Source organism: Bradyrhizobium sp. NAS96.2, assembly GCF_001908235.1.
GTDB lineage: Bacteria > Pseudomonadota > Alphaproteobacteria > Rhizobiales > Xanthobacteraceae > Bradyrhizobium.
The window spans coordinates 1-51,012 of the sequence record NZ_LGHK01000159.1 but is presented as its reverse complement, the minus strand read 5'-3'; the positions used below and the strand labels follow the sequence as shown (position 1 = coordinate 51,012).

Below are 51,012 nucleotides of genomic sequence, written 5' to 3'. Positions count from 1 at the left end.
GGTGGCGCGGGGGGTATGGCGCTGGCGGCGTCGGCGGCGCTGGAGGTAACATGACGGGAGCTGTCAGCATCACCAATAACGGCAAAATCTACGGCGGTGTTGGCGGGGCCGGTATCACTGGCATCGGCAACGGCACCGCAGGCAATGGCGGCGATGCCATTGGTATTGGCGGCGGCGGTGGTGTAGGCGCGGGCGGCGGTGCCGGCGGTGTTGGCGGCGGCGTCACCGGGCCCACAACGACGATCGTCAATACGGGCCTCCTCCAGGGCGGCAATGGCGGGGCACCATCACTGGGCGGCGTGACAGATGGCGGCGTTGGCGGCGTCGGCATTCGCGGCGGCAATCTGACCATCGTCAATTCCGGCACGATTGCCGGCGGTTTTGATGGCAATACCGGCACGGTGCGATCCAATGCCATTCTCTTCACCAGAGGCGCCAACAGCCTGGAGTTGCAATCCGGCTGGGTGATCAACGGCAATGTCGGCAATGCTTCGGGCGTGACCGGCACCACCAACACGCTGATCCTCGGGGGGAGCTCCACGAATCTCTCGGGCAATGGCACAGCCACGGGAACGATCTTCGACGTGTCGCAGATCGGCGCGAAGTATCAGAGTTTTGATTTATTCCAGAAGTCGGGCGCCAGCACCTGGCAATTGGCGGGCGCGACGGGCGTGGTGACGCCGTGGACGATCACCGGCGGCACGCTGCAGATCAGCAGCGATGCCGCTCTGGGGAGTACGAACGGAGCCCTCACCTTCGGCGGCACCGATGCAGACACGGGCCTGCCCGGCAGCGGCACGTTGGCGGTGACGGCGACCATCAGCAGCACCCGCAATATCGTGCTCAATAATATCGCCGGCTTTGCCAATACGATCGATGTGAGCGGTACCAACAACTACACCATCGGCGGCGTGATCAGCGGCCAGGGCGGATTGACCAAGACCAACAGCGGCACGCTGACATTGACGGCAAACAACACCTACGCCGGCGCGACGATGATCAGCGCCGGCACACTTGTGGTCGGCGACGCGAGCACCCCAACGGCAGCGCTGTCAGGGGGCGGCCTCGTGACCGTTGCGAGCGGCGCGACGCTCGGCGGGTTCGGCAGCATTGCCGGCCCGGTCACCAACAACGGCACGTTTGCGGTCGGCAACGCGCTGCCAGCACTCGCGAGCGGGCCGAATACGACCTTCAACGTCGGCGGCAACCTGACCAATTCCGGCCTGGTGACGCTGGCCGGCGCGGCGCCGGGCAACACGCTCAAGATCGGCGGCAATTTTGTCGGCACTAGCGACAGCACACTGGCGCTCAAGACCTTGCTCAATGCCGGCGGGCCGCTGTCGAACCAATCGACCGACCGGCTGCTGGTCGGTGGCAGCGCCGCCGGCGCGACCGCGGTGCGCATCACGCCAATCGGGGCCGGCGCGTTTACTGCCGTCAACTTCCCGACCGCGATCACCGGCATTTCGGTCATCCAGGTCGCCGGCGCGTCCTCGACCGGCGCCTTCGCCCTGGCCGGCGGCACCGTCAGCAGCGGCCCCTACGTTTACAATCTCTATGGCTACGGCCCCGGCTCGCCAAACGGCTCCGCCGACCCCAGCCAGACTCTGATCGGTGCGCCAGGCGCCAATTGGGACTACCGGCTGCAGAATGTCTTTGTGACGCCATCGGGACCTGTCACTCCGCCGGTCCAGCCCCCCAACTCACGGCCGGAAGTCGTCCCGCAAGTGCCGGCCTATATCAGCGCGCCGACCGCGCTGTTCGAGGCCGGGCTGGAAGACATCAACGACTTGCATCGCCGGCTCGGGGAGATTCGCGACACGCAGGCCGTGGGCAAGCCACAGCAATTCGAGGCGTTTGTTCGCACCTATGGCGGGCCCTACAACTACACCTCTAACCGCAGCTTTTCCGATTTCGGGTACAACTTCAAAGCGAGCGACGAAGCGATCCAGTTCGGCGGCAGCGGCATCGTGATCAACGACCAGCGCGGGCAGTTGCGCGTGGGGCTTGCCGGTACGTTCGGCCGGAGCTTTTTCACGCCGAGCGCGATCGACGGCACGAGCAGCGGCACATTCGCAACCGAGAAGCTGTCGGGCATCGCCACTTGGCAGGCGCGCAGCGGGCTTTATGTCGATGCCATCGCCACCGGCGGTCTCTTCAACGGCCAGGTGACGACCAACGGGCAGACCACTGGCCTCAACGGCACGTTGGTCGGCCTGTCGGTCGAAAGCGGCTATCCGATGCCAATCGGCTGGAAGGATCTCATCGTCGAGCCGGAGGCGCAGTTCACCTGGCAGCGCCTCAACTTTTCGCCACGCACCGATGTCAGTGGGCTGAGCGTCAATATGGGCAGCCTTGACCAAGGCGTCGCGCGGATCGGTGGCCGGCTGATCCAGCGCTTTCAGACTCCGGAGGGGACGCTGTTTTCGCCCTATCTCAAAGCCAATTTGCTGCAAGGCTTTGGCGACGGCTCGGTGATTGCGCTCGGCGGCGCCGGGTTCGGCACCGGCTCGTACGGCACGGCGATCCAGGTCGGCGGCGGGCTGACCGGCACCGCGCCGGCGAACGGGCTCGCCGTCTTTGGCGACGTCGCTTACCGGCAGAACATTAGCAACGGCGGCGTGCGCGGCTGGACCTTCACTGGCGGCCTCCGCTTCGACTTTTAAGGGAACGGCGAGTTCAGGCTCCGACTCCTGGTCCCGGCCTTCGCATAGAGCAAGAAAGAGCCGGCGGCCTTCAGGATTTTCTTTGACTCATGGGAAACGGGAACCAAAAGATTCGGATTGCTGACACTCCTGTGATTTCCATCCGCGCAGATCAGGCCTCAAGGGCGCTTGCTCGCCTGACCGGTCGTCAGATGGCACGCGAGCAATTCGAACCAAACCAGCCCGAGCGCAGACCCGCCGCAGTCTCGCCGAAACAAGCAAAATTGCCCGCTCGCGGACAGCACCGTAGGTGCATTCGCGGGCCACACTCGACGAACTCTTGAAATGACGTGCTCCAGCTACGCTGAGCCGGCCATCGGATTCAGAAAACGTAGTACTTGCCGGCCGAAGTTTGCACCGGTGACGGCGTGATGTGTGGTTGCGGCGATTTCAACCTATGATCTTAGTCATTGATATTATTGGGGTCGATTTCGACGCAAAAAGAACCCCAGCAAGCCATAGAGATTGCCGGGATTCTTTGCCAATTTGGTTGCGGGGAGGCACCGATACGGGCATTCGCTGGCAGTTCAGATTTAGCAGGATCAGGCGCCGGCGAACCAAGCTCGGCCCTTGAACTGATCCCCCACCGGCGCGATGGCGACTTCCGGCTCAACATTTATTTCGCCGATCCTTATGCGGCTATCCCGGATCCACCGGCCTCTCTTCGGCCAGCGTCGTCGGCGAGCGCATGTGTCGGATGACGGGTGTCGCCACGCCGGTTTTGTGGGCGCACGTACATAATGAGAGCTTCCGGAAGCTCTGCCTTCACCTTCAGCGCAGCGGCGAGCGCGTCTTGTCCGTCCAGGACGACGTGGTCGGCCTTTCCGTTCAATTTGAACCCGACGGTAAACTGCATCCAAAAACCTCCACGTCTTCACCACTACGCCGTTGCGGCGAAGAATATGCTCCGGAGCAGATGGGTGTAGCCGGATTCGAACACCATGATCGCCACAAATACCAGCACCAGCACTGGCGGAAGCAGGATCGCGTAGGCCAGGGCCAGCCGCTCCCACGCCATATGCATGAAGACAGCGACGATCAGGCCGGCTTTGAGCACCATGAACAGCAGGATCAGCGACCATCGGAGATGGCCATGGATGCCAAAGTAGTCGACGAGATAGGAGCAGGTGCTGAGCACGAACAACCATCCCCAGACCACGAGGTAAAGCTTGATCGGATGCTGCTGGCCTGCCGCGTGCGTCGCCCCCGATGCGACGGCCTCGTGCGCATAAGCGTGTAGCGCATGCTGTGCTGCCTGCCCTTCCACATGTACCGCTGCGTTTGTCATGCGCCACCTCACCAGAGATAGAAGAAAGCAAAGATGAACACCCACACCAGATCAACGAAGTGCCAGTACAGGCCGGTGATCTCGACGATCTCGTAATATCCCTTCCGGCTTGTGAAGAAGCCGCGTCGTTCGCGATCGAAATCCCCTCGCAAGACCTTGCGCGCAATCGCGATCAAGAAGATCACGCCGATCGTCACGTGGGTGCCGTGGAAACCGGTGATCATGAAGAAGCATGCGCCAAACTGCGGCGCACCCCAAGGGTTACCCCAGGGCCTCACGCCCTCCATGATCAGCTTGGTCCATTCGAAGGCCTGCATTCCGACGAAGGTCGCGCCGAATGCCGCGGTGGCCAGCATCAGGGCCGCCGTTCGGACGCGGTCGTGGCGGTAGCCGAAATTGACGGCCATCGCCATCGTTCCGCTGCTGCTGATCAGAACGAAGGTCATGATAGCGATCAGGATGAGCGGGATATGCTTGCTCCCGATGTTGAGCGCGAAGACTTCGCTCGGATTGGGCCACGGCACGGTCGTCGACATGCGCGCCGTCATGTACGACAACAGGAAGCAGCTGAAGATGAAGGTGTCGCTCAGCAGGAAGATCCACATCATGGCCTTCCCCCAGGACACGTTCTTGAATGCGCGCTGGTCTGAGGCCCAGTCGGCGGCGATGCCTCGCAATCCGGGGATCGTCCCGGGCGCGGCCTTCGGCTGCATCAATGTCGTCTCTGCCATCGGTCCTTGCCCTCGCTTAAGTGAGCAACTGGCGACAGATGTTCACGAAATTTTCGGTCCAGCCGGTCAGCAAGCCGAGCAAAACCAGCCACACCAGTAAAAGGAAATGCCAATAGATGGCGCAGAGCTCGACGCTCAGGCGCACCCGCACCATCGGCGCGCCGCGCCACACCTTGGCGCTCGTCCTGCCGAGGGCCACCAGGCCGCCGATCAGATGCAGCCCGTGTAGCGCGGTGATCAGGTAGAAGAAGGAATTGGCCGGATTGGACGCCACGACATAGCCGGCGACGTTCAGCTGCTGCCATACCACCAGCTGTCCGGCCAGGAACGTCACGGCGGATGCTCCACCCACCAACAAGCCGACGAGCATGGCCTCATCGTCGCTGCGGCGCGCGGCCATCAGCGACCATTGCAGCGCCGCGCTGCTGATGATCAGGACGCCGGTATTGATCCACAACAGCTTCGGCAACGGCAGCTCGCGCCAGTCCACCATGGTGTTGCGCATCGAGTAGGCACTGATCAGGAGCGCGAACAGCGAACCGACAACCGCGAGAAACACGCCCAGCCCGATCTTCGCCGGCGGCACGGACGAACCCCTCTCGCCGCGAAAATCGACGGCCACCCCCTCCTCCAGCCAGGGTTTGGCCGCAAGCCGCTGCTGCGAGAGCCACCATCCCGCGATGGCCGCAATGGTCGCCATGAACAGGATGATGGCACTCACGGATGGGCTCCCTGCGCCACCACTCCGGACGGTGGCTCATTTTGCGGCACGAAATCCCTGGCGGCACCGGGAACGCTGTAATCGTAGGCCCAGCGATAGACGATGGGCAGTTCCTTGCCCCAGTTGCCATGCCCCGGCGGGGTCTCCGGCGTCTGCCATTCCAGCGAGGTGGCGCCCCAGGGATTGCCGCCGGCCTCCTTTCCCTTGAACAAGCTCCAGACGAGATTGAACAGGAAGACGAGCTGGGCGAAGCCGACAATCAGGGCCGCCACGCTCATGAACGCATTGAGGTCATGGGCGGATGCCGGGACGAACGACGTCTCGCCAATGTCATGATAGCGGCGGGGCATCCCGAGCAGGCCGAGATAGTGCATGGGGAAGAAGACCGCATAAGCCCCGATGAACGTCACCCAGAAATGGAACTTGCCAAGCACATCATTGAGCATCCGTCCGGTTACTTTCGGATACCAATGATAGATCCCGCCGAACACGGCCATAATCGGCGCGATGCCCATGACCATGTGGAAGTGGGCGACAACGAACATCGTGTCGGACAACGGAACGTCCACGACCACGTTGCCGAGAAACAGCCCGGTCAGGCCGCCATTGACAAAGGTGACGATGAACCCGAGAGCGAACAGCATCGGCACCGTGAGATGAATGTCGCCGCGCCACAGGGTCAGCACCCAGTTGTAGACCTTGATGGCGGTCGGAATGGCGATGATGAGCGTGGTGGTAGCGAAGAAGAACCCGAAATAGGGGTGCATGCCGCTGACATACATGTGGTGCGCCCACACCACGAAGCTGAGAGCGCCGATCGCGACGATCGCCCAGACCATCATGCGGTAACCGAAGATGTTCTTTCGCGCGTGGGTGCTGATCAGATCGGAGATGATGCCGAAGGCCGGCAAGGCGACGATGTAGACTTCGGGGTGGCCGAAGAACCAGAACAGATGCTGGAACAGGATCGGGCTGCCGCCGCCATACTTCGACAGCTGCCCCATCTCGACCAGCGTCGGCATGAAGAAGCTGGTTCCCAGCAGGCGGTCCAGGAGCAGCATCACCGACGCGACGAACAGCGCCGGGAAGGCCAACAATGCCATCACCGTGGCCGTGAAGATACCCCACACCGTCAACGGTAAGCGCATCAACGTCATGCCGCGCGTGCGGGCCTGCAGCACCGTCACCACGTAATTGAGCCCGCCCATCGTGAAGCCGATGATGAACAGGATCAGCGAAGCCAGCATGAAAACGATGCCCCAGTCCTGCCCGGGGGTGCCGGAGAGGATCGCCTGGGGCGGATAGAGCGTCCAGCCGGCGCCGGTTGGCCCGCCAGGCACGAAGAATGTTGCGGCCAGCACCAGCACGGCAAGCAGATAGACCCAGTAGCTCAGCATGTTCACATAGGGGAAGACCATGTCCCGGGCGCCGACCATCAGCGGGATGAGATAGTTGCCGAAGCCGCCAAGGAACAATGCCGTGAGCAGGTAGATCACCATGATCATGCCGTGCATGGTGATGAACTGGAGATACTGGTTGGCATCGATGAAGGAGAATGTTCCCGGGAATCCCAGTTGCAGGCGCATCATCCACGACAGCACCAACGCCACCATTCCGATCGACATCGCAGTGATCGAGTACTGGACGGCGATCACCTTGGCGTCCTGCGAAAAGACGTACCTCGTCCACCAGCTCCTCGGATGATAAAGCTCCACCTCACCGACTTCGGCGGGCGGGATGCCTGCGACCTGATCAAGCGGGATATCGACCATCGGAATTCCCTCCTTGGTCTTCTGTTCGGCGACGAGTTCGCTTCACAATCTCCGGCACATCCTCGTCAGCCCGTTCATTCGCTTCCTGTCTTGTACGCCGCCTTCGCGACGTCGCGCTGGCCCGACAATGCGGCGAACGTCCGCTGCTTCTCCAGCCATGCGTGATATTCCTTCTCTTCCTCGACGATGACCCTGCTGCGCATTTGCGCGTGCGCCGCGCCGCAGAGTTCAGCGCAGAGAACGTCGAACGTTCCTGTGCGGGTGGGCGTGAGCCAGTAATACGTCACCGAGCCCGGTATCATGTCCATCTTCGCCCGGAACTCGGGAACGTAGAAATCATGCAGCACGTCGATCGAGCGCAGCAGCACCTTCACGGGTTTGCCGACCGGCAGATGCAGATCGTCGTTTTGAACGACGACGTCGTCCTGCCCGTTTGGATCGTTGGGATTCAATCCCAGAGGATTCTCGGAACTGATGAGGCGCGCATCGGAGGTGCCGAGCCGGCCGTCCTTCCCGGGAAGCCGGTAGCTCCACATCCATTGCTGTCCGACGACCTCGACGTCGGTCGCATCGGCAGGAACAGTGACGAACTGGTGCCAGACGACGAGGCCCGGCGCCAGCATGGCGACGACGCCGATTGCGGTGCCGATGCTGAGCCACCATTCGAGCTTCTTGTTCTCGGGATTATAGACCGCCCGCCGTCCCTCCTTGTGATGAAAGCGGAGGACGCAGTAGGCCATGAACGCGATGACCGCGCAGAACACCGCCCCGGTGATCCAGAACGTCAGGTTGATCGTGTCGTCGATGTAACGCCAGTTCGAGGCGATCGGCGTCCACCACCACGGGCTGTAGACATGGAACAGCACCGAGGCGATCGCAACCAGAAGCAGTATAAGCGCTACAGCCATCCTTCATCCTCCCAGCCGTTGAAGGCTACGGAGACGAACGAAAGGGCGGAGCTCACGTCAAAGGGATGGTGTCACGTCCACCATCACCGCGCCTCTTGCCTCGCCCATTTTTCCGGTCGGACATGACAAAGAGTCAGCGTCACGACCGCAATCGCATCGGAGCTGGGGGCGTTCACGTACTTAAAATGGTCCCCGTCGGGCCCGGCGTCAATAGGCGTCAATAGAGGAGTGGATTGCATCCCTCGTCCGGCGCGTGTCGGGGCGAAGGCGTCCGGGCGTCGGCAAACGCCTTTCGGCACGACCAGGCGATGGTGCGTCGCAAAAACCGGGCGATGCCAAAAACCGGGCGATGCGAAGGCACGATTTCGCGGACCGCATCGTTCGCTTGCTTCTCCCGCGCATCGGACTAACTTCACTGTACCGGTTGCGACGAATGTCGTCCGGCAAGCTCCTTCTCGTTGAACCTGATTTGCCGGACTCAGTCGCGATTTTCGCGCATGAGGCGGACGCGTGCGTTTTGAAGCGCTCCGTTCACCTGCGGCCACGAGCAAGGAGACCGGAGCCATGACCACCGTTTTCGCAAGACCCAAACTGCATTTGTTTGGTGTCTCCACCGTCTATGTCGTTCGCAAGATCAGCCTTTCCGACTTGGGCAACGCGCTGCGCCTGGGCTGGGAGGACTTCAAGGCCATTCCGACCCACGCCATCGTCCTGTGCGTGATGTATCCCGTCCTCGGACTGTTCCTGTTCAGACTTGTCATTGGCTACTCGGTACTGCCGCTGCTGTTTCCGCTCGCGGCCGGCTTTACCCTGATCGGTCCCTTCGCCGCACTCGGTCTCTACGAACTGAGCCGCCGCCGCGAGCGCGGAGAGGAGCCAGGCGCCTGGGATGCGATGCAGGTGCTGCGCGCGCCGTCGTTCGGTGCGATGCTCGAACTTGGCGTCCTCCTGTTCGTTCTGTTCGGGGTCTGGATTGCCGCCGCGGACGCGATCTACACCGCAACCTTCGGCTATGCGCCGGCTGCGAGCATTCCCGATTTCGCGGAGCGTGTGCTGACGACGTCCGAGGGCTGGACCCTCATCATCGTCGGATGCGGCGTCGGCTTCCTGTTCGCAGTGGCAGCGTTGTGCATCAGCGTTGTCTCGTTCCCGCTGATGCTGGACCAGCACGCGACAGCGATCGATGCGATCCGAACCTCGATACGCGCGGTGAAGATGAATCCGGTCGAGATGGCCGTTTGGGGACTGGTCGTTGCGGTCCTGCTGGCATTGGGCTCACTGCCTTTCTTCATCGGTCTCTGCGTCGTTCTGCCGGTGCTCGGTCATGCCAGCTGGCATCTTTACCGGAAGGTGGTGGAGCCTGACCCGAATCCTCCGCAGGAAGAGCCTCGCCCGCCGATCGGTCACCGCTACGCGGCAGATTTCCCGGCCTCTCTCTTCCCGTGGAGTCGCGAGCGCTAGAGCATGATCCGGAAAAGTGCGAAGCGGTTTTCCCTCGCGACAAACGCTTCGCGTTTGCGCCGAGATCATGCTCAAACAACAGGCTAAAGCGCGATGACGATTCAACCAGATCTCATCGCGCTTTAAAGGAGCAGCCACGAACGGTCGCAGCGTCACCGTGTTCGGCGGAACCGGCTTTCTCGGCAGCCGGATCGTCCGCCATCTGCTCGATCACGATTTTGCCGTCCGGATCGCGTCACGGCATCCGGACGGAGGGCCGGGCCGACCTGATCCGGAGAATCCACGACTTCAATCCGTAGAGGCCGACATTCACGACGAGCGATCCGTCGCGAAAGCGCTGGTCGGCATCTACGGAGTCGTCAATGCGGTCAGCCTCTATTGCGAGCGCGGACCGGAGACCTTCTACTCCGTTCACGTCGAGTCGGCTCGGCGGTTGGCAGCCCAGGCCCACCGGGCGGGAGTCGAACGGCTTGTTCAGGTGTCGGGGATCGGAGCCGATGCCGCCTCGCCATCCAGCTACATCCGAATGCGCGGCGAAGGCGAGCAGGCGGTCCGTGCGGAATTCGCCGATGCTTGCCTCGTCCGTCCGGCTGTGATGTTCGGACCGGACGACGCGTTTCTCAGCACCATCCTCAAGCTCCTTCGTCAGCTTCCAATCTATCCGATGTTCGGCCGCGGCCGGACCAGATTGCAACCGGTCTATGTGGACGACGTTGCGGAAGCGGTTGCCTGGATCATGGAGCGAGCCGAGCGCCGGCCAGCGGTCTTTGAGCTCGGTGGCCCAACCGTCTACTCTTACGAGCAATTGCTGGGAGCGATCGCGCATCAGGCGGGCCTCGCGCCTCTCCTGATCCCAGTCCCTTTTGCCGTTTGGGACGCGCTGGCATGGGCCTCCGAATTCCTTCCTGGTCTCCCCCTTACGCGCAGTCAGGTGGAGCTTATGCAGATCGACACCGTGTCATCGCCGCGGATGGCAGGATTCGCCGAGCTTGGCATTGCGCCACATTCGATCGAGGAAATCTTCCAGAGGATGTTGTCGGGTTCGGGGTGATGTCGCCTGGTCGACCGGGCAGCAAAAACCCCGGCAACCAATCAAGATTGCCGGGGCTTCGTACCAATTTGGTTGCGGGGATAGGATTTGAACCTATGACCTTCAGGTTATGAGCCTGACGAGCTACCGGGCTGCTCCACCCCGCGTTAAACCGTTGCATGCCTTGCAGAAAGAGTGCCCGAGCCGGTCGGCCAACGCATCAGATGGCGCCGATCGATCCGTCCGGAGGGCTTCCTGAGAAGGCGACCCGGGCCGAAGCCGTCGGGTGCGAGGGGTATGTATCAACGTGAGTACGGTTTGGAAAGCCCCGGATGCGGGTTTTTGAGGATTTTGTGACGTCCAAATCACCGGTTTTCCTGACAAATTTTACCGCCGGGAACCGGGCCTTGCCAGACCGCACGTAAAAGCGGAGCTTGGCGCCAACAAAATCCGTCAAGGAAACGTCATCCGAGGGGAAACGCCAATGGACCGGCCATTGAAGAGCCCGGGGCTGTACGCGCTTGAGGAGGTCTTTCACCGCCAATTCGAGCTGTCGCGCAGCGAGCCGGCGCCGACCTTGCAGGCGAGGCTGGACCGCCTGCGCCGCCTGCGCGCCGCGCTGACCGAGAACGAGGCGCGATTCGAGGCGGCGATCTCGGCCGATTTCGGCCACCGCTCCACCGTCGAGACCGCGATTGCCGAGACCATGCTGGTGCTCGGCGAGATCAAGCACGCCGCCAAGCACCTCAAGGGCTGGATGGCGCCCGAGAGGATCCCGACCACGGTCCAGTTCGCGCCGGCCAAAAACCGGCTGATCCCGCAGCCGCTCGGCGTGATCGGAATCATAGCGCCGTGGAATTATCCGCTGCAGCTGACGCTGGCGCCCGCGGTCGCGGCGATCGCGGCCGGCAACAGCGCCATCATCCAGCCGAGCGAGCTGGTGCCGCGGTTCTCCGAATTGCTGATGGAGGCGATCGCGAAGAAATTCGACACCGCCGAGCTCGCGGTCACCGATATCGACGACGACATCGCAAAGGCCTTTGCCGCGCTGCCGTTCGATCATCTGATCTTCACCGGCTCGACCCGAATCGGCCGGCTGGTCGCGGAGGCCGCCGGCCGCAACCTCACGCCGGTGACGCTCGAGCTCGGCGGCAAATCGCCCGCGATCGTCGACGGCTCCGCCGACATCGATGAGGCCGCGCAACGCATCGCCTACGGCAAGCTGCTCAATGCCGGCCAGACCTGCATCGCGCCCGATTACGCGCTGGTGCCGCAAGCCTCCATGCAGCCGTTCGCGATGCGGCTGCAGGGCCACATGCAGCACATGTTCGGCACCGATCCCAAAAATCCCGACTACACCTCGATCGTCTCGGACCGGCACTACGCGCGGCTCGAGGGCCTCGTCGCCGACGCCGCTGCGAAGGGCGCGACCATCATGCAGCCGGCGGCGCCGAACGATCCCGAGTGGAAGGAGCGGCGCAAATTCCCGCCGACCGTCATCGTCGACGCGACGCCCGAGATGACCGTGATGCAGGAGGAGATCTTCGGGCCGCTGCTGCCGGTCGTGGGCACGCGCGACGCAATGGAGGCGATCGCCTTCATCAACAGACGCGACCGCCCGCTGGCGCTGTACTGGTTCGGCACCGACAACGCCGCCCGCGACACGGTGCTGGCGCGCACGGTGTCCGGCGGCGTCACCGTCAATGACTGCCTGTTCCATTTCGCGCAGGCCTATCAGCCGATGGGCGGCGTCGGCGCGTCCGGCAGCGGCGCCTATCACGGCGAATGGGGATTCAAGACGCTGACCAAGCTGAAGCCGGTGTTCTACCGCTCGCGCTTCAACCGGCTGGCCGATCTCTATCCGCCTTACGGCGCGAAGGTCGCGCGGCTGGAGAAGCTGATGCGGCTGTTGTCGTAATATCCAAGGGCGTCATTGCGAGGAGCGAAGCGACGAAGCAATCCATGCTTCCGCGCTTCCGCTGTGGAACGGTGGATTGCTTCGCTTCGCTCGCAATGACGCAAAACGAAGACCAGGGGGAAACATACGTGACTGACACATACGATTTCGTGGTGGTGGGCGCAGGCTCCGGCGGCTGCGCGGTGGCGGGGCGGTTGTCGGAGGATCCGGCGACCTCGGTGGCGGTGCTCGATGCCGGCGGTAAGAACGACAATTGGGTGGTGACCACGCCCGGCGCCATCATTCTGATGCTCTCGAGCAAGCTCAACAACTGGGCGTTCGACACGGTGCCGCAGAAGGGCTTGAACGGCCGCATCGGCTATCAGCCGCGCGGCAAGGGCCTCGGCGGCTCCTCGGCCATCAATGCCATGGTCTATATCCGCGGCCATCGTGCCGACTACGACCAGTGGGCTTCGCTTGGCAACACCGGCTGGAGCTACGCCGACGTCCTGCCCTATTTCAAGCGTTCAGAGCACAACACCGAACTCGACGGCGAATATCACGGCAAGGGCGGGCCGCTCAACGTCACGGGCCTGCAGTCCGACAATCCGGTCAAGGAGATGTTCCTGCAAGGCGCGCGCGAGGCGCAGTTCCGGATCCGCGACGATTTCAACGGCGCCGAACAGGAAGGCCTCGGCATCTACCAGGTGACCCAGCGGAATGGCGAGCGCTGGAGCGCAGCGCGCGGCTATATCCATCCTCACATGGGCCGCCGGCCCAATCTGCGCATCGAGACGCAGGCGCAGGCGACCCGCATCATCTTCGAGGGCAAGCGTGCCGTCGCCGTCGAATACATGCAAGGCAAGGAGAAGAAGGTGCTGCGCGCAAAGCGCGAGGTCATCCTCTCGGCCGGTGCGTTCCAGTCGCCGCAATTGATGATGCTGTCGGGCATCGGCGACGCTGCGGCGCTCGGCAAGCACGGGATCGCCAGCGTGCATCATCTGCCGGGTGTCGGACAGAACCTGCAGGATCATCCGGATTTCGTGTTCGGCTTCGCCTCCGATGCACCCTATTTCTCGGGACTGTCGTGGAGCGGGATCGGGCGGATCATCAAGGGGATCGGGCAATACCGGCGTGAGCGGCGCGGCCCGATGACCTCGAACGTCGCCGAATGCGGCGGCTTCCTGAAGACGCGGCCTGAGCTCGACGTCCCCGACATCCAGCTGCATTTCTGCACGGCCATGGTGGAAGACCACGGCCGCAAGCCGCGCTGGGGCACCGGCTTCTCCTGCCATGTCTGCCTGCTGCGCCCGGCCAGCCGCGGCAGCGTGTGGCTGAACAGCGCCGATCCCCTGGCAGCTCCCGCGATCGATCCGAATTTCTTCGGCGAGGACAGCGACGTCGAGACCATGGTCGCGGGCTTCAAGATGACGAAGCGGCTGCTCGACACGCCGGCGCTGCGCGCGCTGCAGCAGAAGGACATGTTCACAGCAGATGTCCGCACCGACGATGACATCCGCGGCATCCTGCGGGCGCGCTCCGACACCGTCTATCACCCGGTCGGCACCTGCAAGATGGGCACCAATGATCCGCTCGCGGTGGTCGATCCGAAGCTGCGCGTGCACGGGCTCGAAGGCCTGCGCGTGGTCGATGCCTCGATCATGCCGACCTTGATCGGCGGCAACACCAACGCGCCGACCATCATGATCGGCGAGAAGGCCGCCGACATGATCAGGGCGGAGGCGCGGGCGGGGTGACGGGCGGCACGACCTGCGCCGTCATTGCGAGGAGCAAAGCGACGAAGCAATCCATGCTCTCCGCAAGCAGAGACATGGATTGCTTCGCTTCGCTCGCAATGACGCGTGGAAAGAAACAAAGAGATCGTAGCCCGGATGGAGCGAAGCGTAATCCGGGATCTTCGCGCGTACTCCCCGGATTTCGCTGCGCTCCATACGGGCTACAAATGCGTCAATTCAGCAAGAACCCGCCATCGACCGTCACCACGGTGCCGGTCATGTAGCGCGAGGCGTTCGACGCCAGCAGCATGATCGCGCCGTCGAGATCGGACTCGGCGCCGACCCGGCGCTGCGGAATCCGCTTTGCCAGTCGTTCGCCTGCCGGCGTCGACCAGAAATCATGGTTCATCTCGGTGTCGATGTAGCCCGGCGCCAACGCGTTGACGCGGATGTTGTTGCCGGCGAGCTCCAGCGCCATCGCCTTGGTGCCCTGGATCATGCCGGCCTTGGAGATCGCATAGGGCGACACCGCTTTCAGCACGCCCTGCCCGAGCACCGAGGCGACATTGACGATGTTGCCCGGCTGCTTGCGCAGGATCATGCGCCGCGCAAGTTCGGTCGAGAGGAAATAGGCGCCCTTCAGATTGGCGCTGATCACCGCGTCCCAATCCGCCTCGGTCTGTTCGGTCGACAGCTTCTCGATCGCGATGCCGGCATTGTTGATCAGGACCGTGATCGGACCGAGTGCGGCTTCCGCCGCGTCGAGCGCTTTCGCGATGCCGGAAATATCCGCGACGTCCATCTGCACCGCGGCGGCACGACCGCCCTTGGCGTTGATCTCCTCAGCGAGGTCTTTCAGCTTCGCGGTCTGGCGCGCCGCCAGCACCACCGCAGCGCCGCGCGCCGCCAGCACGCGGGCGAATTGCCGCCCGAGCCCCTGCGAGGCGCCGGTGATGAGGATGATTTCTTTACTGACATCGAATAGGTCGGACATCGACAGGTTCCCGGATTGAAGCGGACGATTGATAGCGACAATTGTCCCTGATGTAAGCACGTTTGATCAACCAGGGCGCCCGCAGGAGATTGGGGCGGGAATTTCCTCCATGAACCTCTTCGATGCCGCCGTGACCCTCGGCTTGTTGTTCGCGGTCGTGACTGGCTTCACGACCGGCCTACTGCGCAGCGCGGTCACGATCCTCGCCTATCTCGTCGCGATGCCGCTCGCGGTCGCCGCGCTGGCGATGATCGGGCCCCACATCGCGACGCTGCCATCCTCGCCCTTTCCGCCCAACGGCGTGCTGCTGTTCGGCCTGTTCCTCCTGATCGGCGTCATTCTCGGGAAAATGGCGCGCACCATGCTCGACGACGCCATCGGGTCGGACATCGGGATCGGCGACCGCCTCGGCGGTGCGCTGCTCGGCGCGATCAGGGTCGGGCTCGTCGTGACCACGCTGGTGCTGGTGTTCGATCAGCTGGTGCCGCTGGCCAGGCAGCCGCAGTTCCTCAACGGATCGCAATTGCGGCCGCTGTTCTCCGCGGCCGGACAGGCCGGATTCCGCTCGCTGCCGCCCGAAGCCACCATGGCGATCGAGCGGCTGCGGCGCGAGCAGCGCATCTAGCCGATTGAGTTGTGGCCAATTGAGTTGACCCGCCCGTTCCTGCCCGGCATGCACTTATGCATTGCACGTCCCTTATCGGCGCGGCCGAGCTTGGCTAGAATGGGGCCATCAAACCTTTACAAACCTACCCGACATCACAGGGAGTGAACCGTGGATCTTGGAATCAAAGGCCGCCGGGCCATCGTCTGCGCATCGAGCAAGGGACTGGGCCGCGCCTGCGCGATCGCGCTCGCCAATGAGGGCGTGCATGTCACGCTGACGGCGCGCGGCGCCGAAGCGCTGAAGCAGACCGCCGACGAGATCCGCAAGGCGCATCCGTCCATCACGGTCACCGAGATCGTCGGCGACATCACGACCCCCGCAGGCCGCGAAGCCGTGCTCAAGGCCTGCCCCGAGCCGGACATCCTGATCAACAATGCCGGCGGCCCGCCGCCCGGCGATTTCCGCAACTGGACCCGCGACGACTGGATCAAGGCGATCGACGCCAACATGCTGACGCCGATCGAGCTGATCAAGGCGACCGTCGACGGCATGATGGCGCGCAAGTTCGGCCGCATCGTCAACATCACCTCGGCGGCGGTGAAGGCGCCAATCGAGATCCTCGGCCTCTCCAACGGCGCGCGCGCCGGCCTCACCGGCTTCGTCGCCGGCCTGTCGCGCAAGACCGTGATCAACAATGTCACCATCAACGGCCTGCTGCCGGGCCCGTTCGACACCGACCGTCTGCGCGGCACCGCCAAGCCCGAGGCTGAAAAGCGCGGCATCTCGGCCGACCAGGTCCTGAGCGAGCGCGCCAAGCTGAATCCCGCCGGCCGCTTCGGCCGTCCCGATGAATTCGGCTACGCTTGCGCCTTCCTGTGCGGCGACAAGGCCGGCTTCATCACCGGGCAGAACATCCTGCTCGATGGCGGCGCTTTCCCGGGCACGTTATGAGAGCTGTTTGGTACGAACGGACCGGCGCGGCGCCGACGGTACTTACCGTCGGCGAGATGCCGACGCCCGACGCCGGCCCCGGCGAAGTCCGGGTTCGCCTCGAGGCCTCCGGCGTCAATCCGGCCGATGTCGGCCGCCGTAGCGGCAACTATCGCGCGATGGAATTTCCACGCGTGATCCCGAACAGCGACGGCGCCGGGATCATCGACCAGGTCGGTGAAGGCGTCACGCGCTTTGCCGTCGGCGACCGCGTCTGGCTGTTCAACGGCCAGCGCAACGGCCGCGCCTTCGGCACTGCGGCCGAGTACATTACGCTTGCCGACTACCTGGTGACGCCGCTGCCGCCGGACGTGTCGTTCGCGGCTGGCGCGACGCTCGGTATTCCCTGCATGACGGCGTGGTGCGCGCTGTTCGCCGACGGCCCGATCGTCGGACAGACGGTGCTGGTCACCGGCGGCGCCGGCGCAGTCGGCCACTATGCCGTGCAACTGGCAAAGTGGGGCGGCGCACAGGTGATTGCGACGGTCAGCTCCCAGGTCAAGGACGTCGAGGCGCGGCTTGGCGGTGCTGACATGGTCGTCAACTACCGGACTGAGGACGTCGTCTCAAAGGTGATGGCCTTCACCGAGAACCGCGGCGTCGACCGCGTGATCGACGTCGATTTCGGCGGCAATCTCGCCACCACGCTGAAGCTCATGGCGATGAATTCGACGATCGCGGTCTACGCCACCAACGGCAACCGCACGCCGACGCTGCCGGTGCGCGAACTGATGGAGAAGTGCATCACGGTGCGCTCGCTGGTGCTGTTCGCGCTGCCGCCGCCGCTGCTCGCGGCCGCGCAGGCCGACATCACGAAATGGCTGGAATCGGGCACCCGCGTGCACAACATCGCCGGGCAATTCGCGCTCGCCGAGACCGCCGACGCCCATCTCGCCGTCGAGAAGGGCGACAAGATCGGTACCGTGATCGTCGACTGCGCGCGTTAGTGCGCGCGAAGTTTTCCTTCTCCCTCTCCCCGTTCTTCACGGGGTCGAGACGAGCGAAGCTCGCTCTGAGAGGGTCGGGGTGAGGGGCGGTCACCGCGAAGAAGGTGATAGCGGAGTATGCCGAGACTCCCCCCTCACCCGGATCGCATCTGTCGATGCGATCCGACCTCTCCCCGCAAGCGGGGCGAGGTGAAGAGAGACCTTCGCAAGATCTATCGGTTGGGATTCGGATAGACCATGCTGCGCCAGCCGCTGCGATCGAACGGCGCCCACTCGCCGTCCTTCTGCGCGAGGCGATCGGCGACCGCATAGACCACGGCCGGATGATGGCCCATGCCGCAATGGCTGCTCTCGACCTCGATGCTGTCGGTCATCGACGAATTCTGCTCGCGGCAGCCCTGCCAGGCGCAGACGCCGTCAGTGCGGCTGAAGATCGCGGTGGTCGGCACCGGCGGCGCGCTGGCGAGCGAGCCGCCGAAACGGGAATCCTCTTCGTCGGCGCGACGGCCGCTGGCCATCTCGTAGACGCGCCAAGCGTTGGTCGACTTCGGGCCGGCGGCAAACGGGCTGCCGAGCGTGATCACCTGGCGCACGCGCTCCGGCATCATCTTGGCGAGCTGGCGCGCATAGAGGCCGCCGAGGCTCCAGCCGACCAGCGAGACCTTGCGGCCGCTGGTCTCGTTCATCTCCTGCAGCAGATCGACCATGCCGTCCTGCACGCCTGAGCGCAGCCCGAGGTTACGGCCCTGGCGCCAGCCGCTGACGGCGTAGCCCTTGCTCTTGAGGAAGTCGCGCAGCGGCCGCGTGGACATATCGGAGGCAATCAGCCCGGGCAGCACGAGTACCGGATGCCCGTCGCCGCGCGGCGCGAGGCTCAGCAGCGGCAATGCGCCAAGGAAGGCACCGAGCTCATGAATAGCGCGGCCTTCCAGGAACATGAGAGTCCTGGACGGCGGGCGTAGCGTCTGCGCAGCAACGGACATTTCAACTCCTCTTCGGACGGCCCCTGACGTCTCGGCGGCCGGCAATGGAATCAACGGGAATAGGTCAACGGAGTTGACGCAAGCCCGGCGGAATCGTTCCGCAACGCAACAATCAGTCTTGAAAAGCTAGGGAACCGGATACTTTGGTGCAAGCGGTCCAGGTCACACTTGTCACAACTATTGTGATGTCCGTGCCCAATCGGTCACAGCAGCCGCAGCACGTATTCCAGCGTGTAAAGCGCGAGCCCGGCAAGCCCGCCGATCAGCGAGCCGTTGAAGCGGATGTATTGCAGGTCCTTGCCGACATTGACCTCGATCAGCGAGATCAATTGCTCCATGTCCCAGCTCTTCATCTGGTCGGCGATGAAGCTCGAGACGCCGCTCTTCTGCTCGGCGACGACGGTACGCAGGATCGCGACCAGGCCCTGGTTGATCTCACCGCGTAGCTCGGCATCGCCGTGGAGCGCATCGCCGGCCTCGACGAACATTCTCGCCAGCTGATGCTGCAGCACCTGCGACTCGCCCGACGCGCTGCGCTCGATGAAGTCCTTGACGTTGGCCCAGATCGTGCGCCCGAGATTGGCGAGCTCCGGCCGCGCCATCAGATCGCGCTTGAGCCCGTCGATTCGATCGGCGAATGCCTTGTCGCTGCCGAGCCGATCGACGAACGACAGCAGCATGCGGTCGAACTCGCCGCGGAACGGATGCTGCGGATCGTTGCGCACTTCCTCGAAGAACTTCGTGGCCGAGGCGATGATCCGGTTCACCACGAACTTGTCGGCGCGATAGAGTCTCAATAGCGTCGGCATTTCCGCGCGGACCTTGTCGCGGATCACGGTCATGGTCTCCTGCTGCGTCAGCGTCTGGTGCAGCACGCGCAGGATGTCGTCGAGCAGGCCGCCATGCTTGCCCTCCTGCACGAAGCCGCGCAGCGCGCCGGCCGCGAGCGGCGCCAGATCGATCGCGAGCACCTGCGTCGTGATGCGGCGGCTGATGAACTGCATCAACCCCGAGCTCTCGGTCGCCGCGAACGCTTCGGGCAGCATCCGCAGCACGAAGCGGGCGAGATCCTCGGAGCGCTTGCGGTCGCGCAGCCAGTCGGCGATGAACGAACCGAAATCGATCTCGCGCAGCTTGGCCTCGACCGGCCCGGATTCCAGAAAATTGTTCTCGATGAATTCGCCGAGCTTCTCGGCGATGCGCTCCTGATTGCTCTGGATGATCGCGGTGTGCGGGATCGGCAAGCCGAGCGGCCGCTTGAACAGCGCGACGACGGCATACCAGTCGGCCAGCCCGCCGATGGTCGCGGCCTCCGCAAATGCCGCGACGAAGCCGAAGGCGGGGATGCACCGGCAGCAGCGCCTTCGCTGCGATGAAGATGATGAGTGTTGCAGCCAGCACCCCGGTCGCGAGCCACTTCACGCGGCGCAGCTCGGCTGCGCGTTCGGCATCGACGGGCGTTGCGATGAGGGCGGCGGGAAGGGTCATGAGGGTCGAAGGGGGCTCTCGCGTTGGCGCGACACTAGCCGTCATTGCGAGCGAAGCGAAGCAATCCATTTCACCGCCTGCGGAGAAATGGATTGCTTCGTCGCTTCAGCGCAAAATTGCGCTGCAATTTTGTCGCGAGCTCCTCGCAATGACGGCAGCTGCGACATCAACGATGTATGAGAAGCACCGGCAAAAAAGAAGGCCCGCGAAATGGCGGGCCTTCGAAAAGGGCAGTTGGTCAGGGCAAGTGCGATCAGGCGGTCTTGCCGTAGACCTTGGCGAAGTTGTCCTGCGCGGTCTTCGCACCGTCGGTGACGAGCTTGCCGAGATACTCGGTCGTGGCCTTCGCCCGCGAGACGAACAGTTCGCCACGCGCACGGACCATGTCCGACTGGATCTGGGCAGCTTCGCTCAGCGACTTGGCGGAAGCGAGCTTGTCGATGCCGGCGAAGAACGCCTCGGCGTCCTGGTAGATCGCCTGCTGGATGTTGCGGCTGATCTTGGCGGCTTCGGTCACCGAACCGGCAACAGCGGTCTCGATCACGTTGGTCACCTTCTCGGAGCCGGCATACGCATCGGCAGCGCGGGTCTTGGCGGCCTCGGCCTGCTTCTTCACGAACTCACGGGCGGCTTCCGGAACTTCCAGGTTCTGGAGCTTGGTGAACGCCTCGGTGACGGGCGCGAAGGCTTCCTTGACGCTGTTCAGCACGGAATTGGTTTCGGTGGTCATTGGGGTCTCTCCATCCTCAGGTTTGAGCTATGGGCTCACCCCGTCCGGATTGGCCCGGGGCAACGGTGTTATGACACACCCCATGGTGCATCGCAACATAGATGTTGCAGCGCGGTATCACGAACTCGTGAATAGCATGAATAACCGGCAGATTGCCTGCGGAACCGGCAGATAGAGGTATTTAACCACCACCAACTGCTCCGGGTAGCCCGTAGGCCTCCATCTGCGCCCGAACCTGCGCCACATTGTGCCCGAGCACGACGATGTCGTGGGTCTTGCCCTCGACGTCGCGGACATGGTCGCGCAGCAGGGCCTCCGCCTTGAAGCCGAGGCTTTCGAACAGCGCGATCGCCGCCCGCTGGTCGACCGTCATCTGCACCGAGAACTTCTCCAGCCCGGCGCCAAGGGCGATAGCGAATGTCTCCTGCGACAGCGCCCTGCCGACGCCCTGCCCGCGCACGTCGAGCGACACCACCATCCGGATCTCGCCGACATGCGGCGACCAGGAGTGCGGATCGCGCACAAGAGTGCCGCAACCGACCACCGTGCCGTCCTTGACCGCGAGCAGGCTCGTGATGTCGCCGCGCTCGATCTCGTTGATCCAGGCCGACAGCACCTTCGGCTGGCTGATGTTGCGCGGCAGGAACAGCAAATCATGCGTCGGCAGTTTCTGTGCGAAGGCCAGCACCGCGGCCTCGTCGGCTCGCTTCATCAGCCGGAACTCGATGTCGCCCGCCTCGGTCTTGACGTGGCGCGGATAGGAACGTTGTTCGGTCATGTCGATCTCTTGCCCAACCAGGAGTCCAGTTTCGGCCACAGCCGTTTGATTGCATTAGCGCCGGCGACCAGCGAGACGTGACCGCCTTTCAGCATCACCTCCTCCTTGTCCGCCGAGCCGATCTTGGTGATGAGGTGCTTTGCCGCGTCATAGGGCACGATGTGGTCGTGCTCGGCGACCGCGTGCAGAATCGGCACCTTGATGTTGGCAAGCTTGGCCTCGCGGCCGCCCACCGTCATGGTGTCGTTGTAGAGCTTGTTGTCCCACATCAGGTCTTTGGTGATGGCGCGGAAATACTCGCCCGCGAGCGGCAGCGTGTCGGTCGCCCAGCGGTCGAACATCCGGTACGATTTCACGAACTCGTCGTTCCAGATGTTGTCCCAGAGCTGGATCTGGCCGACGACGCGCGCGGCCGGCCGCAGCATGTCGAACGACTGCAGGATCAGCTCGGGCGGCATGTTGCCGGTGCTGTCGATCAGGCGGTCGACGTCGAAGTAGCGGCGGTCGGAGAAATTCGAGAACAGCTTCATCTCGCGGAAGTCGATCGGCGTGGTGAAGCAGATCAGGTTCTTCATCGGCCCGTCGTTGAAGATCGAGCCATAGAGCAGCGACAATACGCCGCCGAAGCAATAGCCAATCACCGAGACGTCCTTTTCGCCGGAATCCTGCTGCACCCGGCGGACTGACTCCGGAATGAAGTCGAGGACGTAGTCCTCCATGCGCAGCGATTTCTCCTCGGGCTTCGGCGCGGTCCAGTCCAGCATGTAGACGTCGAAGCCGCGCTTGAGCAGGAATTCGATGAAGCTCTGCCCCGGCACCAGATCGAGGATGTAGCCGCGGTTGGTGGTCGCCATCACGATCAGGACCGGCACGCGATAGACTTCGCTGGCCTGCGGGCGGTAGTGATAGAGGTTCATGGTGCCGCGTGAATACAGCACGTCCTTCGGTGTCTCGCCGAGCGTGGGACCGGAGCTCGAGAAGTACTCGACGCCCTTGATGCTGCGCTGGATCGCGCGCTGCACCTCGGACTGGACCCGCTCGGAGATCGAGGCGAAATCAAACGGGGTGGGAGCATTCATTTGCTGTCTCCCTCCGATGGCGGGCGCCTGGTGCGCGGCGGCCGTGGCGTTGCGCCGTGGCCGTCGTCCGGCGCCAGCGAATTGTGATGCACCTGCTGCAGCAGCGTCTTGATCTCGTTGAGCTGGTTCTCCATCGACTGCAGCCGCTCCGCCATCCCGACGAGCTGGGCGCGGCTCGGCAGGTTCATCGCCAGCAGATATTTCTCCATCAGCTCGCCGAGCTGCTTCTGCGCGCCCGCCGCAACGCCGCCGGCTTGATTCATCACCTTCGAGAATTCAGGCGAGCTCATCAACTGGTTGCCGAAGGAGTTGAACCCCTTCTCCATCTCGCCAATCATCGCCTGCCAGATCACGGCAGGGTCGTTGCCCTTGTCGGCCATGTGGCCCTCCTCCACAGCAATCTCGAGCGCTTGTCGCGCTTCGGTTTGTTTGTTTGTGCCATACGACACTGTTGCCATTGATCGGTCAACTGCGCGGCGCGCCCAGCGACGTCGAAGCTCTTCTGCGCTGCGTCAATCCATGGCAGCATGCAGGTTCCTGACCGCGAATCCAGGAGAGGACGCCCGTGACCACGCTCGCTCATCAGTTGCCGCAATTAACCCGCGCCAACGGCATAGACATCTGCTACGAGATATTTGGCGATGCGAATGCGGAGCCGCTGCTGCTGATCATGGGCCTCGGCGCCCAGATGATCCATTGGGACGACGAGTTCTGCCGTCAGCTCGCCGCGCGCGGTTTTCGCGTGATCCGGTTCGACAACAGGGATATCGGCAAGTCGTCTCGACTGAGCGGCGGCAAGCGGTTGGGTGCGCTCGAGCTCATCAAGCTGCGCTTCCTGAAGATCCCGGTCGCGGCGCCCTACAAACTGGCCGACATGGCACGGGACACGATCGGGCTGATGGACGCGCTCGGCATCCGCAAAGCGCATCTGGTCGGCGCCTCGATGGGCGGCATGATCGCGCAGGAGGTTGCGATCACCTTTCCCGAGCGCGTGCTCTCGCTGACCTCGATCATGTCGACCACAGGCAATCCAAAGATCCCCGGCCCGACCCGCGAGGCGACCGCGGTGCTGATGGCGCCGCCGCCGAAGAGCAAGGAAGAGTATTTCGTCCGCTACGGCCAGACCTGGAAGGTGTTGCGCAACGGCTCGTTCCCCGAAGACGAGGCGCTCGATCCGGAGCGCGCGCGGCGCACCTTCGAGCGTGGCCTCAACCCGGAGGGCGTCGGCCGCCAGCTCCGCGCCATCCTCGCCTCCGGCAGCCGCAAGGAACGATTGCGCAGCGTCAAGGCGCCGACGCTGGTGATCCACGGCACCGTCGATCCGCTGGTGCATCCCGAGGGCGGCAAGGACACCGCGGCCTCGATCCCCGGCGCAAAGCTGCTGATGATCGAGGGCATGGGCCATGCGCTGCCGATCCCGATGTGGACGCAGATCATCGACGCCATCGACAAGCACGCGCATGGCGCCGCGGCAAAGGCGGCGTGAGGCCAGTATCTCCTGGTGACCATGTGAGCCGGGGGTGCGTTCTTCCGGCCGCGTCATGGAGGCGGTAGAGAGCGGGATGCGCCGCGCGGGCCGCGCGCCGTCAGCCTCGGGAGTCACCAGATGAAGACCCTTCTCCGGCCACGGACAGCCGTCGCCGCTCTCCTCCTCGCGCTTGCGTCTTCCACAGCGATGGCCGCACCCAGCGAGGCGCAACAGGAAGCCAACCGCAAGGCGGTGCTGGCCTTCTACGACAAGGGGCTGAACCAGAAGGACGCCGATGCTGCGCTCGCCTATGTCGGCAACCGTTATGTGCAGCATAATCCCGGTGCGGCCGATGGCCCCGACGGCTTCCGCAAATTCATCGGCTTCCTGCGCGAGAAGTTTCCGAACTCGCACAGCGAGATCAAGCGTTCGTTCGTCGACGGCGACTACGTGATCCTGCACGTCCACGCCGTGCGCGAGCCCGGCACCCGCGGCAACGCGATCGTCGACATCTTCAAGCTCGAGGACGGCAAGATCGTCGAGCATTGGGACGTGGTGCAGCCGATTCCGGAAAATCCGGCGAACAACAACACGATGTTTTGAGGTTCACCTCTCCCTTGGGAGAGGTCGGCGCGCAGCGCCGGGTGAGGGGTTACGGTGTCTCGTGGGAGCTGCGCCCCCTCACCCGATTTGCTTCGCAAATCGACCTCTCCCCAATGGGGAGAGGTGAAGCGAGCACGTAGCCAGCAATTCAAGTCTACCCACCATGCGCTAGCGGCTGCGGCCGAGCCAGCGCTGCGTCGGAAACAGTTGCACCTGCCAGCGGCGGGCCGCCGCGCCCCACACGCCCCTCGGCATGAACAGCATGATCAGGATGGCGAGCGTGCCGAGCACCACCAGATAGAGGCTGCCATACTGGGCGAGCCAGGTGACGAGCCCCCAGAGCAGGAGCACGCCGACCATCGGACCTTCGATCGTACGCACGCCGCCGATCACGACGATGAAGATCACGTACGCAGTCCAGTCGGTGACGCTGAAGGCGGCATCGGGCGAGATGCGCGCCTTCTGCAGATAGACCACCGCGCCGACCATGCCGGTGGCGAAGGCGACCGCGATCCACAGCAGATGGCGGATTCGCGCGGTGCGGACGCCGACGCTGCGCGCCGCCGGCCCATTGTCACGGCTGGCCGCCAGCGCAAGGCCATGGCGCGAGCGGATGAAAGCGTAGATGCCGAGCGTGACCAGCACGGCGAGCAGCAACGCCAGCCAGTAGACCAGCACGTCGCGCGCCGCCGCCGGGCGCAAGCCTAGCAGCGCCTGCACCGCCTTCAGCCCGAACATCTGCGACAACTCGCCGGGCGAGATCGACATCCCGGTGCCGCCGCCGAGCGACTTGAACTGGGCGCAGATCAGCCGCAGCGCCTCGGCGGCCACCCAACTGCCGATCGCGAAATAAGGTCCTTCCAACCGGAACAGCAACGGCCCGAGCAGCGCCGCGATCAGCGCCGCGAACAGGCCGGCCAGCGGGATCGCCGCAACGGGATCGAGCCCGGCCATCACGATGCCGGCGAACAGTGCATAGGCGCCGAGCCCGACAAACGCCTGCTGCCCGACCGACACCAGCCCGCCCCACCCGGCCAGCACGTTCCAGAGTTGCGCCAGCGTCAGCATGGTGAGGACGAAGATCAGATCCTGAATCAGGTTGCGCGATGCGATCGCCGGCAGCGCGGCAAGCACCACCACCAGCGCGATGCCGGCCACGGCCGCGATGCGCGACCGGCGCGTGCCGACCCTGATTTGCCACACTGGCACACCTGCCGGGCACTGCTCCCGGCCAGCCGGCATATCGATGCTCTCGACGCTCATGTCCGCCTCGCCGGAAAGAGACCGCGCGGCCGTACCATCAACACGGCCAGGAACGTGAGATGGCCGGCGAGGATCTGCCACTCCGGATTGATCCGGCCCCCGATCGCCTGCGCGAGCCCGAGCACGATGCCCCCGGCCAGCGTGCCCCACAGGCTGCCGAGGCCGCCGATGATCACGGCTTCGAACGCATAGAGCAGCCGCGCGGGACCGATCGACGGATCGAAGCTGGCGCGGATGCCGAACACGATTGCGGCGATCACCGAGACCGCGAGCGAGAGCCCGACCGCGATCGCATAGACATTGCGCTCGTTGACGCCCATCAATTGCGCGATCGCGGGATTATCGGCGGTGGCGCGGAAGGCGCGGCCGAGCGAGGTGCGATAGAAGATCAGCTGAAGCAGCGCGACGGCGGCGATCGCCGTCACCAGCGCGGTCAGCGGCGCGAGGCCAACGCTGAGGCCAGGTGCCAGCGTCACCGACGAGGATTCGAAGGCGCCGGCTTGCAGGCGGCGGCTGTCCGCGCCATAGCCGAGCAGCAGCCCGTTCTGGATCACGATCGACAGGCCGAAGGTGACGAGCAGCGGCGGCAGGATATCGTCGCCGAGCACCCGCTCCAGCACCAGCCGCTGCAGCACGAAGCCGAGCACGAACATCGCAGCGACAACCAGCAGGGATGCGGCCGCGAGCGGCAGGCCAAGCGCGGTGGTGGCGCTGAGCACCAGATAGGCGGCGAGCAGGATCAGGTCGCCATGCGCCAGATTGACCAGGCGCATGATGCCGAAGATCAGCGACAGGCCGAGCGCGAACAGCGCATAGACGCCGCCGAGCAGCACGCCTTCGATGATGGTGTCGAATCCGCTCATCGCTCCCTCATGCTCCGAAATAGGCCGCGCGGATCGTGTCCTGATCCACGTCCTTGGGCCGTCCACTCAGCGTCACGCGACCTTCCTGCAGGCAATAGAAGCGGTCGGCGGCCCGCAGCGCGCGGGCGATGTCCTGCTCGACCAGCACGACCGCGGTGCCGCCAGCGCGAATCTGCGGCAGCATCCGGTAGATGTCCTCGACCACGATCGGCGCGAGGCCGAGGCTGATCTCGTCGCACAGCAACACCGAGGGATTCGACATCAGCGCGCGGCCGATCGCCACCATCTGTTGCTGGCCGCCGGACAATGCCGTCACGGCACCGCGCCGCCGTTCCCTGAGCACCGGAAACATCCGGTAGACCGCGGCGAGATCCCACGGCGTGCTGCGCTCGCCGCCATAGGCGCCGATCAAGAGATTCTCCTCGACGCTGAGCGACGGAAACAGCTGACGGCCCTCCGGCACCAGCGCAAGGCCGAGCCGCACGATGCTGGCGGCGGACGCATCGCCGATCGCCCGGCCATCGAGGCGGATGGCATCGGGACGGTTCTTCACGAGACCCGCGAGCGACTTCAGCATCGTCGACTTGCCGGCGCCATTGGCGCCGATCACCGCGACTGCCTCGCCTTCCGCCAACTCGAAATCGATCCCGAACAGCGCCTGGAAGTCGCCATAGAACGCATCGAGCCCTGACACATTGAGCAGCGCGGTCATGCCGGCACTCCCATGTAGATGGTCTCGACCTCGCGCGAGCGCATCACCTCGGCGGGTAGCCCCTGCGCCACCACCTTGCCGAAGTTCAGCACGACCAGCCGCTGCACCACCGCGAGCAGCGCGTGCACCACATGCTCGATCCAGATGATGCCGACACCTTCGGCGTGGATGGTGCGGATGGTTTCGACCAGCTCATGGCATTCGGCGTCGGTGAGACCGCCTGCAATCTCGTCGAGCAGCAGCGTGCGCGGCCTGGTGGCAAGCGCCCGCGCCAGCTCGAGGCGCTTGCGATCGAGCAACGGCAGGCTGCCGGCGAGCCGGTTGGCCTTGGCCTCGAGGCCGGTCAGATCAAGCATGCGGCCGCAGTGCTGGACCGCGTCGGTCTCGGACAATCCGCCGCCGAACTGGGCGGCAACGGCTAGATTCTCGAACACCGAGAGATGATCGAACGGCTGCGGAACCTGGAATGAACGGCCGATCCCGGCACGGCAGCGCGCCTCGGGCGAGAGACCCGTGATGTCGACGCCATCGAGGACGATGCGGCCGGCATCCGGCCGCAGCAGCCCGGTTATCAGGTTGAACAGCGTCGACTTGCCGGCGCCGTTCGGCCCGATCACGCCCAGCGCCTCGCCGGACGAAAGGGTCAGGTCGATGGCATCGGCAACGACGATGGCGCCGAACCTTTTCGAGACGGAATGGAGTTCGAGCATATCAGCTCACCGCATGGATCCGCTGGGAGAAGATGCGCGGACGTGGCCGCGCATCCTCGATCGACGATTTGCCTGCGACGTGCTCGCTAGCTCAGCGCCTGCATGTCGCCGCCGAGCGGAATCTGCGGCGCCAGTCTGTTGTCCGTGATCACCATGTCGTATCTGTCGCCGTTGAGCCGCCATTGGCCGCCGACCAGCGGCGTCTTGGCGATGTTCTTCGCCGCGAACGGCGGCACCGTGCTGGAGCCGAATGCGACCTGGCCGACGATCGTATCGAGCTTGGTGGCGCCGATTGCTTTCGCGAGCGCCGCGCCGTCGCTCGGATCGCTGGAGCGCTTGATGGCGTCGATCGCGACCTCGAACAGCGAATGCACGAAGCCGATCGGCTGGGTCCATTGCTTGCCGGAGGCCTGCTCATATCCCTTGGCGAGATCGGCCGCGCTGACGCCGCTGAGGCTCGACTTGTAAGGATGCGTCGGCGTCCACCACACCTCGGTCGAGATGTTGTTGCCGCCCTTGCCGAGCGCCTGCACCGATGCTGGGAACAAGAGCGCCTTGGCGACCGACACGACTTTCGGCTTCAGCCCCTTCTGCCGCGACTGGTTCCAGAACGTGGTGAAGTCGGGCGGAATGATCACGCCGGTGATGATCTCGGCGTCGGCGCCGCGGAACGCGGCGATCTGCGAGCTGAAATCGTCGGTAAGGTTCTGGAAGCGGCCGGGATCGGTGAGCTTGAAGCCCTGCTTGGCCATCACAGGCGGGAAGCCGATCGTGGTATCGCCCCATGCATTGCCGTCGGCATCGTTCGGAAACAGCGCGCCAACCGATTTGTTGGTCGCGACCTGGCTCCACATGCTGGTGAAGACGCCGATGACGTCCTCCAGCCCCCAGAAATAGTGGAAGGTGTAGTCGAACGGCTTCCAGCTCTTGGGATCGCCGGGATTGGCCTGCCGGCCGATGAAGTTGGTCTGCCACGGCGCGACGGAGGAGATGCACGGCACCTGCTCGAGCTCGCACTGCGTCGCCACCGGATTATTGGTTTCAGGCGTGGCGCCGACCACGATCAGGCTGACATTGTCGCGGGTGATCAACTCCTTGGCGACTTCAGCGGCGCGGTTCGGATTCGACTGGCCATCCTTGGTGACGACTTCGACCGGATAGGTCTGCGATCCAACCTTGACGCCGTCCTTGATGAATTTCCGGAATTCGCCGAGCACGAAGTCGTCGGCTTCGGCGAATGCTGCGAGCGGGCCGCTCTTCGGAGAGACATAGCCGATCTTGATCGGCTTGTTGGCGGCGCGCACGGCCGGCGCGAACAACGTCGTGCTACCTGCGGCGGCGAAACCACCGGCGATGCCCTGCAGCACCCGGCGGCGATCGAAAGACATGACGCTCAATTCGTCCTTGCTCATTTTCCCCTCCTTGATGCAAGCCGGTCCCATGCCGGCTGCCGTTCATTTCGTTCTGAAAAAGGATTGCCGGCGTCGCGCCGCAATCACGCGGCGGCGACGGACTTCGCTTGCGCGCTGCGGCCGAGGATCTGGCCGAACACCTCGAGCAGCACATTGGAGGCGTCAGCCGCCGCCTCCTTGGCGCGCCAGGCGACATACATGTCGGGACGCACCAGCACGCAGCCGTCCTCGTCGACCTCGCTCTGGCGATACCAGTCGGCATAGATGTCGAGTGCGTCGCAGCCCTGCGGGCCGATCGTCACGACATCGACCGGCAGGCCGTAGGCCGTCTCGACCGCGGCGGCGGCCGTCTTCCAGCCATCGCCGCCGATTCCTGTGAGCAGCGTGAAGCGGCCCTTGCCGGTGAGATCGAGCGTCGATTTGCGCTCGCCTTGATGCTCGACCCAGACATGCGGCAAATGCGCGCCGGGCCAGGTGGTGGCCTGATAATACAGCTCGTGATCCCGGGTGAAGGCCGGCATCGATGTGCCATCGGAGACCACGGCGGTCGAGGCGTAGCGCTGGTTCAGCTCGACGCCGTGGCAGTTGAACTCGTAGCTCTTGTTGGCGATGGCCTCATAGAGCTTCTTGCGGCGCGCCTTGCCCTCAGTGGTCGGCGCCTTGCGCGCCGCGATCGCCTTGCGCGCTTCCGCCGGATCGGTCGAGGCGACGAGGCCCACCGCCTCGAAGATCGGCGGGAAGTCGCCGATGCTCTTGTTGGCGCGGGTCACGATCTGCTTGCCGACCGGCTGCCGCTCCGCCGAATAGGTCTCGAGCAGCGACGGCGCGGCGTGGCCCTCGAGCACCAGCTTCAGCTTCCAGCAGAGATTATAGGCATCCTGGATCGAGGTGTTCGAGCCGAGGCCGTTGGTCGGCGGGTGGCGATGCACGGCATCGCCGACGCAGAACACCCGGCCCGACGAATAGTGGCCGGCATACATCTCGTTCACGGTCCAGGTCGAGGTCGAGCGAACCTTGACCTCGAGCGTCTCGTCGCCGACGAGGTTGCGGACGATCGAGATCGCCTCGTCGTTGGAGAGCTTGCGCTCGCCCTGCTCGATGTCGTAGCCCCAGATGATCAGCCATTCGTTCCACGGCCGCACCATGCGGATCAGGCCGGCGCCGATGCCGCCGATCTCAGCGCCTGGCTGCAGCACCCAGTACAGCACGCTCGGCCGGTGCGCGACGTATTTGCTCAGGTCGGCCTGCACGATGATGTTCATGCTGCCTGCGCGGCCCATCTGCCCTTCCATCGGCAATCCGATCACTTCGGCGACCCGGCTGCGGCCGCCGTCGGCGCCGATCAGATATTTGGCGCGGATCTGATAGGTCTCGCCGGACAAGCGATCTCTCACCGTCGCGGTGACGCCGTCGGCATCCTGCACCAAATCGACGAACTCGGTGTTGAAGCACAGCGAGGTGCCGCGCTGGCCGGCCGCCTCGATCAGGATCGGCTCGAGGAAATTCTGCGGCAGGTCGCAGATGCGCGCGGGACTGGCGAGGTCGTAATCCGCCTTGCGCGAGGGATGGTTGCCCCACGAATACAGCCGGCCGAACTCCTCGCCGGCGAGGCTCTCGCAGAACACATTGTTGGCCATCAGATGCTGCGGCACCGCCTGCGCGACCGCCTTCTCCTCGAGGCCGAGATCGCGCAACACCTCCATCGCGCGCTGATTGGTGATGTGGGCGCGCGGCGTGTCGGCGAGCCAGCCATATTTGGTCACCAGGATGTGCTTGACGCCGTACGTGCCGAGCAGTGCCGCCGCCGTCGCGCCAGCCGGGCCACTGCCGACGACAAGTACGTCGGTCTCAACAGGTTTGCTGGTCATGGTCCTCTCCTTGGTCATGTTGTTGGTTGTGATCGTTATTCCGCGGCCATCATCGGCTGCGGCACCAGGCCTGCGCCGGGCTTCATCTGGAAGTCGTAGGTCATCAGGTGCCACGGGCTGGAGACGCGCTCGCCGTTCGGCAGCATTGGTTCGCTCTTCGGCTCGACGCGTGCGATGAGCTCGTCCTTGACGCCGAACACCGCGTCGCTGCGCAGATAGTCGTCACCGTCGAGGAAGACGTGGGTGATCAGCGGCTCGTAGCCTCCGGCCTTGACCAGGAAATGCACATGCGCCGGCCGCATCGGATGACGTTTCGTCGCGGTGATCAGATCGCCGACCGGACCGTCGGTCGGGATCGGGTAGCTGCACGGCAGGATGGTGCGGAACGAGAAGCGGCCGTCGGCATCGGTGACGAAGCGCGCGCGCAGCGATGGGCCGTGCGCCGCGTAGTCCGCCTTCTGCGAATCGTAGAAGCCGTCGGCGTCGGCGTGCCAGACATCGATCTCGGCGCCGGCGAGCGGCTTGCCGGCAAGGTCGGTGACGCGGCTCTGCACGAACATCACTTCGCCGTCGATCCCTTCGGAGATGTTGGCGCCGTGCGGCGTGACGCGGTGCTCGCCGACATAGAACGGCCCGAGCACCGTGGTCTCGGTCGCGCCCTCGCGCTCGCGGTGATTGACGGCGTCGACCAGCATCGAGACGCCGAGCACGTCGGAGAGCAGGATGAACTCCTGGCGCAGCGGCGTGCAGGTCTGGCCGGTGCGGGTCAGGAATTCGATCGCCTGATTCCATTCCTCGAAGGTGAGCTCGGTGCGGCGCACCAGATCGTGCAGCGACTTGACCGTCTCCTCGATGAGAAACTTCAGCCGCTTGTTCGGCGTGTTGGCGAAGCTGCGGATCACCTCGTCGGTGAGATCATGCTCGTTGAAATTGGCCATCATGTTGTTCCTTGATCTTGAGATGTCGGTGCTGCGCAGGCGCGTCGCCGCGCCAGGCCGCCGCGATCAGGTCCTGGATCGCGACGCGCTCTATAGGTCTTGGATTGGCATAGGGGCTGCGCACTGCCATCTCGGCGGCGCGCGCGATGCCGTCCTCGGGCATGCCGATGTCGGCCAGCCGGCGCGGCAGTCCGAGCCGGCGCGCGAGGTCGAACAGCGCTTGCGGCGCATCCGTCGTGCGCAATGCGCGCGCAATCCGGGCCATCGCGTCCGGCGCGGCGGCGGCGTTGTAGGCCGCCGCATGCGGCAACACGATCGCGTGGGTTTCGGCGTGCGGCAGGTCGAACATGCCGCCCAGCACATGGCAAAGCTTGTGGTGCAGCGACATCCCGACCGCGCCAAGGCAGACGCCGCATAGCCAGGCGCCGTAGAGTGCATCGCGCCGCGCGCCGGGATCGGCGGGTCCAGTCATGATGCGCGGCAGTGCGCGGGCAAGCGCGGCGATGCCGTCCTCCGCCATCAGCGAGGTCAATGGATTGGCGTCGGGCGCATACAGCGCCTCTACCGCGTGAGCGATCGCGTTCAGGCCGCTGGCGGCGGAGACATGCGGCGGCAGGCTGACGGTGAGATCGACGTCGTAGATGACGGTGTCCGGCACCAGATCCTGGGAGTGCTGCGTGGTCTTGATGCCGTTCGTGGTTTCGCCAAGGATTGGCGTCATCTCCGAGCCGGCATAGGTGGTCGGCATCGCGATGTGCGGCAGCCCGGTGCGCAGCGACAGCGCCTTGCCGAGCCCAACCGTCGAGCCGCCCCCGATCGCAACCAAGCCGTCGATGTCATGGGATTCAACGATGCGAAGCGCTTCGTTGGTGATCTCGACCGGCGTATGCATGCGCGCGCCGGCAAACGTTCCTGCGAGCCGGTCGCCGAGGCCCGCGCCAAGCCGGCGTCCGAGATCCTGCTGCTCGGGGGGTGGTCAGCACCAGCGCCCGCTTGATGCCGAGGCGCTCGGTCTCCTCGCCAAGCCGCGCCGAGGTGCCGGCGCCGAACACCACGCGATATTGCTGCGAGCAGTAGGCAAAGGCGCCCTGACCGGTATCACCGGCCCCAATGATCGGCGGGCGTACGGCATCGGACGCTGCGATGCTCATGGCATTTCTCCCAACCGGCGGACCGGCAAATTTCACCTTGTTGGGAGAAAGCTAGCGGTAGGCGGCGGTCGCGGGCCTGCACGAAACCGGAGAGAATCTGCACAAAACCGGAAAAATCGTCAGCCCGGATGAGGCGGAGCAGCGCCCCTCGTCTGACCCCGCCCGCTACGCGCTAGTGGCTGCGCCGGTATCGCCCCGGCGTCACGCCGGTGAAGCGGCGGAACATCCGCGTAAAATGCTCCTGATGCGAGAAGCCGCAGGCCAGCGCAATGTCGGCGAGACCGTGCGTCTCGTCGGCCAGCAGCGCCCTGGCGCGCTCGATGCGCAGATTGAGCACGTATTGGTAGGGCGAGACGCCGCTGGTCGCCTTGAACAGGCGTACGAAATATTCGGTGCTGCGGCCGCACAGCTCGGCCAACTGGTCGAGCCGGATGTCGGTGTCGAGATTGGCGTCGACGAATTCGCGGATGCGCGCCATCTGCCTGCTGCTGAGCAGGTTCGGATGCTTGCCGGCCTCCACGCTCGGCTTGTGGAAGTTGATCGCGACAAAGCGGTTGGCGATCGCCTGCGCGATCGGATCGACGAACAGCGACGAGGCCGGCAGGCCGCCGGTGATGGTCTCGCCGATCGCCGCGGCGAGATGCTCCAGCACGGCATCCTGATCGCCGAGCATTGGCGCCAGCCCGCCGATCAGGCTGGACGCCCCGTCTTGGCCCGCGAATAGCTCGGATCGCAGATAGATGTGGGTGGATTCCAGCGCCTCACGCAAAACCACGTTGCAGCTGTGCCCGGCCGGCAGGAAGAACACGCCGCCGCGCGGGATGTGCCGGGCGACCGACTTGCCGTCCATCACATAGGTGATGTCGACCGGACCGCCGCGGTGCAGCACCATCAGATTGTCCGACAGCGCGTGGAAATGCCCGTCAAAGGGCCGCTCGCGCTGGACCGAGGCATACGCCGACGACCAGCCGAGCCCCTCGCTCGAGCCACGGAATTCGGCCTGGAAGCGGTTCAGGATCCCGTGCGTCTCCTGCACCCCAAAATTCGACGTCGCCTGCATCCGGCAGTCCGAGGGCTCGAGGCTTCACGTGCCGGTCGAGTGAAACCCAACGGCCATGGATTTTCAACACAATCGAACCGACGGCTCCCCGCGGCGACCTTGCTGCGTCGCAATAGCTGGGCTTCTATTCCTTGACCGCAAGCCAGATCACGTGGCGTACACCGCGGCCACGCCCCGTGGCACGGACCGCAATCTCGTTGACCACGAACCCGGCCCGGGACAGCGATTTCGGGAACCTGGCGTTCGGACCGGACGACCAGACGGCAAGCACGCCGTCGCGCCGCAACGCGGCGTTTGCGGCCCGGAGGCCGGAGACGTCGTACAGCGCGTCGTTGGCCTTGCGGGTCAGCCCCTCCGGGCCGTTATCGACATCGAGGAGGATGGCATCGAAGCTGCGCGGATGGCGCGCGATCACGTCAGCAACATCCGCCTCCTCGATGCTCACGCGCGGATCGTTCAGGCTGTCGCCGAAGATCTCGGCCATCGGGCCTCTCGCCCAAGCGACCACGGCCGGCACCAGTTCGGCCACCATGATCTGCGCATCCGCTCCGAGCACTTTGAGCGCCGCCCGCAGCGTGAAGCCCATGCCGAGGCCGCCGATCAGAAAATGCGGTCGTGCGACCTTCTCGATCTTCCTCGCCGCGAGCGTCGCCAGCGCCTCTTCCGAGCCCGACAGGCGGCTGTTCATCAGCTCGTTGGTGCCGAGCATGATCGAGAATTCGCGGCCTCGCCGCATCAGGCGCAACTCACCTTCGGTGCCGGGAATGCGCGCGGTGTCGATCTTTTCCCATGGAATCATGCGGCGGCTTGTAGCATGGCCGATGCTCCCAAATCACCCATGCGTAGCCCGGATGGAGCGAAGCGAAATCCGGGAGCCGGTCGGTCCGCATCTGACGCTGTCCCGGATTTCGCTTCGCTCCATCCGGGCTACGAAAACCTACCCACCGGCCCAGACGTCGAGCACGTAGCGGTTCCTGGTGCCCATCTCCTCGATCCAGCGCGCGGCCGCATCGGCACCAGTGCCGGTACGTTCGCGATAGATCGACATCAACGTCGCCTTGACGTCGGGCTCCATCTTGCCGCCGTCGCCGCAGACATAGACGATCGCGCCCTTCTGGATCAGCTCCCAGACCCTATCCTTCTGTGCGGCAACGAGATGCTGCACATAGGTCTTCGGGCCATCGGCGCGCGAGAACGCGGTGAAGAGCTCACTGACGCCATCGGCGGCGAACGCCTTCAGCTCATCCGCATAGATGAAGTCCTGCTCCGGATGGCGGCAGCCGAAGAACAGCATCGCGGGGCCGAGCGTCGCGCCCCGTGCCTTGCGCGCGGCGCGCTCCTGCAGGAAGCCGCGGAACGGCGCGAGCCCGGTGCCCGGCCCGATCATGATGATCGGCACAGTGTTGTCGTCGGGCAGGCGGAAGCCGGCCTTGGTTTCCTTGATGGTGGCGTGGACGGTGTCGCCGGCTCTGCGGCGCGCCAGGTAATTCGAGCAGATGCCCTTGTAGATGCCGCGACCCGAGCTTGCCGGCGCCTCGACGACACCAACGGTGACGCTGCAGCGCTGCGCCTCGTCGGCCGGAGACGACGAGATCGAGTAATAGCGCGGCGCCAGCAGCGACAGCATTTCGAGGTAAAGGTGGAACGGCAGTTCGCAGGCCGGATATTCCTCGAGCAGATCGAACACCGATTTGCGCCGGGCCAGCACCTCGGTGCGATAGCGCTCGGCCGAGGCGTCGTCGTCGCCGACATAGGCCATCAGCTTCGGCTTGGTCACCGGGCAGCGGGTGTGCTCGGCCATGATCTGGATCTGCTTGCGGGTTGCGACCTGCTGCAACTCGACGAACTCGGTGAGTAGCCGGCCGACCGACACGGCATTGCCGACCGGCAGTTGCGCACGGCGGCCTTCCGAGACCTGCAGGCGGATCTGGTCGGCCGGCAGGAAGCCGAAGCGGCGGGCGACGGAATCGACCAGGGTCGGATCGTTACGCGGCACCACGCTGAGATGATCGCCGACGCGATACTTCAGGCTGGCCGGCAGCTCGACCTCGATATGCCGGGTCGAGCGCTCCGACGGATGGGCGCCTTCCTTGGTCTGCAGCTCGCTGTTGGCGAGCACCTTCATCGGCACTGCGCCGCCTTGCGTCACGATGGTGTTGACCGCGCCCTGCGCCACCGGCTCGATCGCATAAAGCGGTTCGTCCTCGGCGGTGCGGGTGAAATTCCAGTCGATGCCGAATTCCTTGGTCGCGACCTTCGCCGCCTCGGGGAACCATTTCTGGAACTGGCCGTCGAGATCGCTGCGGGCATCGCCCTCGCCGCGCGGATAGACCGCGCGGGCGCCATGCTTGGTCAACTGCTCGTCGATGAAGCGCGGCACCGACTGATAGGTCGCCGCCCAGTCGCTGTTGCCGCAGCCGAACACGGCGTAGCGCACCTTGGCGAATGCGTCCTTCGGCAGGTCGCTCTCCAGCCACTTGACGAATTGCGTCGCATTGTCGGGTGCTGCGCCATTGTAGGAGGCACAGATGATCAGGACGCCGCCCTCCTCCGGCAGCTTGCCGACATAGTCGTCCAGCGGGCCCAGCCGGGTGGCAAAACCGTTGATCTCCGAGAGATCGGCCATGCGGGTCGCGAGTTCCTCGGCCGAACCGAGGTTGGAGCCGTAGAGCACCAGCATCGGCGTGTTGTGGCCGGGGCGCGTGGTCGGCGCGCGCCGCGGCTTCGGCGCGGCCGCAACGGCGCCCGTGCTGCCGGCAAACGCGCCGCGATCCCTGTCGTCGCGCGGCCGCACCTTGATCCGGAAGCCATCGGGCTTGACAGTCAGCGTCTCCTTCAGATGCATCTGGTAACGATGCACGTCGAGCAGCTTGAAGCGTTGCAGGATCATCCCGATCGCCAGCGCCGCCTCGTGCATGGCAAAGCCGCGGCCGATGCAGGCGCGCTGGCCGTTGCCGAACGGCTTCCAGGCATTGATCGGGCGCTTGGCCTCGGCCTCGCGGCTGAAATTCTCGGGATCGAACACATCGGGGTTCGGGCCCCAGACAGAGGGATCGCGGTGCAGCGCCATCACCAGGATGGTGATGAAGGTGTTCTTCTTGAGCTTGTACTTGCCGCCGATCATCTCGTCGTTGAGCGGCGCGATGCCGTAAGCCGGCGCCGGCGGCCACAGCCGCAGCGCCTCCTTCAGGCATTGGGTGATGTAGGTGAGCTGCGTCACCTGCTGATAGGTCGGCCGCGCGTTGACGTCGGGACCGAGGACGCGATCGACCTCCTCATACGCCTTCTTCAGCACCTCCGGATGCTTCAGCAGCGCATAGATCGTGCACGACAACAGGCCAGAGGTGGTCTCGTGTCCGGCGATCAGGAAGGTATTGATCTGGTAGCGGATGTTGACGTCGTCGAGTTGCTCGCCGGTGGCGCGGTCGACGCCGGTCATCATCGCGGCCAGCATGTCCTTCTTGTCGTCGGTCACGTCGGTGTTGCCGCGGCGTTCGGCGATGATCTCGTCGACCATCTTGTTCATGAAGGCGACGTCGTCGGCGAGCGTCTTGCGCCGCTTCTGCATCCACAGGCCCTCGAGCGGCAGGCCGCGGGTCATCATGATGGTCTCGAGCGAGCGCACCAGCGATTCCACGAACGGGTGGTAGTCGCGGCGGTAGAACGAATTGAAGCGATAGTCGAAGCCGCACAGCCCGATGGTGTCGAGGGTCAGCGCCGTCATGTCGTGGACGACCTCGATCTCCTCGTCGGCGTTGAGCCGCTCCCATTTCTTGACCAGTTGCTCGGCGATATCGACCATGCTCGGGTGGTACGACTGCATGGCGCGGTTGCCGAACGGCTGCATCAGGATGTTGTGCGCCTTGCTCCAGTTCGGCTCCTTGGTGTCGGCGGTGAACAGCCCGTCGCCGCCGACCGCGCGCACCCGGCGCAGCGAGCCGCGCACCGCCTTGTCGAAGCGCTTCTCGTCGGAGAGCTCGTCGACCAGGTCATGGCCGGACACGACTACGAGCGGCGCGCCCATCATGTCGAGCCAGAAGATCGGGCCGAGCTCCTTGGAGAGCTTCACCAGATGCTGCACCGGCGCGGTCGAATCCAGCGACAGCATGTTGCCGACCACCGGCTTCGTCGGCGGATGCGGGATCGGACTCAGTCTGTTGCCGGACGCCATGTTGGAAGTGCCCCCTTGTCTTTCCACCCGTCATTGCGAGGAGCGAAGCGACGAAGCAATCCATCTCTCCTCATATGCGGGCAGATGGATTGCTTCGCTTCGCTCGCAATGACGGCTATACCGTCGCGTCGTCACCCAAATCGCCTCTTACGCCATTCGATCAGCTTGGCGCTGACTTCGTCAGGCTTTTCCTGCTGCGTCCAATGGCCGCTGTCCTTGACCAGATATTTTTCGAGGTCCGGCACCAACTTCTCCATGCCGTCGGCCGCCGAAGGCGGCAGCACCGCATCGTTCTCGGCCATGATCATCAGCGACGGCACCCGCACATTGTGGTCCAAGCCAGCGGAACGTTCCCAGTTGCGGGTGAAGTTGCGATACCAGTTGATGCCGCCGGTGAAGCCGGTCCTGGTGAAGGTGTCGACGAACACCTTCTTCTCGTCCGCTGACAGGATCGGGGTCCGCGGATCATGCTTGGCGTCGTAATTCGCGATCATCTGCGGGAACGCCAGATTGAGCCGGGCCGACGCCCCGACGCCGGCGATCGGCTGTTCGGGCGGCGCATCCGCGGGACGCGGCGCCGGCTTGCGCATGAAGGCATCGAAGGTCTGCTCGACCCGGCTGCCAAAAATCCGGTCCGGCTCGCGCGCCGGATCCTGGAACTGGACGATGTACATGTGGTCGCCGAAGCGCTGGCGGAACAGCGCGATCGGATCCATTGGCGCACGGTCCCAATGCGGCGTGTTGACGCCGACGACGCCGGCGACCCGTGACGGGTGCCGGAGCGGCATCTGCCAGACGACAAAGCCACCCCAGTCGTGACCGACGAAGATCGCCTTGTCGATCTTGAGATGGTCGAGCAGGCCGACCAGATCGCCGGTCAGATGCTCCATGTCGTAGGCCTCGACCGGCTCGGGCCGGTCGGTCGCGCCATAGCCGCGCTGATCCGGTGCAATCACCCGGATCCCGGCCTCGCCCAACGCCTTGATCTGGTGACGCCAGGAGAACGCCAGTTCAGGCCAGCCGTGGCACAACACTACGGGCGGCGTGTCGGTCCTGGGGCCGGCTTCGTAGAACCCCATGCGAATGCCGTTCGTCTCGGCGAACTGCAGCGGTGGCATATCGATCATTGAAGCAATTCCTATTCGGCCGCGCCCTTGATGTCGGCAGGCGGGGGAGCGAACGCCGCCTCGAGTGCATCGAATTCGAGCGGCAGCATGTCACACATCACCTGCACGTGGGGAATGATGTTGGCACCCACGATGAAGCCGAAATCGAGCTGATCGCGGTAGCTCTGCACGGTGATGTTGAGCGCAACGCCGTGGGTCGAGATCGAAACCGGGAAGATGTGCAGCAATTCGGCGCCCGCCGCGTACAACGTCTGCCGCGGCCCCGGCACGTTCGAGACCGTGATGTTGGTCGCCGGCGGCAGCACGTTGGAGAGGTCGGAGCGGCTGTAGAGCAGCGCCAGGATCTGCACCAGGATCGGCGCCCCCAGCAGCGAGATGTTGGTCACCTGCGGCACCAAAGCGCGCAGCGGATGCGACATCTCCTTGGACTTGGTGGACTGCGCGATGATGGTTTCCAGCCGCTTCTTGGGATCCTCGATGTCGGTGGCGATCGAGCAGATCATGCCGAACACCTGGTTGTTGGACTCGGCATTACCCTCCTCGCGCAGCGAGATCGGCACGCCGGCCGTCAGCGACTTGTTCGGCAGCGCGCCCTGGCTGATCAGATAGCGCCGCACCACGCCGGAGGCGAGCGCCAGCACGACGTCGTTGAGCTTGCCGCCGGAGGCTTTCGCCAGCGCCTTGGCGCGCGACAGCGAGATCGAGGTACCGGCAAAGCTGCGCTCCGACGAGATCGCCTTGTTGAGGATGGTCGGCGGCGAGGCCATCGCCTGCAGGCTTTCGCGCGACCGGGGATCGGCGACCTTGGCGACGACGTCGGACAGGCTCTTCATGACGGTCGGCATCGAGCCCGCGAACTTCACCGCGCTCTCGATCTGGAACATGGCGTTGTCGAACAGGATCGAGCCGAGGTCGCTCTTCCCGGAGCGGGGCAGCTCGAGGTTCTTCTGCGCGGCAGCGGCCGCCTCGAACGGCTGGGTCCACAGCTGCTGATAGGCGTCGATCAGATTGGCGGCGATGTCGCGCGGCTCCTGCGCGACCTTCTTGGCGCCCGGCGGCTCGATCTCGCGCGGCACCGGCGTCAGGTCGTAGATCATGCTGGTCAGCGCAGCGCCGGCGCCGCCGTCGATGCAGGCGTGGTGCATCTTGGAATAGAGCCCGATCTCATTGTCCTTCATGCCCTCGAAGACATAGAACTCCCAGAGCGGGCGGGCGCGGTTCAAGAGCTTGGCGTGCATCCACCCGACGATTCGCTCCAGCGTGGCACGGTCGCGTGGCGCAGGCAGGCTGGCGCGGAAGATGTGACGGTCGATGTCGAACTGGTCGTCCTCGACCCAGGACGGATGGTCGATGTCGAGCGGCGCCTTCTGCAGCCGCGCCTTGAGGATCGGCGCGATGTGCAGCCGCGAGGCGATCATCGCCTTGAATTCCTCGAAGAAGTCGCCCTTGTAGCCGTCGGGCAGCCGGAAGATCGCCATGCTGCCGACATGCATCGGCATTTCCGGCGTTTCCAGATACAGAAACGATGCGTCCAACGAGGACAGCTTCTTGGCGTCGCTCATGATCTCCTCCCGAGAGCCAACTCACGCGGGCGCCTTGGCGGCGCTTCTCGTCGTTAGGATAGTGCCTGTTCTGCCGGCCCGTAGGCAATGGCAAAGGGGCCCGACCGGTCAAAATGCCGGAACTCGCCTTCCGGCTGTGCCAGCCGGTCCGCGATCGCCCACAAAGCTGCGGGGTTGACGCCGAGGCCGAGGTGGCTCGCGAGATGCACCTCGATGTTCTCGGCGCTCTCCGACGGGCGCACCCGCGAGGTCCGCCAGTTCACGATGCCGTCGGTGCGGGAATAGATCGAGGTTGTCGGCACCGGCATGTCGCCGGCAATCGCGGCGCGGATTTCGGGAATGTCGTCGACCGCCTCGCCGGACAGCAGCTCATAGAGCCGCGTCGCATTGGTGGCGCGGATGTCGTCGGCGAACGGACAGCCCAGCGTCACGATCGAGCGCACCAGGTCCGGCATCTGCGACGCCAGGTCGCGCGCATAGACGCCGCCGAGGCTCCAGCCGATGATCGAGACCTTGCGCCCTGACGCCTCATGGACCCGCTTCAGCAGGTCGCGCAGCGCAGCCCGCCTGCTGGAGATGCCGCCGAAATTGCGGCCCATGTTCCAGGCATAGGCGTCGTAGCCAAGCTCCTTCAGATAACGCCGCATCGGCGCCATCGACAGGTCGCTGGCGAGGAAGCCCGGCAGCGCCAGCACCGGATGGCCATCGCCCTTCGGCGCCTGCATCAGCAGCGGCGACAGCAGCAGGCTCGAATTGAGTTCGAGCACGCCGCGCGCTTCCGCCAGCATCAGGAACAGGCTAGGCGGGCGCAATCGGCGTTCGGTCGCATCAACGCTCCCTTTCGCGGCCGCCACTATTTCTTATCCTTCTTGCCCGCGCCGCCGAAACCGGCCATCGCCACGAACATGTCCTGGAAGCGCTCGGCGAGCTTGGGATCGAAGGTGAACCAGCTCTGCATCAACGCTTCCGGCGAAACCTTGTCGATGTTCGACAGCATCTGCTGTTGCAGCCTGTCCATCACCGCGTTCTGCATCGGTGCCACGTCCGGCAGGCCGAAGAACTGCCGCGCTTCAAGGGGCGTACAATCTATCTCGACGTTGACCTTCATATCCGCCTCCTCAAATGCGCCTGACCCGCCTAAGTATCGCCGGGACGGGGTCGGTCACGCAAGCGAGCCGTACCTGCCCCGATGGATAGTCGGCCTCAATCATCCGTTATGGTCAACCGAACCGTTTCGAGCGGCCGGCGCAAACGGGGCTCGCCGGCGGTCATTCCGGGACCAGCAAGCGGCACTCCGAAAGTCGAATGTCACGCGCCCGCACCGACCGCCTACTCTCATCTCGCATTCATTGCGCTGCACCCGCGCGAGGCGATTAACCCTTTGGGAAATCGCGCTTGCGCGGCCGGTAAACTCTGGCAACATGCATCAATAATACCAGCCGGACAAAGCAGCCGGCGGACAAAAACGGGGACGCGGGATCACATGTCGGTACGTTGGAGTTTGTTTGCGGCGACCGCCGTCGCGCTCATCGCCTTTGCCTTGCCGGCATCGGCCCAGACGCTGAAATATGCCAATCAGGGCGAACTGAAGTCGCTGGACCCCTACACGCTGAAGGAAACCACGACGATCGCGCATCACGCCCATGTCTATGAAGGCCTCACCGCGCGCGACAAGGACCTCAAGATCATTCCGGCACTGGCGGAAAGCTGGGAGACGCTGACCCCGACCAAATGGCGCTTCCATCTGCGCAAGGGCGTGAAATTCCACAATGGCGATCCCTTCACCGCCGACGACGTGCTGTTCTCCGCCGACCGCGTCCGCGCCAAGGGCTCCAATTTTCTCAGCAACGTCCCGGCCGACGCCAAGTTCACCAAGGTCGACGACTACACCGTCGACGTGACGCTGGACTCGCCCAATCCCATCCTGACCTCGCAATGGGATAGCTGGTACATCATGGACAAGAAGTGGTGCGAGGAGAACAACTCGGTCGCACCGACGCCGGCCTCCGCGACCACGCCGAGCTACGCGGCGCTGCACGAGAACGGCACCGGTCCGTTCACGATCGAGAGCCATCAGCCCGGCGTGAAGACCGTGTTCAAGGCGTTTCCGGGCTATTGGCGCAAGCCCGAGCATAATCTCCAGGAGATCATCTTCACCCCGATCGGCTCCGACGCCACCCGCGTTGCCGCGCTGCTCTCGGGCGAGGTCGATGTCATCGAACCGGTTCCGCTCCAGGACATCCAGCGCGTCAATTCCAGCGGCATCGCCACCGTCATGACCGCGCCGGAGATCCGCACCATCTTCATCGGCATGGATATGGCGCGCGATGAGCTGCTGTACTCCAACGTCAAGGGCAAGAATCCCTTCAAGGACATCCGCGTCCGCGAAGCCTTCTACAAGACGATCGACGTCGATCTGATCAAGACCCGCGTGATGCGCGGCATGTCGACGCCCTCGACGCTGATGATCGCGCCCGAGCTCTATCCGCTGTCGAAGGAATTCACCCGGCCGAAACTCGATCCTGACGGTGCCAAGAAGCTGCTGGCCGATGCCGGCTATCCGAGCGGCTTCGAAGTCACCATGGATTGCCCGAACGACCGCTACGTCAACGACGCCGCGATCTGCCAGGCCGTGGTCGGCATGCTGGCCCGCATCGGCGTCAAGGTGAACCTGCTGGCGCAGCCGAAGGCGCAGTATTTCGCCAAGGTGCTGAAGCCCGGCGGCTACCAGACCTCGTTCTTCATGCTGGGCTGGACGCCCGCGACGTCAGACTCGCACAACGTGCTGCACGACATCCTCGGCTGCCGCGACGATCCGAAGGATGCAACGCGGGGCGAGGCCAATCTCGGCGGCTATTGCAACAAGGAAGTCGACGCGCTCACCGACAAGGTCCTGGTCGAGAGCGACACGGCCAAGCGCGACCAGTTGATCAAGCAGGCCTATGAGATCGTCATCAAGGATTACGGCTATATTCCGCTGCATCAGCAACCGCTGGTGTGGGGTGTGTCGAAAAAGGTCAAATTGACCCAGCGCGCGGACAACCAGGTGCTGCTCTACTGGGCGACCAAGCAGGGTGAGTAGTGGTTTCGGCGAATTGGGTCCCGGAAGCGCAGGCTTCCGGGACCTCGCGTTTTCAGGCCGCGCAAAGCCGCGCGCCACATGTCAAAAGCAGTGAAAGGTAGAGATGCTCGCTTTCACTCTTCGCCGCCTCCTGCAGGCGATCGGCGTGATGCTCGCCGTAGGCGTCATTGCGTTCGCGATGTTCCGCTTCGCCGGCGATCCGGTGAACCAGATGGTCTCGATCGACACCTCGGCGGCACAGCGCGCTGAAATCCGGCACTCGCTCGGCCTGGACGATCCCGTGCTGGTGCAGTTCGGCCGCTACTTCATCAATGCGCTGCAGTTCAAGTTCGGCGTGTCCTACCAGTTCCGCCTGCCGGTCTCATCGCTGCTGGCGGAGCGCCTGCCGGCGACGCTGGAGCTCGCGATCTGCGCGACGCTGCTTGCGATGGTCGCCGGCATCCTGATGGGGGTCTATTCGGCGCTCCGCCGCGACACCATCCTCGCCAGATTATTCCAGGCGATATCGCTGATCGGCATTTCGCTGCCGACCTTCCTGATCGGCATCCTGCTGATCTATCTGTTCGCGGTGACCTTGGGCTGGCTGCCCTCCTTCGGCCGCGGCGAGGTGGTGAAGCTCGGCTGGTGGTCGACCGGGCTCCTCACCGTCTCCGGCTGGAAGGCGATCATCATGCCGGCGATCACGCTCGGACTGTTCCAGATGACCCTGATCATGCGGCTGGTGCGTGCCGAAATGCTGGAAGTGCTGCGGACCGACTATATCCGCTTCGCCCGCGCCCGCGGCCTGACCACGCGCGCGATCCATTTCGGCCACGCGCTGAAGAACACGCTGGTTCCGGTGATCACGGTGGCCGGCCTGCAGTTTGGCTCGGTTATTGCTTTCTCGATCATCACTGAAACCGTGTTCCAGTGGCCGGGCATGGGGCTTCTGTTCGTGCAGGCCGTGCAAAACGTCGATATCCCGATCATGGCCGCGTACCTCCTGATGGTCTCGCTGATCTTCGTCACCATCAATCTGGTCGTCGACATCCTCTACACCGTGGTCGATCCGCGCTTGCGCTCGACCGTCAGCCGCGCGACGTGAGGGACCAACCGATGTCCGACGCCGTCGTCCCGCATCGCTCCGAAGATCACCCGCAGGCACCTGCCGGCTGGTTCAAGCGCGCGCTCGACAGCGACATCTTCTATTCGTTCCGGCGATCCCGCCTGACGATGGTCGCTGCCGCGATCACGCTGCTGTTCTTCCTGCTGGCCATCTTCGCATCCTGGCTTGCGGTGCAGAATCCGTTCGATCCGGCGCAGCTGCAGCTGATCAACTCGCGGATCGCACCGCTGTGGACCGCCGACGGCCAGAGCCCGTTCCTGCTCGGCACCGACGAGCAGGGCCGCGACGTCCTCTCGGCGATCCTTTTCGGCCTGCGCATCTCGCTTGCGGTCGGCCTCGCGGGCGTCGTCTTCGCCGGGGCGCTCGGCATCGCCCTCGGGCTGGTCGCCGGCTATTTCGGCGGCGCGGTGGACAGCGTGATCATGCGGATCGCCGACGTGCAGCTCACCTTCCCCGCGATCCTGATCGCGCTCCTGGTCAACGGCGTCGCCAAATCGCTGCTCGGCAACCGGCTCGACGAGATGAGCACGCTCGGCGTGCTGATCGTCGCAATCGGGCTCAGTTTCTGGGTGCAATATGCCCGCACCGTGCGCGGTTCGGTCATGGTCGAGAAGAACAAGGACTATGTGGCGGCGGCACAGCTGATCGGCCTGCCGGCGCCGAAGATCCTGCTGCGGCACGTGCTGCCCAACACGATGGGCCCGATCCTCGTCATCGCCACCATCAATCTCGCGCTTGCGATCATCACCGAGGCGACACTGTCGTTCCTCGGCGCCGGCATGCCCGACACCATGCCCTCGCTCGGCACCTTGATCCGGATCGGCAACAACTATCTGTTTGCCGGCGAATGGTGGATCGTCGCCTTCCCGGGCATCGCCCTGGCCGGCCTGATCCTTTCCATCAACCTGCTCGGCGACTGGCTGCGCGACGCGCTCAACCCAAAGCTCCGATGACCCAGCCTGTTCTTTCCGTGCGCAATCTCGAGGTGGAATTCGTCACCCGCCGCGCGACCTTGCGCGCCATCAACGGCGTGTCGTTCGATATCGCCAAGGGCGAGGTGCTGGGCGTGGTCGGCGAGTCCGGCGCCGGCAAGTCGGTCACCGGCCTTGCCGTGATCGGGCTGATCGATCCGCCGGGCCGCATCTCGGCCGGCGAGATCGAGCTGTCGGGCACGCGGATCGACCACCTTCCGCTGGAGGAGATCCGCCGCGTCAGGGGCAAGCGGATCGGCATGATCTTCCAGGATCCGCTGACCAGCCTCAATCCGCTCTACCGGATCGGCGACCAGATCATCGAGACGATCCGGACCCACACCAGCTTAAGCGAAAGCGCCGCGCGCAGGCGCGCCATCGATCTGTTGGCCGAGGTCGGCATTCCTGCACCGGAAAGGCGCATCGACGGCTACCCGCACGAATTCTCCGGCGGCATGCGCCAGCGCGTCGTCATCGCGCTTGCGATCTGTGCCGAGCCCGAGCTGATCATCGCCGACGAGCCGACCACCGCGCTCGACGTCTCCGTGCAGGCGCAGATCATCGCGCTGATCAAGCGGCTCGGCCGCGACCACGGCACCGCGGTGATGCTGGTGACCCACGACATGGGCGTGATCGCCGAGACCTGCGACCGCGTCGCGGTGATGTATTCGGGCCGCATCGCCGAGATCGGCCCGGTGCAGGAGGTGGTACGCAACCCCTTGCATCCCTACGCCCGTGGCCTGATGGGCGCGATCCCGACGCTTGCGGGCGAGGACAAGCGCCTGGTGCAGATTCCCGGCTCGATGCCGCGGCTGTCGGCGATCCCGCCGGGCTGCCCGTTCAACCCACGCTGTGCGTTTGCGTTCGATCGCTGCCGCGTCGAACGCCCCGAGCCGATCCGGCAAGGCACGCAATCCGTCGCCTGCCATCTGTTCGATCCCGCGAAGGAGACCGCGGCATGAGCGCGACATTGATCGAGGTCAGGAATTTGCGCCGCGTCTTCGACGTCTCGAAGCCGTGGCTCAACCGCGTGATCGAGGGCGGCCATCCCGAATTCCTCAAAGCCGTCGACGGCGTCAGCTTCGACATCAAGCGCGGCGAAACCTTTGCGCTGGTCGGCGAATCCGGCTCGGGCAAGACCACGGTCGCGCGCATGGTCGTCGGTCTGTTGCCGCCGAGTTCGGGCGAGGTCGTCATCGATGGCGTCTCGATGACCGATCCGCGGCAGGGCCAGGCGCGCCGCCGGCTGCGCCGGCGCATCCAGATGGTCTTCCAGGACCCCTATGCCAGCCTCAACCCGCGCTATCGGGTCGCCGCCATCGTCGCCGAGCCGATCCGCGCCTTCGACCTGATCCAGGGCGAACGCGACATCAAGGCCCGGGTCGGCGAATTGCTCTCGCTGGTCGGTCTGCACCCCGACGACGGCCAGAAATTCCCGCACGAATTTTCCGGCGGCCAGCGCCAGCGCATCGCGATCGCCCGCGCGCTGGCCTCCCAAGCCGAGTTCATCGTCTGCGACGAGCCGACCTCGGCGCTCGATGTCTCTGTGCAGGCGCAGATCCTCAATTTGATGCGCGACCTTCAGGACAAGTTCGGCCTGACCTATCTGTTCATCAGCCACAATCTCGCGGTCGTCCGGCACATGGCGAGCCGGATCGGCGTGATGTATCTCGGCCGCATCGTCGAGATCGCCGAGGGCCGAAAATTGTTCGAGAATCCGCGGATGCCCTACACGAAGATGCTGCTCGGCGCGGTTCCGGACCTTGCGATGTCCGGCCGCCAGCGCATCCCGGTCAAGGGCGAGATTCCCAACCCGATCGATCCGCCGCGGGGCTGCTCGTTCAATCCGCGCTGTCCCCTCGCCTTCGATCTCTGCCGCGAGAAGACGCCGGAACTGATCGACGGCGTCGCCTGCCACGCCGTCAACAGCCCTGCCGCCGCCGTTCCGGCATGATCACGCGGATGGGAGCGGCCATGTCCACCAAGCGGTTGGCATACCAGCCCGGCTGTGATCAAGTGCGCGCGCAAAAAGCCCAACAAGCCGCCGAACGGTGAATAGCCATGAGCAACGTCAACCCCGATCCATTCACCACAAGGCCGGAGATCGAAGGCACCTTCGGCGTCGTCACCTCGACGCACTGGATCGCCACCGCGGTCGGCATGGCGACGCTGGAAAAAGGCGGCAACGCCTTTGATGCGGGCGTGGCAGCTGCCTTCACCCTGCAGGTGGTCGAGCCGCATCTGAACGGCCCCGGCGGCGACGTCCCGATCATCGTGCACGACGTCAAGCGCGGCAAAACCGAAGTGATCTGCGGCCAGGGCCCGGCGCCGGCGAAGGCGACGATCGCGCACTATCGCAGCGAAGGCCTCGAAATGGTGCCCGGCACCGGCCTGCTCGCCGCCTGCGTGCCCGGCACGTTCGAAACCTGGATGCTGCTGCTGCGCGACTACGGCACATTGAAGCTGCGTGACGTGCTCGAGCCCGCGATCGGCTATGCCCGCGACGGCCATCCGCTGGTCGAGCGCGCGTCCGCCACCATCAAGACCGTCGAGCAGCTGTTCCGGAAATACTGGACCACCTCGGCCGACGTCTATCTGCCCAATGGCGAGGTGCCGAAGCCCGGCACGCTCTTCACCAACAAGAAGCTCGCGGAGACCTACGCGCGCATCCTGACCGAGGCGGAGAGCGCCGGCGGCGACCGCGTGGCGCAGATCGAGCGCGCCCGGCAGGCCTGGTCGAAGGGCTTCGTCGCCGAGGCGATCGACAAGTTCTGCCGCACCCAGGAGGTGATGGACGTCTCCGGCTCGCCGCACCGCGGCGTGCTGTCGGCCGACGACATGGCGCGCTGGCAGCCGACCATCGAGGCGCCGCTGACCTACGATTACGGCCGCTACACCGTGCAGAAGGCCGGGGTCTGGAGCCAGGGTCCGGTGATGCTGCAGCAGCTCGCGCTGCTCAGGGGTTTCGAGCTCGACGGGCTCGATCCTGCCGGCCCCGACTTCATCCATCTGCAGATCGAAGCCGCCAAGCTCGCCTATGCCGATCGCGAGACCTTCTATGGCGATCCAAAGTTCACCGACATCCCGATCGAAACGCTGTTGTCCGACGCCTATAACAACGAGCGGCGCAAGCTGATCTCGAAGGACAAGGCTTCGCTCGACTTCCGCCCGGGCTCGGTCGAAGGCTTCGGCGGCGTCGTCAAATTGCGACATGCCGAAGGGCATCGCGAAGCGGTCGGCGCCATGGGCGCGGGCGAGCCGACGGTCGGCCGGTTCGGCGAGGTGCGCGGCGACACCGTGCATTTCGACATCATCGACAAGGCCGGCAACATGATCTCGGCGACGCCGTCCGGCGGCTGGCTGCAATCCTCGCCTGTCATTCCCGAGATCGGCTTCTGCCTCGGCAGCCGCGCCCAGATGTTCTGGCTGGAAGAAAACCACCCGGCCTCGCTGGCGCCGGGCAAGCGGCCGCGCACCACGCTGTCGCCGACCATGGCGCTGCGCGACGGCGAGCCGTATCTCTCCTGGGGCTCGCCGGGCGGCGACCAGCAGGACCAGTGGATCACGCAATTCTTCCTGCGCCACATCCATGCAAAACTGAATTTGCAGGAGGCGATCGACGCGCCGGCCTGGCACTCCGAGCATTTCCCGATCTCGTTCTGGCCGCGGACCTCGCGCCCCGGCGTGCTGGTGCTGGAAAACCGCGTGCCGAAATCGACCATCGACGAATTGAAACGCCGCGGCCATGTGGTGGAGATTGGCCCCGATTGGTCGGAAGGCCGCCTCACCGCGGCCTCGAAGGTCGGCCCCCGCCGCCGCGCCGCCGCCAACCCGCGCGGCATGCAGGGTTACGCCGCAGGCCGCTAAAGACGAGATGATCGCCACAGCATGATGACGTTACGTCGGATCGCAGAGCGAGCTCCCAACTCCACCTCGCCCCGCCTGCGGGGAGAGGTCGGAATTCAAGCGCAGCTTGAATTCCGGGTGAGGGGGAATCTCCGCAAACCCGATTTACACCGTCTTCGCGGAACAAGCCCCTCACCCCAACCCTCTCCCCGCAAAGAGCGGGAGAGGGGGAAGAGACATGAGATGACCTGGTCG

The 51,012-nt window shown here is 64.6% G+C and carries 42 protein-coding genes, 1 tRNA gene and 2 pseudogenes; 16 read left to right on the top strand and 29 right to left on the bottom strand.

Features of this window, described 5'->3' with window-relative positions:
• Positions 1-2,666 (top strand): autotransporter outer membrane beta-barrel domain-containing protein (locus AC628_RS29885; protein ID WP_210190278.1); only part of this gene is annotated, 2,666 nt, incomplete at its 5' end.
• 670 nt (positions 2,667-3,336) lie between these two features.
• On the opposite strand, the gene AC628_RS29880 is transcribed toward AC628_RS29885, so the two are convergent.
• From AC628_RS29880 to coxB, 6 genes are all read right to left on the bottom strand, one after another.
• Positions 3,337-3,561 (bottom strand): hypothetical protein, encoded by a 225-nt coding sequence (locus tag AC628_RS29880; RefSeq protein WP_074130347.1) that lies wholly within the window; start codon positions 3,559-3,561, stop codon positions 3,337-3,339.
• A gap of 24 nt (positions 3,562-3,585) precedes the next feature.
• On the bottom strand, positions 3,586-3,993 hold the full coding sequence (locus tag AC628_RS29875; RefSeq protein WP_074130345.1) for a cytochrome C oxidase subunit IV family protein: 408 nt from the start codon (positions 3,991-3,993) through the stop codon (positions 3,586-3,588).
• Between the two features lie 8 nt (positions 3,994-4,001).
• Positions 4,002-4,724, bottom strand: coding sequence for a heme-copper oxidase subunit III family protein (locus AC628_RS29870; RefSeq protein WP_050422715.1), 723 nt, complete (start codon positions 4,722-4,724; stop codon positions 4,002-4,004).
• A 16-nt stretch (positions 4,725-4,740) separates the two neighbouring features.
• The gene (locus AC628_RS29865; RefSeq protein ID WP_074130343.1) at positions 4,741-5,445 is read right to left on the bottom strand and encodes a cytochrome c oxidase subunit 3; all 705 of its coding nucleotides are present in this window, start codon (positions 5,443-5,445) and stop codon (positions 4,741-4,743) included.
• Positions 5,442-7,217: a cytochrome c oxidase subunit I gene (ctaD, locus tag AC628_RS29860; protein WP_074130341.1), complete on the bottom strand. Its 1,776-nt coding sequence runs from the start codon at positions 7,215-7,217 to the stop codon at positions 5,442-5,444. Before ctaD ends, AC628_RS29865 begins: the two co-directional genes overlap by 4 nt.
• A gap of 74 nt (positions 7,218-7,291) precedes the next feature.
• The gene (coxB, locus tag AC628_RS29855) at positions 7,292-8,125 is read right to left on the bottom strand and encodes a cytochrome c oxidase subunit II (protein WP_074130339.1); all 834 of its coding nucleotides are present in this window, start codon (positions 8,123-8,125) and stop codon (positions 7,292-7,294) included.
• 564 nt (positions 8,126-8,689) lie between these two features.
• Between coxB and AC628_RS29850 the strand changes: the two genes are divergently transcribed.
• Together AC628_RS29850 and AC628_RS29845 are read left to right on the top strand one after the other, a co-directional pair.
• Complete coding sequence (locus tag AC628_RS29850) at positions 8,690-9,586, top strand: DUF2189 domain-containing protein (protein WP_074130338.1); 897 nt, start codon at positions 8,690-8,692, stop codon at positions 9,584-9,586.
• Between the two features lie 157 nt (positions 9,587-9,743).
• Positions 9,744-10,637, top strand: a complete 894-nt coding sequence (locus AC628_RS29845) for a complex I NDUFA9 subunit family protein (RefSeq protein WP_083633198.1) — start codon at positions 9,744-9,746, stop codon at positions 10,635-10,637.
• Positions 10,638-10,706: 69 nt separating this feature from the next.
• Here AC628_RS29845 and AC628_RS29840 read toward each other — a convergent pair.
• A tRNA-Met gene (locus AC628_RS29840) sits at positions 10,707-10,783 on the bottom strand.
• 317 nt (positions 10,784-11,100) lie between these two features.
• Here AC628_RS29840 and AC628_RS29835 point away from each other — a divergent pair.
• Positions 11,101-12,534, top strand: coding sequence for an aldehyde dehydrogenase family protein (locus AC628_RS29835; protein WP_074130334.1), 1,434 nt, complete (start codon positions 11,101-11,103; stop codon positions 12,532-12,534).
• Positions 12,535-12,662: 128 nt separating this feature from the next.
• The gene (locus AC628_RS29830) at positions 12,663-14,270 is read left to right on the top strand and encodes a GMC family oxidoreductase (protein ID WP_074130356.1); all 1,608 of its coding nucleotides are present in this window, start codon (positions 12,663-12,665) and stop codon (positions 14,268-14,270) included.
• 211 nt (positions 14,271-14,481) lie between these two features.
• Here AC628_RS29830 and AC628_RS29825 read toward each other — a convergent pair whose 3' ends face one another.
• Positions 14,482-15,243, bottom strand: coding sequence for an SDR family NAD(P)-dependent oxidoreductase (locus AC628_RS29825; RefSeq protein ID WP_074130333.1), 762 nt, complete (start codon positions 15,241-15,243; stop codon positions 14,482-14,484).
• A 109-nt stretch (positions 15,244-15,352) separates the two neighbouring features.
• Between AC628_RS29825 and AC628_RS29820 the strand changes: the two genes are divergently transcribed.
• From AC628_RS29820 to AC628_RS29810, 3 genes are all read left to right on the top strand, one after another.
• The gene (locus AC628_RS29820) at positions 15,353-15,868 is read left to right on the top strand and encodes a CvpA family protein (protein ID WP_074130332.1); all 516 of its coding nucleotides are present in this window, start codon (positions 15,353-15,355) and stop codon (positions 15,866-15,868) included.
• A gap of 150 nt (positions 15,869-16,018) precedes the next feature.
• Entirely contained in the window at positions 16,019-16,801 is a 783-nt protein-coding gene (locus AC628_RS29815) for an SDR family oxidoreductase (RefSeq protein WP_050422723.1), read from the top strand.
• Positions 16,798-17,787, top strand: coding sequence for an NADPH:quinone reductase (locus tag AC628_RS29810; RefSeq protein ID WP_074130329.1), 990 nt, complete (start codon positions 16,798-16,800; stop codon positions 17,785-17,787). The genes AC628_RS29815 and AC628_RS29810 overlap by 4 nt, the downstream gene beginning before the upstream one ends.
• Before the next feature lie 212 nt (positions 17,788-17,999).
• On the opposite strand, the gene AC628_RS29805 is transcribed toward AC628_RS29810, so the two are convergent.
• From AC628_RS29805 to AC628_RS29780, 6 genes and pseudogenes are all read right to left on the bottom strand, one after another.
• Positions 18,000-18,770: an esterase/lipase family protein gene (locus tag AC628_RS29805; protein WP_074130327.1), complete on the bottom strand. Its 771-nt coding sequence runs from the start codon at positions 18,768-18,770 to the stop codon at positions 18,000-18,002.
• A gap of 203 nt (positions 18,771-18,973) precedes the next feature.
• A pseudogene (locus AC628_RS29800) lies at positions 18,974-20,258 on the bottom strand (DUF445 domain-containing protein).
• A gap of 253 nt (positions 20,259-20,511) precedes the next feature.
• The gene (locus AC628_RS29795; protein WP_074130326.1) at positions 20,512-20,988 is read right to left on the bottom strand and encodes a phasin; all 477 of its coding nucleotides are present in this window, start codon (positions 20,986-20,988) and stop codon (positions 20,512-20,514) included.
• Between the two features lie 181 nt (positions 20,989-21,169).
• Positions 21,170-21,766: a GNAT family N-acetyltransferase gene (locus AC628_RS29790; protein WP_074130324.1), complete on the bottom strand. Its 597-nt coding sequence runs from the start codon at positions 21,764-21,766 to the stop codon at positions 21,170-21,172.
• Positions 21,763-22,845: a PHA/PHB synthase family protein gene (locus AC628_RS29785; protein WP_074130322.1), complete on the bottom strand. Its 1,083-nt coding sequence runs from the start codon at positions 22,843-22,845 to the stop codon at positions 21,763-21,765. The genes AC628_RS29790 and AC628_RS29785 overlap by 4 nt, the downstream gene beginning before the upstream one ends.
• On the bottom strand, positions 22,842-23,225 hold the full coding sequence (locus tag AC628_RS29780; RefSeq protein ID WP_074130320.1) for a hypothetical protein: 384 nt from the start codon (positions 23,223-23,225) through the stop codon (positions 22,842-22,844). The genes AC628_RS29785 and AC628_RS29780 overlap by 4 nt, the downstream gene beginning before the upstream one ends.
• A 185-nt stretch (positions 23,226-23,410) precedes the next feature.
• On the opposite strand from AC628_RS29780, the gene AC628_RS29775 reads away from it, so the two are divergent.
• A complete protein-coding gene (locus tag AC628_RS29775) occupies positions 23,411-24,331 on the top strand; it encodes an alpha/beta fold hydrolase (RefSeq protein WP_074130318.1) in 921 nt (306 codons plus the stop codon).
• A 189-nt stretch (positions 24,332-24,520) separates the two neighbouring features.
• On the top strand, positions 24,521-24,916 hold the full coding sequence (locus AC628_RS29770) for a nuclear transport factor 2 family protein (protein WP_502689789.1): 396 nt from the start codon (positions 24,521-24,523) through the stop codon (positions 24,914-24,916).
• Between the two features lie 168 nt (positions 24,917-25,084).
• Here AC628_RS29770 and AC628_RS29765 read toward each other — a convergent pair whose 3' ends face one another.
• The 15 genes and pseudogenes from AC628_RS29765 to AC628_RS29695 all read right to left on the bottom strand — a co-directional run bounded on the left by AC628_RS29765 (position 25,085) and on the right by AC628_RS29695 (position 42,861).
• Positions 25,085-26,179: a branched-chain amino acid ABC transporter permease gene (locus AC628_RS29765; protein WP_245321388.1), complete on the bottom strand. Its 1,095-nt coding sequence runs from the start codon at positions 26,177-26,179 to the stop codon at positions 25,085-25,087.
• Complete coding sequence (locus AC628_RS29760) at positions 26,176-27,042, bottom strand: branched-chain amino acid ABC transporter permease (protein ID WP_074130315.1); 867 nt, start codon at positions 27,040-27,042, stop codon at positions 26,176-26,178. The genes AC628_RS29765 and AC628_RS29760 overlap by 4 nt, the downstream gene beginning before the upstream one ends.
• Positions 27,043-27,049: 7 nt before the next feature.
• Complete coding sequence (locus AC628_RS29755) at positions 27,050-27,754, bottom strand: ABC transporter ATP-binding protein (protein WP_074130313.1); 705 nt, start codon at positions 27,752-27,754, stop codon at positions 27,050-27,052.
• The gene (locus AC628_RS29750) at positions 27,751-28,464 is read right to left on the bottom strand and encodes an ABC transporter ATP-binding protein (protein ID WP_074130312.1); all 714 of its coding nucleotides are present in this window, start codon (positions 28,462-28,464) and stop codon (positions 27,751-27,753) included. Before AC628_RS29750 ends, AC628_RS29755 begins: the two co-directional genes overlap by 4 nt.
• 86 nt (positions 28,465-28,550) lie before the next feature.
• A complete protein-coding gene (locus AC628_RS29745; protein WP_502689788.1) occupies positions 28,551-29,876 on the bottom strand; it encodes an ABC transporter substrate-binding protein in 1,326 nt (441 codons plus the stop codon).
• 83 nt (positions 29,877-29,959) lie between these two features.
• The gene (locus tag AC628_RS29740; protein WP_074130351.1) at positions 29,960-31,744 is read right to left on the bottom strand and encodes an FAD-dependent oxidoreductase; all 1,785 of its coding nucleotides are present in this window, start codon (positions 31,742-31,744) and stop codon (positions 29,960-29,962) included.
• A 35-nt stretch (positions 31,745-31,779) separates the two neighbouring features.
• Positions 31,780-32,682 carry an intradiol ring-cleavage dioxygenase gene (locus AC628_RS29735; RefSeq protein WP_074130311.1) on the bottom strand — a complete coding sequence of 301 codons (903 nt, stop codon included), beginning with the start codon at positions 32,680-32,682 and terminating at the stop codon, positions 31,780-31,782.
• Positions 32,660-33,794, bottom strand: a pseudogene (locus tag AC628_RS29730) (maleylacetate reductase). The gene AC628_RS29735 and the pseudogene AC628_RS29730 overlap by 23 nt, the downstream one beginning before the upstream one ends.
• Before the next feature lie 211 nt (positions 33,795-34,005).
• Positions 34,006-34,893, bottom strand: a complete 888-nt coding sequence (locus AC628_RS29725; RefSeq protein ID WP_074130310.1) for a helix-turn-helix domain-containing protein — start codon at positions 34,891-34,893, stop codon at positions 34,006-34,008.
• Between the two features lie 124 nt (positions 34,894-35,017).
• A complete protein-coding gene (locus AC628_RS29720) occupies positions 35,018-35,692 on the bottom strand; it encodes a spermidine synthase (RefSeq protein ID WP_074130309.1) in 675 nt (224 codons plus the stop codon).
• Between the two features lie 138 nt (positions 35,693-35,830).
• Positions 35,831-39,064, bottom strand: a complete 3,234-nt coding sequence (locus AC628_RS29715) for a bifunctional cytochrome P450/NADPH--P450 reductase (protein ID WP_074130308.1) — start codon at positions 39,062-39,064, stop codon at positions 35,831-35,833.
• A 131-nt stretch (positions 39,065-39,195) separates the two neighbouring features.
• Positions 39,196-40,191 carry an alpha/beta fold hydrolase gene (locus AC628_RS29710; protein WP_074130307.1) on the bottom strand — a complete coding sequence of 332 codons (996 nt, stop codon included), beginning with the start codon at positions 40,189-40,191 and terminating at the stop codon, positions 39,196-39,198.
• Positions 40,192-40,202: 11 nt separating this feature from the next.
• Positions 40,203-41,753, bottom strand: a complete 1,551-nt coding sequence (locus AC628_RS29705; protein WP_074130306.1) for a WS/DGAT/MGAT family O-acyltransferase — start codon at positions 41,751-41,753, stop codon at positions 40,203-40,205.
• A 53-nt stretch (positions 41,754-41,806) separates the two neighbouring features.
• The gene (locus AC628_RS29700; RefSeq protein ID WP_245321390.1) at positions 41,807-42,541 is read right to left on the bottom strand and encodes an alpha/beta fold hydrolase; all 735 of its coding nucleotides are present in this window, start codon (positions 42,539-42,541) and stop codon (positions 41,807-41,809) included.
• 65 nt (positions 42,542-42,606) lie between these two features.
• Positions 42,607-42,861, bottom strand: a complete 255-nt coding sequence (locus AC628_RS29695; RefSeq protein ID WP_074130304.1) for a DUF6489 family protein — start codon at positions 42,859-42,861, stop codon at positions 42,607-42,609.
• 375 nt (positions 42,862-43,236) lie between these two features.
• On the opposite strand from AC628_RS29695, the gene AC628_RS29690 reads away from it, so the two are divergent.
• The 6 genes from AC628_RS29690 to AC628_RS29665 all read left to right on the top strand — a co-directional run bounded on the left by AC628_RS29690 (position 43,237) and on the right by AC628_RS29665 (position 50,778).
• The gene (locus AC628_RS29690; RefSeq protein WP_074130303.1) at positions 43,237-44,835 is read left to right on the top strand and encodes an ABC transporter substrate-binding protein; all 1,599 of its coding nucleotides are present in this window, start codon (positions 43,237-43,239) and stop codon (positions 44,833-44,835) included.
• Positions 44,836-44,938: 103 nt separating this feature from the next.
• Positions 44,939-45,919 carry an ABC transporter permease gene (locus tag AC628_RS29685; protein WP_074130302.1) on the top strand — a complete coding sequence of 327 codons (981 nt, stop codon included), beginning with the start codon at positions 44,939-44,941 and terminating at the stop codon, positions 45,917-45,919.
• An 11-nt stretch (positions 45,920-45,930) separates the two neighbouring features.
• A complete protein-coding gene (locus AC628_RS29680; RefSeq protein ID WP_074130301.1) occupies positions 45,931-46,893 on the top strand; it encodes an ABC transporter permease in 963 nt (320 codons plus the stop codon).
• Positions 46,890-47,873, top strand: coding sequence for an ABC transporter ATP-binding protein (locus tag AC628_RS29675; protein WP_074130300.1), 984 nt, complete (start codon positions 46,890-46,892; stop codon positions 47,871-47,873). Before AC628_RS29680 ends, AC628_RS29675 begins: the two co-directional genes overlap by 4 nt.
• Positions 47,870-48,865: an ABC transporter ATP-binding protein gene (locus AC628_RS29670; protein WP_074130299.1), complete on the top strand. Its 996-nt coding sequence runs from the start codon at positions 47,870-47,872 to the stop codon at positions 48,863-48,865. Before AC628_RS29675 ends, AC628_RS29670 begins: the two co-directional genes overlap by 4 nt.
• 107 nt (positions 48,866-48,972) lie before the next feature.
• Positions 48,973-50,778, top strand: a complete 1,806-nt coding sequence (locus AC628_RS29665) for a gamma-glutamyltransferase family protein (protein WP_074130298.1) — start codon at positions 48,973-48,975, stop codon at positions 50,776-50,778.
• Positions 50,779-51,012: the final 234 nt, after the last annotated feature.

Bases quoted from the DNA above. Each gene is read 5' to 3' on its own strand.
- AC628_RS29795 (WP_074130326.1), bottom strand. From the start codon at position 20,988: ATGACCACCGAAACCAATTCCGTGCTGAACAGCGTCAAGGAAGCCTTC.
- AC628_RS29695 (WP_074130304.1), bottom strand. From the start codon at position 42,861: ATGAAGGTCAACGTCGAGATAGATTGTACGCCCCTTGAAGCGCGGCAG.
- AC628_RS29810 (WP_074130329.1), top strand. From the start codon at position 16,798: ATGAGAGCTGTTTGGTACGAACGGACCGGCGCGGCGCCGACGGTACTT.
- AC628_RS29770 (WP_502689789.1), top strand. From the start codon at position 24,521: ATGGCCGCACCCAGCGAGGCGCAACAGGAAGCCAACCGCAAGGCGGTG.
- ctaD (WP_074130341.1), bottom strand. From the start codon at position 7,217: ATGGTCGATATCCCGCTTGATCAGGTCGCAGGCATCCCGCCCGCCGAA.
- AC628_RS29670 (WP_074130299.1), top strand. From the start codon at position 47,870: ATGAGCGCGACATTGATCGAGGTCAGGAATTTGCGCCGCGTCTTCGAC.
- AC628_RS29825 (WP_074130333.1), bottom strand. From the start codon at position 15,243: ATGTCCGACCTATTCGATGTCAGTAAAGAAATCATCCTCATCACCGGC.
- AC628_RS29705 (WP_074130306.1), bottom strand. From the start codon at position 41,753: ATGAGCGACGCCAAGAAGCTGTCCTCGTTGGACGCATCGTTTCTGTAT.
- AC628_RS29805 (WP_074130327.1), bottom strand. From the start codon at position 18,770: ATGTCCGTTGCTGCGCAGACGCTACGCCCGCCGTCCAGGACTCTCATG.
- AC628_RS29725 (WP_074130310.1), bottom strand. From the start codon at position 34,893: ATGCAGGCGACGTCGAATTTTGGGGTGCAGGAGACGCACGGGATCCTG.
- AC628_RS29750 (WP_074130312.1), bottom strand. From the start codon at position 28,464: ATGCTCGAACTCCATTCCGTCTCGAAAAGGTTCGGCGCCATCGTCGTT.
- AC628_RS29875 (WP_074130345.1), bottom strand. From the start codon at position 3,993: ATGACAAACGCAGCGGTACATGTGGAAGGGCAGGCAGCACAGCATGCG.
- AC628_RS29780 (WP_074130320.1), bottom strand. From the start codon at position 23,225: ATGGCCGACAAGGGCAACGACCCTGCCGTGATCTGGCAGGCGATGATT.
- AC628_RS29680 (WP_074130301.1), top strand. From the start codon at position 45,931: ATGTCCGACGCCGTCGTCCCGCATCGCTCCGAAGATCACCCGCAGGCA.
- AC628_RS29755 (WP_074130313.1), bottom strand. From the start codon at position 27,754: ATGACCGCGCTGCTCAATGTGTCAGGGCTCGATGCGTTCTATGGCGAC.
- coxB (WP_074130339.1), bottom strand. From the start codon at position 8,125: ATGGCTGTAGCGCTTATACTGCTTCTGGTTGCGATCGCCTCGGTGCTG.
- AC628_RS29765 (WP_245321388.1), bottom strand. From the start codon at position 26,179: ATGAGCGTCGAGAGCATCGATATGCCGGCTGGCCGGGAGCAGTGCCCG.
- AC628_RS29760 (WP_074130315.1), bottom strand. From the start codon at position 27,042: ATGAGCGGATTCGACACCATCATCGAAGGCGTGCTGCTCGGCGGCGTC.
- AC628_RS29820 (WP_074130332.1), top strand. From the start codon at position 15,353: ATGAACCTCTTCGATGCCGCCGTGACCCTCGGCTTGTTGTTCGCGGTC.
- AC628_RS29785 (WP_074130322.1), bottom strand. From the start codon at position 22,845: ATGAATGCTCCCACCCCGTTTGATTTCGCCTCGATCTCCGAGCGGGTC.
- AC628_RS29735 (WP_074130311.1), bottom strand. From the start codon at position 32,682: ATGGCCAATTTCAACGAGCATGATCTCACCGACGAGGTGATCCGCAGC.
- AC628_RS29685 (WP_074130302.1), top strand. From the start codon at position 44,939: ATGCTCGCTTTCACTCTTCGCCGCCTCCTGCAGGCGATCGGCGTGATG.
- AC628_RS29870 (WP_050422715.1), bottom strand. From the start codon at position 4,724: ATGGCAGAGACGACATTGATGCAGCCGAAGGCCGCGCCCGGGACGATC.
- AC628_RS29710 (WP_074130307.1), bottom strand. From the start codon at position 40,191: ATGATCGATATGCCACCGCTGCAGTTCGCCGAGACGAACGGCATTCGC.
- AC628_RS29675 (WP_074130300.1), top strand. From the start codon at position 46,890: ATGACCCAGCCTGTTCTTTCCGTGCGCAATCTCGAGGTGGAATTCGTC.
- AC628_RS29740 (WP_074130351.1), bottom strand. From the start codon at position 31,744: ATGACCAGCAAACCTGTTGAGACCGACGTACTTGTCGTCGGCAGTGGC.
- AC628_RS29715 (WP_074130308.1), bottom strand. From the start codon at position 39,064: ATGGCGTCCGGCAACAGACTGAGTCCGATCCCGCATCCGCCGACGAAG.
- AC628_RS29835 (WP_074130334.1), top strand. From the start codon at position 11,101: ATGGACCGGCCATTGAAGAGCCCGGGGCTGTACGCGCTTGAGGAGGTC.
- AC628_RS29880 (WP_074130347.1), bottom strand. From the start codon at position 3,561: ATGCAGTTTACCGTCGGGTTCAAATTGAACGGAAAGGCCGACCACGTC.
- AC628_RS29745 (WP_502689788.1), bottom strand. From the start codon at position 29,876: ATGAGCAAGGACGAATTGAGCGTCATGTCTTTCGATCGCCGCCGGGTG.
- AC628_RS29850 (WP_074130338.1), top strand. From the start codon at position 8,690: ATGACCACCGTTTTCGCAAGACCCAAACTGCATTTGTTTGGTGTCTCC.
- AC628_RS29700 (WP_245321390.1), bottom strand. From the start codon at position 42,541: ATGCTGGCGGAAGCGCGCGGCGTGCTCGAACTCAATTCGAGCCTGCTG.
- AC628_RS29665 (WP_074130298.1), top strand. From the start codon at position 48,973: ATGAGCAACGTCAACCCCGATCCATTCACCACAAGGCCGGAGATCGAA.
- AC628_RS29790 (WP_074130324.1), bottom strand. From the start codon at position 21,766: ATGACCGAACAACGTTCCTATCCGCGCCACGTCAAGACCGAGGCGGGC.
- AC628_RS29690 (WP_074130303.1), top strand. From the start codon at position 43,237: ATGTCGGTACGTTGGAGTTTGTTTGCGGCGACCGCCGTCGCGCTCATC.
- AC628_RS29720 (WP_074130309.1), bottom strand. From the start codon at position 35,692: ATGATTCCATGGGAAAAGATCGACACCGCGCGCATTCCCGGCACCGAA.